This is a genomic window from Agrobacterium sp. NPDC090283 (genome assembly GCF_044769685.1).
GTDB lineage: Bacteria > Pseudomonadota > Alphaproteobacteria > Rhizobiales > Rhizobiaceae > Agrobacterium.
Map to the genome: position 1 here is coordinate 110,679 of NZ_JBIVYG010000010.1, position 57,223 is coordinate 167,901.

Here is a 57,223-nt window from a genome sequence, read left to right on the forward strand (position 1 = left end):
TTCAGCGTCGCGTAGAAATTGTCCGTCGTCGGAACGACCGAGCCGAGATATTTCTTCACCAGTTCCGGATGCTCGCGCACGGCTTCCGAAATCGACATGAAGATCACACCGGCTTTGGCCAGTTCCGCCTTGAAGGTCGTGACGACCGAGACGCTGTCGAACACGGCATCCACCGCCACCTGGCGCTTTTCAACACCGGCGAGGATTTCCTGTTCCTTCAGCGGAATGCCGAGCTTTTCATAGACCTTCAGAAGCTCTGGATCGACTTCATCGAGCGACTTTGGGCCGGGCGTGCTTTTCGGCGCCGCGTAATAATAGAGGTCGTTGAAGTCGATCTTGGGATAGCTGACGCGCGCCCAGGTCGGCTCTTCCATCGTCAGCCAGCGCTTGTAAGCCTCAAGACGCCATTCCAGCATCCATTCGGGCTCCTGCTTCTTGGCCGAGATGAAACGGATCACCTCTTCCGAAAGGCCCTTCGGGGCCTTGTCGACTTCGATATTGGTTTCGAAGCCGTATTTGTACTGGTCCACATCGATCTGGCGTACCTGATCGATCGTTTCCTGAACCGCTGCCATGTCGTTCTCCAATCTCGCCGGAGCCAAGGTCCGGAGGCTTGTCAACGTATCAAGGCGGAAAGCCGCCTTATTCATCTTCGGGCAAATCGTTCCGAGCCGTCAGCCGGGGCGGAGCTTATACCCATGTAGGTGCGGGATGGCGCTTTTCACACATCCCGGCAAGCGGAAAATTGCTATTCCGCAATTCTTTGCCGCATTTTCAAGCGGCCTGACCGGAAAGCTTGCGCCGCCCGGCAATTTTCGTGAACGCCGCAAGCGTCCTGTCTATATCCGCCTCGTCAGTCGCATGGCCAAGCGAAATCCTGAGCGCGCCGAGCTTGGGATCACGCCCCATCGCGCTCAGCACATGGCTTTCCCCCACCTTGCCGGACGAGCAGGCCGAACCGGCAGACAACGCTATACCCTCGATATCGAAGGCGATCTGTCCCGTTTCAGCCTTCATGCCCGGGAGGGTGAAAAACGTGGTATTGCCGACACGGGCGACATCCTCGCCGTGAATGATCACGTCGGGTGCAGCCGACCGCATGCCATCTTCCAGCCGCGCCCGCAAGGCGGCAAGACGCGCCGCTTCAACGTCCACATTCCGCGTCGCAATAGCAGCCGCAGCACCGAAACCGATCACGGACAGGGTGTTTTCCGTACCCGAGCGATGCCCCTTTTCCTGCCCGCCGCCATGGATCAGCGGCTTCGGCATCATCACCTCGCCGCGCGAGATGAGAGCGCCTGCACCCTTGGGGCCGCCAAGCTTGTGGGACGAGATGACGAGGAAATCGGCATCGAGAACATTGATATCGAGCGGAATGCGACCTGCCGCCTGCACGGCATCGACAACCATCAAACCACCTGCCGCATGCACCAGCCGCGCCGCTTCCGCCACTGGCTGAACTATTCCCGTCTCATTATTCACCAGCATGCAGGCAACCATCGGCAGGCCGGCGGAAGCATCATGCGACGCCAGCAGCGCCTCGAGCGCCGCAAGGTCAAGCACACCCGCTGACGTAACGGGAACTTCCGTTACGTCATCCTTGCCGAACCGGCCGCCTTCGCGGAACGCCGGATGTTCGATGGCCGAAACGTAAAGGCGGCTGACCCGCACCGGGCTGCGCCCCATTTTGAATTGGGGTGTCAGCACCAGATTGGCAGCTTCCGTCGCCCCGCTGGTGAAGGTGACATGGGCGGCCTGCGCACCGGCAAGGGCTGCAACCTCGCGGCGGGCGGCCTCGATGGCGGCGCGGGCCGCACGCCCTTCCCGATGAACCGAAGACGGGTTGCCGGCAAGATCGAGCGCGGAGACAAGACCATCACGCACGGCGGGCAAAAGCGGCGCCGTGGCGTTCCAGTCCATATATGTACGCGTTAAACCCGTCATAGCGGAAAAGCTTCGCTCAATCTTATATGCGCCAAAACGCATTTTTCTTGAAATTACAGTTGCGCTTGCCTTATGACACGACCCGAGTGCTTGAGCACACGCAAAGTTTCGAATTATTCTAAACTGCGTTCTAGAAAAGATGACACAGTTCGTCAAGTCTTCTCATCGGAAGAATGCGGTTCGGGAATGAAAAAACACGACCGGAGTACCAATGCCCGAAGTCATCTTTAACGGCCCTGCGGGTCGCCTCGAAGGCCGTTATCAACCCTCCAAGGAAAAGAGCGCGCCGATCGCGATCATTCTTCATCCGCACCCGCAGTTTGGCGGGACGATGAACAACCAGATCGTCTACCAGCTCTTCTATCTTTTCCAGAAGCGCGGCTTCACGACGCTCCGGTTCAACTTCCGTTCCATTGGCCGCAGCCAGGGCGAATTCGACCACGGCGCCGGCGAACTTTCCGATGCCGCCTCCGCGCTCGACTGGGTGCAGAGCCTGCATCCCGATTCGAAAAGCTGCTGGGTCGCCGGTTACTCCTTTGGCGCCTGGATCGGCATGCAGCTTCTGATGCGCCGTCCGGAAATTGAAGGTTTCATGTCGATTGCGCCGCAGCCCAACACCTACGACTTCTCCTTCCTCGCCCCCTGCCCGTCCTCCGGCCTCATCATCAACGGCGATGCCGACAAGGTCGCGCCTGAAAAGGACGTGAACGGCCTCGTCGAGAAGCTGAAGACCCAGAAGGGCATCCTCATCACCCACCGCACCCTTCCCGGCGCCAACCACTTCTTCAACGGCAAGGTGGATGAGCTGATGGGCGAATGCGAGGACTATCTCGACCGCCGCCTGAATGGTGAGCTTGTGCCGGAACCGGCGGCGAAGCGTATTCGGTGATTGGCGACGCAGTGTCGCGACGGGGTTTGATCTGGCCACAATGATTGACGGTGGGTGGGGCTTACCCCCCTCTGCCCTGCCGGGCATCTCCCCCTCAAGGGGGGAGATTAGCAGGAGGCTTGCTCTTCGCCTCAGCTGCAACGTTCAAGATGGCCGATAGGTCGCCACGATTCGATCTCCCCCCTTGAGGGGGAGATGCCCGGCAGGGCAGAGGGGGGTAAGCCACACCCACCGTCTTCTATTAAACCTTCACCAAAATCCCACCCGTCACCGCCTCCTTCACCCCCGTCGTCCCCGGATAGGTCAGCGGTAACCCCTGAAGCGAGCGCACCGCCAGATAGGCCCAGGCCTCCGCTTCCATCGCTCCGCCATCAAACCCCGCCTCTTCCGCCGCGATCACCCGCGCACCCGACTTTCCTGCAAGCTCGGCAAATTCCGCCACGATCACCGGATTGAGCCGCCCGCCACCGCAAACCACATAGGTTTTCGCCGCTTCCGGCAGATAACTCGCCGACTTCAGAATGGCAGCACCCGTCAGATGCGCCAAGGTCCGCGCGCCATCCGCCAGCGAGAGCTTGCCCTTTTTCGGCGGCGCGAAATCGCCGCGGTCGAGCGAACGACGGATATTGGCCGAAAAAAACGGGCTCTCCATATACCGCGCCACCAGCCAGGCCACGACGCTGCCGCCGGCCGCCGTCTTGCCGCCCTTGTCGAAGGCCTTGCCGGTATGCGCCTCGATCCACTGGTCGATCAGCATATTGCCGGGGCCGCTGTCGAAAGCGGCAAGTCGGCCAGCCTCACCGATATAGGTGAGATTGGAGATGCCGCCGATATTGACGAAAACGGCCGGCGTTTCGAACCCATCTGGCAGATTGGCGGAAAGCGCCATGTGATAAGCGGGAATGAGCGGCGCGCCCTGCCCGCCATGCACCATGTCGTTGGCCCGCATGTCGTACACCACATCGATACCGGTTTCGGAGGCCAGCAGCGCGCCGTCGCCGATCTGTACGGTCAATGCCTCATCAGGCCGGTGCAGCACGGTCTGTCCATGAAAGCCGATCACATCGATGTCACCGGGCTGAAGCCCGTGACGATGGAGAAAGGATTTCACCGCCGCCGCATGGGCAAGCGTCAGCTTGCGCTCGGCCTCCGCCAGATCGCCGGGGCGTTCACGCCTGTCGACGATGGATTTGGCCGTGACCAGCGCCTTCTGCCAGACGGCGCGCAGGCCCGGATCATAGGGAAAATAACCGCTCGGACCGTGCCGCACCACGCTTTCGCCATCCGTGCGCAACAGGGCGATATCGATGCCGTCCATCGATGTGCCGCTCATCAGCCCGATCGCCGTTTTGATCTCGCCCACCTGCCGCTCCCCTGCATTCTCGAATCATGATGACGTGAATCCAGACATTCATGGCCGAAACGGGTGCACATTTCAAAAAACAATGATAAAGCCGCGACGTTCATTGGTTCTCGATGACAGCAAAGATCAAACCAGAAAGTAAAAGGTTATGTCCAGGTTCAAGTCCGATTTCCTCCGCACGCTCGATGAGCGCGGCTTCATTCACCAGATCTCCGATGAGGCAGGTCTCGACGAACTGTTCGCCAAGGAAACCGTGACCGCCTATATCGGCTATGACCCGACGGCCTCCAGTTTGCATGTCGGCCACCTCACCCAGATCATGATGCTGCACTGGATGCAGAAGACCGGCCATCAGCCGATCTCGCTGATGGGCGGCGGCACCGGCATGGTGGGCGATCCCTCCTTCAAGGAAGAGGCCCGCAAGCTGATGACGATCGACATGATCGAGGACAACATCACCTCGCTCAAGCACGTCTTCGCCAACTACCTCGATTATGACCGCGCCAATAATCCGGCGCTGATGATCAACAATGCCGACTGGCTGCGTGGTCTAAACTACCTCGAATTCCTGCGCGATGTCGGCCGCCATTTCTCGGTCAACCGCATGCTGTCCTTCGACAGCGTGAAGACGCGGCTTGATCGCGAGCAGTCGCTATCCTTCCTCGAATTCAACTACATGATCCTGCAGGCCTACGACTTCGTGGAGCTGAACCAGCGCACCGGCTGCCGCCTGCAGATGGGCGGCTCGGACCAGTGGGGCAACATCATCAACGGCATCGACCTCGGTCACCGCATGGGGACACCGCAGCTTTACGCGCTGACCTCGCCGCTGCTGACCACCTCTTCCGGTGCGAAAATGGGCAAGTCGGCTTCCGGCGCGGTATGGTTGAACAAGGATCTGCTGCCCGTCTATGATTTCTGGCAATACTGGCGCAATACGGAAGATGCCGACGTCGTTCGCTTCGCCAAGCTCTTCACTACGCTGCCGATGGATGAGATCGCCCGTATCGCCGCCCTTGGCGGATCGGAAATCAACGAGGCGAAAAAAATCCTCGCAACGGAAGTGACGGCGATCCTGCATGGCCGCGCCGCGGCGGAAGAGGCAGCGGAAACGGCGCGCAAGACCTTCGAGGAAGGCGCGCTCGCCGAAAACCTGCCCTCCATCGAGGTTCCGGCCTCCGAACTCGAAGCCGGCCTCGGCGTTCTCTCGCTCATCGTCCGCGCCGGTCTCGCCGGCTCGAATGGCGAGGCCCGCCGCCACGTTCAGGGCGGTGCGGTGAAGATCAACGATATCGGCGTTTCGGATGAGCGCCAGACGGTTGGTGCAGGTGAAGTGACCGGCGACGGCGTCATCAAGCTATCGGTCGGCAAGAAGAAGCACGTTCTGGTTCGCCCGGCGTAAAACATCCTGTCGAGGACTGCGAAAGCGCTCCTCGATGCGCCGATAAATCCGCCACTCCCGTCATGCCGGACTAGATCCGGCATCCAGTCACGGCGCGTCTGCGCCGTGAAAGGGCTCTTTCGCGATCAAGGACTTGATCGCGCTAGACCCCGGATCAGGTCCGGGGTGACGGAGTGAGGATGCAACCTTTCTCGCCAAACATCCGCTAGAGCCAGGCTTTCTGGCGCTCCATTCACTGAAACTCGAAAATCTGCCGGAAGACGCCCGGTGCGATCAGCGACAGCGGATTGATCGTCAGCTTCGGCTGGTCCGTCTGGCCGGAGAGTTTGAAGGTAATGCCGAGCAACCCCCGGTCGCGGCCATTGCCGAGGAAGATGCCGATGAAGGGCAGTTCCCCGAACAGCCGGTTGAGGCCATAAGCGGGCATGAAGGTGCCGGTCATGTCCATGCGGCCACTCTGGTCCTTCAGCAGCCCCTGGAAGGTCGCGCCGATCTGTTCGCCGCGCACGACGCCGTTTTCCACCGCCACGGAACCATTGACGTAAACCAGCCGGGCAAAACCGCGCTGGAACTTCTCCGAGCTGACATCGATATTGCGGCGCACCGCATTGTTGAGGCTCCTGCCGTCCTCGCCCGTCGGCGTGGCGACGATGTCCTGCAGCTTGGCTTCGTTGACGACGGCAAAATTGCGCAGGTCGAGCGATCCGCTCCAGTCGCTGCCATTGGAAGTCGTCAGCGCAAGGTTGAGAAGGCCGCCGCGAATGCGGCTGTAGATATTGGCGAAACGGGCGAGCGACCCCGCATCGCTGCTGGTCAGCGTCACCGTTCCCGTCGACCCGCGATTGGTGGTCTGCGCCACCACCGCCTGGCCATTGCCGGTGACGCCACGGAAATCGATCGAGCGGACCTTGCCGTCCCGCACGCTGACATCGGAACTGACATTGGCGAGGATTTCGTCGTTGAACCCGTAGACCTTGTCGAATTGCGTCTTGATGGCAAGGGATGGCTGCGAACGCGACGTGCCATCGCCGCCGCTGGAAGAGCTGCGCAGCTTCGAGAGGAAAGGCCTGACATCTGCGGATTTTCCCGATGCATTGATGACATAGCCGTTTTTCGAAGCGGCAACCGAAACGGCGTAATTATCGGAGGGCGACAGTTGCACGCGGCTGAGATCGGCTGAAATCAGCCCGTTCTTGCTGAAGGCAATATCGCCGGCAGCGCCGAAGCCGTCGCCATCGAGCGAAAAGTCGCTGATCGTCGTGCGCCCCTCTCCCGTTTCAATGGTGAAGGTGGCACTGGCGGGAATGCCGATGCCCTTGCTCCAGCCGAGCCCGGGCAGAATGATCGACGCCTTGGTCAGATCGAGCCGGATATCCTGGCGTTTCGGGTCGGCACCGTCGATTTCAATCGCCGTGGTGCCGCCAAGGACGGTGGACAGTTCCGGGGCGAGCTTTGCGACCTGCGTTTCATTCAGGTTTGCCTTCAGCGACAATGTCGGCGCGATATCGCTGTTCTTGCGCACCGGCTCGGTCATCACGATGTCCATCGGCACGTCATCCACGCGGCCCTTGCCCTTCAGCTTGAGCTGGCGGTCGTCCAGCGTCATGAAACCGTCGAGCGCCGTCACCTTGTGGCCGGCAAAGGGCTTGGTCAGCGACAGGTTCTTGAGGTCGAGATCGGCGGTCCACACCGGCGGAGGCGGATTGTGGCTGGAAAGCAGGCCAACGGTCAGGTTGGCATGGGCTTTGACATCGCCGGTGAAATCCTCCGGCTTGAACTGCGTGTCCTTGAGCGCATTGATGGGCTTGAGCGCCGCAAGCTCGGCCACGGCATCGGCCGTACCCGACACGTTCAGTTCGAGATTGCCGAGCAGCGGCTTATCGTAAACAGCGGAAATGAGAAAACGGCTGTTCTCCAGCGCAAGCGACCGGTTCGACGGGAAATAGGATGTGCCCCGCTTGATATCGACGGCCATCTTGCCGCCCACGAGATCGAAATGGGCGTCGACATCGCGCAGCGGCGGAATGTCGCCGGTGGTATTGAGACGCGTATCGTCGATATCGAAGCGGATCTGCATTTCGCTTTCGCCGAGCACCAGCGGGCAACCGGGGCCGCACATCCGTCCCTGCGGGATGAAGATCGCGATTGAACCATTGGTGACGGTGCCGCCGTAGAGATTGGACACCACCCAGTCGCGCGGCTTATGCGCCATCCAGAACGGCCAGAGCTGCTTGACCGCGGTGGCCTCCATCTTCGGAATCTGCCCGCCGAAACTGATTTCCGGCGACCCCTGGCCAAACCGAATTTTCAGCGATCCCGCCATGTCTCCGAGCGGGCCTGTGACATAAAGCGAGGGAACGTCGAGCTGCTTCGTCGCCGCCGTAAAATGCCCGTCCGCCTTCAGGCTGAACGGAACCGGGGCCTCGCCCGAAGCTTCGGACGAAGCAACGCCATTGTCGATCCGCAGCGAAAGACCGAAACCGTCTTCCGTATCGCTGATTTCACCCGCGACCGGAATAATTGTCCGCCCCAGCTCCAACCGCGAATTCTCGATGACAAGGGTGCTTTTTGCAAAATCGTAATGCGCATTGACGGTGCCCGCCGTGAAGGTCTGGGCTTCGCCGCCGATCCGGAGCGTTCCGTTGCCCATGCCGAGGGAGACATCCAGCCGCGGCTCCTGCCCTTCCGTGGCCCGCCGCGCGACAATATTGACACCGGTCTTGACGTTCAGGCCTTCATGGAGATTGCCGTCGGGATCGTATTTTTCCAGAAACGGGCCGATATCGAAACCGTCGATGCGGGCCTCGAAGCCGTTGATCACACCGCCCGCGCCGGAGGTCTTGAGCGCCACGCTGGCAATTTCACCGTTAAACAGCGTTTCCCCGTCAAGCGAATATCCGCCCTGCTGATCCGGCGTCAGCGACAGTTCGCGCACTTCGATGGTCCGCGGCTTGCCCAACTCGCCGGGCGGCAGGTGAACCGAAACACTGGAAATATCGATTTCCTCGGTTCCGCTGCTCAGGAAAGCCTGGGCGAGCTTGTCGAGTTGCCCGAAGGCCTCCTGCAATTGCTGCGGCACGGCGTCGAGCTTGATGCTGGTGAGATCGAACCCGTTACCCCTGGGCAAAAGCGCCGTATCGAGCTCCATCCCGTCGGCCTCGAGGCTCTCCACCGAGACACGGCCGGCCAGAAGCGCAAGCGGATCGAGCGCCATGCCGATCGCCCGCGCCCGGCTCATATGCTGGCCGGATTCCTTCTCGATGATATCCACGTCCTCCGCCACCAGCGCAAGGCGCAGCCCGGTGGAAAACCTGATCGCCGAGGAGCCGATCCGCGCGCTGTAGTGCGGCCCGAGCGCCCTTTCCAGCGCCTGCTGCGCCTGGCTGGAAAGCGTCGCATCGATCGATCCCGTCTCGACGGAAAGAATGATGCCGCCGATGGAGAGGAAGGCCAGCACGAAAAGTGCTGAGAAAATCTTGATGAAGGCACGCGCCATGGAGCGTGGCGCCGGGCAATGCACGATGATGGGATCTTCGGCCTGTGCCGAAGGAAGATCATGCAGCGCAATGATATCGCGCCTGCTGAACTTGACCTTTTCACCCCTGACTTCAGCCATACGCCCGTGTTTGCCCTTGAATAGCTTCTGTTTCGCCGCAACACCGGAGCGGGATGGCGAAAAGTGTAAGCGGTTTTCGTCTGGAATCCCGCTTTAATTCTTTAATCCAGATCACGATTGAGAATGAAGGTCGAAATGATCTTAATTCTCAATCGTGATCTGGACGACGCGCGGTTTCGCTATATATCGAATGTGGCGACTTTCCCTCAACATCCCGGCGAAAGAAAGGTAGATTATGACAGACTTGACGATTGGCGGTGCCGCTCCCGATTTTACTTTGCCCCGTAACGGTGAAGGGACGGTGACATTGTCCAAACTGCAAGGCAAGGCGGTCATCCTCTATTTCTACCCGAAGGACGATACTTCCGGCTGCACCGCAGAAGCCATCGACTTCAGCGCCCTGGGCGGCGAGTTCGAGGCAGCCAATGCCGTCGTCATCGGCATTTCGCCCGACAGCGTCAAAAGCCACGACAAGTTTGCGGCAAAACATTCCCTTTCCGTCATGCTCGCGTCCGACGAGGAGAGGAAGGTTCTGGAAGCCTATGGCGTCTGGAAGGAAAAAAGCATGTATGGCAAAAAATACATGGGCGTCGAACGCACCACTTTCCTCGTGGCCCCGGATGGAAAAATCGCGGAAATCTGGAACAAGGTGAAGGTCGCGGGCCACGCACAGGCCGTTCTCGAGGCTGTGAAGAAGCTCTGAGGGACCAACCCGTCGTGACGCCCCCGTTCAAAATCATTTCGCTCCGAGGCGGCGCGACGGATGCGATCGTGAGCGCCGATCTCGACAGAAAGACCGCGCTCGCGCAGGAAACGGCGACACGCTGGTTCGAACGCCGCCTGTCGCTGCGTTCCCCGCTCGACCCGCCGCTGCCTGAGCGGCCGGGCAGGCCCGAGAGGCCGGAACTCGTTCCGCCGACCGCCGTGGAACGCCGCTCCCTTCACAGCGTCAGGGGCCGCATCGCGCTGCTGCATGCCATAGCCCATATCGAACTCAACGCCGTCGATCTCGCGCTCGATATCGTCGCCCGTTATGCCAGCGAGCCGGTGCCGCATTCCTTTTTCAATGGCTGGATGCAGGTGGCCTTCGAGGAGGCGAAACATTTCCGGCTGGTGCGGGACAGGCTCAGGAGCCTCGGCGCAGACTATGGCGATCTGCCGGCCCATGACGGGCTCTGGCAGGCCGCCCATGCCACCCGCAACGATCTCACCGCACGGCTCGCCGTCGTCCCGCTCATCCTGGAAGCGCGTGGGCTGGACGTCACCCCTTCCCTGCAGGCGAAGATGCGCGAGACCGGCGATCTCGAAAGCGCCGCCGTTCTCGACGTCATCTATAATGACGAAAAGGGCCACGTCGCCATCGGCGCGAAATGGTTCCGGTTCCTGTGCGCCCGTGAAAAGAAGGACCCGGCCGCAACCTTCAGGCAGCTGGTGCGCGCCAATTTCCGCGGCCCGCTGAAACCGCCCTTCAACGACCTTGCCAGGGCCGAAGCTGGCCTGACGCCTTCCTTTTACCGCTCGCTCACATCCGTCAGCCAATAGCCGACAACGCCGAAACGCCTCTCCGGCAAAACTTCGTTAACCTTAACGAATTATGATTTCCCTTAAGAAATCGGCCAGTCCGGAGAGAGATTGTGACTGATACGGCGGAAAACCGGGTATTCGGCAAAAAGCGTGAGCCGCACGTGCTCATTCTCGCGCGCGGCGAAAGCGTGCGGCACATGACCATCCGGCCATGGATGGCGGCGCTTGCCGGCTGCACGATCGGCCTTTTTTCGCTCGGTTATCTCGGCGCAACAGGCTATCTCATTTTGCGTGACGACCTGATCGGCGCAACCATGGCGCGCCAGACCCGCATGCAGAACGACTATGAAGACCGCATTGCAGCGCTCAGAGCCCAGGTGGACCGCGTCACCTCCCGGCAGTTGCTCGATCAGCAAATCGTTGAAAAGAAAGTGGAAAAGCTGCTGGAACAGCAGGCGGCGCTGACCTCCCGGCACGGCCGCATGAGTGAATTGCTGGAACGCGCCGAAAATTCCGGCATCGCCGCCTCCCCGGCCGCGCCCTCGTCCCTTTCGAACGCCATGGCGCCGGAAAAACGCGCCGATCTCTCCAGCGGCCTTTCGGCCATTGAAAAGCTGATGGCGCCGCGCAAGGCGCAGGCGGAAAAACCCGCCACATCGGACAGACGCGCCGCATACGTCCCCGAAGCGGGCGAAACGCCGTCCGACCGGGCCGACCGGGTGTTTTCCAAGGTGACACTGTCGCTGAAGGATATCGAACGCCAGCAGATATCGCGCATCGCCCGACTGACCAGCGACGCGGAGGACAAGGCGAATGCGATGCAGGACATCATCCGGCAGGCGGGCCTTAAAATCGAAGAGAACGGCAACGACGACATAGGCGGCCCCTATGCCGATCCCGAGCGCGGTGAAACCGATCCTTTCAACCTGTCGCTCACCAATCTCGACAATGCGCTGAACCGGCTCGACATCGTCAAGGAAACCGCGACCACCCTTCCCTTCGGCAACCCGGCTCCCGGCCGGGCGATCACCAGCCGATTCGGCAACCGGATGGACCCGTTTCTCGGCCGCCCGGCCCTGCATACCGGCATCGATTTTCGCGCCGAAACCGGTGCTGACGTCAAATCCACCGGCGCGGGCAAGGTGACCATTGCGGAAAACTCCGGCGGCTACGGCAATATGGTCGAGATCGATCACGGCCAGGGTGTCTCGACGCGATTCGGCCATCTCTCCGCCATTCTGGTGAGAGCCGGCGACAAGGTCGAAGCCGGCGATGTCATCGGCCGCGCCGGCAGCACCGGCCGCTCCACCGGTCCGCATGTGCATTACGAAGTGCGCCGCAACGACACGCCTGTTGATCCCATGCGGTTCCTGATCGCCGGAACGGAACTCAAAACCTATTTAAAATAGCAGCCCGATTTTAAGGCTTTTTTTGCGCTTTTTACGATAAATCGCTGAAATCTGCACCAAAGGCCCAGAAGCCCCGCCCGAAGCCCGCTGTTTCGCGCGCTTTTCCCGTTGTTTCCTTGACTTTCCGGCAATTTGGGCCTATCCCCGCGCCAAGTCTTTGCAAGTGCCGTTGCGGCACGCAGGTGTTCTTACCGAACCAGAACGGAAAAAGTTCTTCCTTTGACAACATTCTCTGATCTTGGCCTGAGCCAAAAAGTTCTTTCCGCTATTGCAGATGCCGGCTACACGACGCCGACACCCATTCAGGCTGGCGCCATTCCGCCGGCGCTGGAAAAGCGTGATATCTGCGGTATCGCACAGACCGGCACGGGCAAAACCGCCTCCTTCGTTCTGCCGATGCTCACCCTGCTCGAGAAGGGCCGTGCGCGCGCCAGAATGCCGCGCACCCTGATCCTCGAGCCGACCCGCGAACTTGCAGCGCAGGTGGCGGAGAATTTCGAGAAATACGGCAAGAATCACAAGCTGAACGTCGCCCTCCTCATCGGCGGCGTGTCCTTCGAAGACCAGGACCGCAAGCTTGAGCGCGGCGCCGATGTTCTCATCTGCACCCCCGGCCGTCTTCTCGACCATTGCGAGCGCGGCAAGCTTTTGATGACCGGCGTGGAAATCCTCGTCATCGACGAAGCCGACCGCATGCTGGATATGGGCTTCATTCCCGATATCGAGCGCATCGCCAAGATGATCCCCTTTACCCGCCAGACGCTGTTCTTCTCGGCCACCATGCCGCCGGAAATCCAGAAGCTGGCCGACCGCTTCCTGCAGAACCCCGTCCGTGTCGAGGTCGCCAAGCCCTCCTCCACGGCCAAGACCGTTGCCCAGCGCATCGTCGCCGCGCACGCCAAGGATTATGAGAAGCGTGCCGTACTGCGCGATCTCGTCCGCGCCGAAGAAGCCGAACTGAAGAACGCCATCATCTTCTGCAACCGCAAGAAGGATGTGGCTGATCTGTTCCGCTCGCTCGACCGTCACGGCTTCTCCGTCGGCGCGCTACATGGCGACATGGACCAGCGTTCGCGCACCACGATGCTGCAGAACTTCAAGGACGGCAATCTGAAGCTGCTCGTCGCCTCCGACGTTGCCGCACGCGGCCTTGATATTCCGGATGTCAGCCACGTCTTCAACTTCGATATTCCCATTCACTCGGAAGACTATGTCCACCGCATCGGCCGCACCGGCCGTGCCGGCCGCTCGGGCAAGGCTTTCACCATCGTCACCAGAAGCGACACCAAATATCTCGACGCGATCGAAAAGCTGATCGGCGAAAAGATCGAGTGGCTGAACGGTGATCTCTCCACCCTGCCCGCGCCCATGGAAAGCTTTGAAAGCAATTCCGGCCGCCGCGGCAAGGAACGGGGCGGCAGGGGCCGCGACCGCAACCGCCGCGACGCAGCGCCGGTCGAAAACATCAATCAGGGTGCACAATCGGCTGCGGACACTGATATCGCGGCTCATGGAGACGACAAGGTGAAAGCAGAACGCAAACCGGAAAAGACCCCGCGCAATTCCGAGCGCAACAGCCGCAACCCGCTGCACGCCAATGACGACAACCGCGACCGCCGCCGTCACTATCGCGACCACGACGATGGCCCGACACCGGTTGGTTTCGGCGACGACATTCCCGCCTTCATGCTGATCGTGGCCAACGCCAAGGCCTGACCAGCGCGATGGACAGCATGACATCGACCATCAAGCCCGGCCTCGATTTTCCGGGTGTCGGCGTGGGTCTTGTCATATTGCGCGAAGGCCGCCTGCTTTTATGCCGCCGCATGAAAGCGCCGGAAGCCGGATACTGGAGCATTCCGGGCGGCAAGGTGGATCACCTCGAGACCTGTCTCGCCGCAGCGCGGCGGGAGGCCGAAGAGGAAACCGGTCTTCAGATCGACGCCGTAGAATTTCTCTGCCACAGCGAATTCATCGATACGGAAGACCGTCACCACTGGGTTTCGCTGATCTTCGTCACCCGCGACACGCAGGGTGAACCGGTACTGACCGAACCGGATAAGCTTTCCGCCATTGGCTGGTTCGATCCGGATAAGCTTCCCGAGCCTGTTTCCGCTTTTGCAAAAGACGCCCTGGCCGCGCTCAATCAAGGCCGCGCGGAAAACTGAGCGAACCCGTCCGTGGATAAGCCATGGCGGTCGACGGGGATTTTCGGAGAGTGAAGGGATTTTGCCGGAGCTTGCCTCGCCCTCTCCGCGCTATATGTTTTCTATAAAACCAAGAATGAAAGAACGTCTTTGCGTCAGACGTTTCGAATTCAATTTTAAATTGCTTAAATTAGCACCATGTAAAAAACCGCTCCAGTTTCCCGAAGCGGTTTGTACGTAATGAAAAAAATAGAATATAGAATGTAATATCGTCTGGCAGTGCTTATAGTCGGAACACTTTCCGAGGCCTGATATGGCCAATTTCAGTCGTCCCCTGAAACAATTACATCTAAGCTAATCATTTACTTTCCGTCAAGCAAATCTTCTCGCAAATGCGAAAAAAACATGGCGGAAAAGAGGTGAGCAACGGGAAGGTTTATATATTTTCCTTATATATCAATAAATTAAATATATGGAAATAAAATGTGCATCTTTTTGTGCTGCACTTTAAAAAGCAGAAGCGTCGACCGATTTTTTCTAAACTGTGCTTATACGCACCACATGTAATAGATTTATGAAGTAACGCGTCCGACGATGGAAAGGTGAAATACTTCTCCACCCGCCCGACGCGAGAACGAGTCGCTCACCCGAAAAGACCGGCTCTCCGTAAAAACAAGAGTGCGCAATTATATTGAACGGCAGCAACTACAAGCTGCGGCGCTGGCCAGCAATCGCGAACTGGACGATTTCAGACCAAAAGCGCCGCCCCGCAGATGGCGATATGCGATTAAGATGGAGCATCGTTGATTTTTCCTTTGGAAAACCGGTTGTTGCCGATAAACATCAAGCCGGGACAACAGGATTTCGATCACGTCATGCTTTCACTTCGCCTGCTAACGATCATCGCCGGTTTTGCCTTTGCGGGCTCAGCAAGCGCAGCGTCGATTGGCATCGTTGCCCCACAGAATGGTCCTTACGAGCTTCTGGGGCAGCAGGTGCGGCAGGGTGCCAAGGCGGCGGCGGCCAAGCTAGGGCTCGATGTCGTCGAAATCCACGAGAGCTGCGAAGACGGCAGCGGTGGTGCGATCGCCGATGGCCTGGTGGCCGCCAAGGTCAGCGCCGCGATCGGTTTTTTATGCACGGAAACGCTTCAGGGCGTCCTGTCGCCATTAAAGGCGGCCGCCATTCCCGCGATCACGCTTTCCAGCCGCGCGCCTATCCTCATGGAAGACTCCCTGAAATACGGCTGGCCGCTTTTCCGCCTCGCCCCTTCCGACAGGGCCGAATCGGACAGGATCGCCGAAATCATCCTGCGCGACTGGAAGGGACATTCCATCGGGCTTGTGGACGACGGTACGATCTATAGCCGCGAGCTCGTCGACCGCATCCGCGCGTCGCTGGAGGAAAACGGCCTCAAGCCGACATTTGCCGATACGATGCGCCCCAATCAGGAACAGCAGGTGGCGCTGGTGCGCCGGCTGGCGCGAACCGGCATTTCCCACGTCTTCGTGGGTGCGGAGCGCAACGACGTCGCCATCATCGCGAGAGACGCCGCATCCGAAAACCTTGCTTTGACCATCATGGGCGGCGACGCCATGAATGCGGCGAACAACCCGGTTCCCCTCATCGCCAATGTGCTGGCCGTGACGCGCCCGGCCTATGATACCCTGCCCTCGGCCCAGGCCGCCACCGGAGAGTTGCGCGGCGCCGGCATCGAACCCGAGGGTTACGTCCTGCCGGCCTATGCGGCGACGGAACTGACTGCCGCCCTCGCGGAGGCGGTACAGGCGCAATCGAAACCCGCGCCGGAAATACTGGCTGGCGGCACCGTCTTCAAAACCGTCATCGGCGACCTCGGCTTCACACCCTCACACGACCTTTCCGACAATCCCTATCGCCTGCAGCGCTGGAACGGCCAGCGCTTCGAGCCGGTGGACAAGGCGGAAAGACAATAGGCGAAACCCGCGCCGCCGAAAATTCGGTGAAACGCGGCTGAAAACCGCGGGCAACCCTCAGGCCAGCCGTTTCAAACCCCGATACTTGATGTTAAAGGCAGCTTACGCAACGCGTCGAGAGGAGTTTGCCCATGTCCCTGCCCATCCGCATAGCCCCGTCCATTCTGGCTGCCAATTTCGCCAAGCTGGGACAGGAAGTCGCCGATGTCACGGAAGCCGGTGCAGACTGGATCCATCTCGATGTCATGGATGGCCACTTCGTCCCTAACATCTCCTTCGGGCCTGATGTCATCAAGGCGCTGCGGCCCCACAGCATGGCCTTCTTCGATTGCCACCTGATGATAGCGCCCGTCGATCCCTATCTCGAAGCCTTCGCCAAGGCCGGCTGCGACAGCATCACCGTGCATGCGGAAGCGGGACCTCACCTGCACCGCTCGCTGCAGACAATCCGCGGGCTTGGCAGGAAGGCTGGCGTGACGCTCAACCCCGCCACACCGCTTTCCGTCATCGAGAATGTGCTTGATGATGTCGATCTCGTCCTCATCATGAGCGTCAATCCCGGTTTCGGCGGACAGAAATTCATTCCCGCCATGCTCGACAAGATCCGGGCGGCAAAGGCGATGATCGGCGACCGGCCGATCGATCTGGAAGTGGATGGCGGTGTGACGGCGGAAACCGCAGGCGCAATCATTGCCGCCGGCGCCAATGCGCTGGTGGCAGGCTCGGCCGTCTTCAAGGGCGACGGCGTTGCCGACTACCGCAAGACCGTCGCACAGTTGCGCACGGCGGCGGAAGCCGGGCGGACATAACCCGCCACCGCTGAATGCGGAAGGCCGGGGGCGGCATAGCGGGCGTTGGGGCAGACGGTTGGGGGATAGTCATGGAAAGCGACAGGCGAGATTTCCGTGAGACGGCTTCGGCAGCGCTGTTCCTGGCTCTCGGCGCCCTTGTCTGGGCCCTCTGCTCCGCCGCTGCCGCCGCCATCGGCCTTTATGTCCGAAACCGGCTGGAAACCGACCATGCGGCCGATATCATCACGCTTTTCTTCTGCGGCGGCCTTTTAGGCTGGCTGCTGGCCGTCACGGCCTTGCGCTTCCTTCCCGCCTCCACTGCCCTGCCGCTGCGTTTCGCGGCGGCCTGTCTCGCCATCGCCTTTTTCACGCTGGCCGTTGCGGCAGCATTTTTCGCGTTCCAGTACCGCATCTTTTATGCGCAATGGCACGCACCGGCCTTTTCCCGCATCTGGTTTTTCCAGCAGCTCTTCACCTCGCTCGGCGCGGTCTATCAATTCACCATTCTCGGTCTAGGACTGTATTTTCCCTTTGCGGCTCTTCCGCTCCTGGCCGCCGGCGCGTTCCTCTGCTGGCGTGCGCAGCAAGCGACATAGCCATGCAGCTTGATAGATTGAGATTACCGGAACACTTTGCTAAACGGGCAGCAAAATTCCTCCACTAAGAAAGTCATTGCCATGATCCCTCGTTACTCCCGGCCGGAAATGGTCGCCATCTGGTCGCCGGAAACAAAGTTCCGCATCTGGTTCGAGATCGAGGCCCATGCCTGTGACGCGCTGGCCGAACTCGGCGTCATCCCCAAATCCGCCGCCCAGACCATCTGGGAAAAGGGTGGCAGCGCCACTTTCGACGTCGCCCGCATCGATGAGATCGAGGCCGTGACCAAGCACGACGTCATCGCCTTTCTCACCCATCTTGCGGAATTTGTCGGCCCCGACAGCCGCTTCGTGCACCAGGGCATGACCTCTTCCGACGTGCTGGACACCACGCTCAACATCCAGCTCGTCCGCGCCGCCGATCTGCTGCTCGCCGATATGGACCGCGTGCTGGCCGCGCTGAAGACCCGCGCTTTCGAACACAAGAACACGGTCCGCATCGGTCGCAGCCACGGCATCCATGCCGAGCCGACCACCATGGGCCTGACCTTTGCGCGCTTCTACGCCGAGATGCACCGCAACCGCGAACGCCTCGTTCATGCCCGCGCGGAAATCGCCACCGGCGCAATCTCCGGCGCCGTCGGCACCTTCGCCAATATCGATCCGCGCGTCGAGGAACATGTCTGCGCCAAGCTCGGCCTCATCCCCGAGCCGGTTTCCACGCAGGTCATCCCGCGTGACCGCCACGCCATGTTCTTCGCGACCCTCGGCGTCATCGCCTCGTCGATCGAAAACGTCGCCATCGAAATCCGTCACATGCAGCGCACCGAAGTTCTGGAAGCGGAAGAGTTCTTCTCTCCCGGCCAGAAGGGCTCGTCCGCCATGCCGCACAAGCGCAATCCGGTTCTGACCGAAAATCTGACCGGCCTTGCCCGTCTGGTCCGCATGTCCGTCGTTCCGGCCATGGAAAACGTTGCCCTCTGGCACGAGCGCGACATCAGCCACTCCTCCGTGGAGCGCGCCATCGGCCCCGACACGACAGTCACGCTCGATTTCGCGCTGAACCGCCTGGCCGGCGTCATCGAGAAGCTGGTGATCTACCCGGACAACATGCTGAAGAACATGAACAAGTTCCGCGGCCTCGTGCATTCGCAGCGCGTTCTCCTGGCGCTGACGCAAGCCGGCGTTTCGCGTGAAGACGCCTACCGCCTGGTACAGCGCAACGCCATGAAGGTCTGGGAACAGGGTGCTGATTTCCTGGAGGAACTGCTGGGCGACGAGGAAGTGCGCGCCGCACTTCCTGAAGAGGCGATCCGCGAGAAGTTCGATCTCGGTTACCACACCAAGCATGTCGACACGATCTTCAACCGTGTCTTCGGCAAGGCCTGAGAGAACTCCCTGAAGTTAATGCCGCCGCGGCCTTGATCGCGGCGGCATCACAACACAGATATGGGCGCATGAAAGTTTCAGAAGCAGATATCCTGATCGTCCCCGGTTACACCAATTCCGGCCCCGACCACTGGCAGAGCCGCTGGGAGCGCAAGCTTTCCACCGCCCGCCGTGTCGAGCAGGCCGAATGGTCGAAGCCGGTGAAGGAGGATTGGATCGCCCGGCTGGTGGAAGAGGTCAACGCATCCACAAAGCCCATCGTCATCGTCGCCCATTCGCTTGGCGTGCCGACCGTCATCCACGCCCTGCCGGAAATCGGCAAGAAAGTCTCCGGCGCACTTTTTGTCGCCCCACCCGATGTCGCCAATCCCGATATCCGGCCGAAGCACCTGATGACCTTCGGACCCTATCCGCGCGATCCGCTGCCGTTTCCGGCAATCACCATCGCCAGCAGGAACGATCCCTTCGGCTCCTATGAACATGCCGATGACATTGCCGCTGCCTGGGGATCGCTGCTGGTCGATGCCGGCATGTCCGGCCACATCAACGCTGAGTCCGGCCACGGCCCGTGGCCCGAAGGCGGCATGGTGTTCGCCCAGTTCCTGAGCCGGCTGAAGGCAGTCGAGCCATGACGGTGGCGGCCATGTGGGCCGCCTCCCCCTCGATCGGCCCCGCAGGCCGATTTTCAAGACGAAGCGGTTTCCCCGGCCTGTCACAAGAATTGAAGGGAAATATGCCAGCCGCATTGTAGAATGCACTCTTTTCCTTTATGGGACCGCTTCAAAGACCAAACGCAACGCCACCAGAATCGGCGTCAACCAAGAGACCTGCCATTATGAACCGTCGCCGCCGTATTTACGAAGGCAAGGCCAAGATCCTCTACGAAGGTCCGGAGCCAGGCACGCTTATCCAGTTCTTCAAGGACGATGCGACCGCCTTCAACAAGAAGAAGCACGAAGTCATCGACGGCAAGGGTGTGCTGAACAATCGCATCTGCGAATATGTCTTCACGCATCTGAACAAGATCGGCATTCCCACCCACTTCATCCGCCGCCTGAACATGCGCGAGCAGCTGATCAAGGAAGTGGAGATGATCCCGCTCGAGATCGTCGTGCGCAATGTCGCCGCCGGCTCGCTCTCCAAGCGCCTCGGCATCGAGGAAGGCGTGGTGCTGCCGCGCTCGATCATCGAGTTCTATTACAAGTCGGATGAGCTGGAAGACCCGATGGTCTCCGAAGAGCACATCACGGCTTTCGGCTGGGCCAACCCCGCCGAGCTTGACGACATCATGGCGCTCGCCATCCGCGTCAACGACTTCCTGTCCGGCCTCTTCCTCGGCGTCGGCATCCAGCTCGTCGATTTCAAGATCGAATGTGGCCGCCTGTTCGAAGGCGACATGATGCGCATCATCCTCGCCGACGAGATTTCGCCCGACAGCTGCCGTCTGTGGGACATCGAGACCCAGAAAAAGATGGACAAGGACCTGTTCCGCCGCGACATGGGCGGGCTTCTGGAAGCCTATTCCGAAGTGGCGCGCCGTCTCGGCATCATCAATGAAAACGAACCGATCCGCGGCACCGGTCCGGTACTCGTAAAGTAATATTGGCCTCGTAGGGTAAATCAGGAGAAGATCAGGTGATCAAGGCACGGGTGACTGTTACGCTGAAGAATGGCGTTCTCGATCCGCAGGGCAAGGCAATCGAAGGCGCACTCGGCAGCCTCGGTTTTGATGGCGTCGGCCACGTCCGCCAGGGCAAGGTCTTCGATCTGGAGCTGGAAGGCGCCGACAAGGCCAAGGCCGAGACCGACCTGAAGGCAATGTGCGAAAAGCTGCTGGCCAATACGGTCATCGAAAACTACGCCATCAGCATTCTTTAAGCTCCAGGAGCCGCCGCCATGAAATCCGCTGTCGTCCAACTTCCCGGCCTCAACCGCGACCGCGACATGATCGCGGCTCTGACGAAAATCTCCGGTCAGGCGCCCGTCACCATCTGGCAGACGGAAACGGATATTCCCGATGTCGACCTGATCGTCATTCCCGGCGGCTTCTCCTATGGTGACTATCTGCGTTGCGGCGCCATCGCCGCCCGCATGCCGGTCATGCGGGCCATCCGCGAAAAGGCTGAAAAGGGCGTCAAGGTTCTCGGCGTCTGCAACGGCTTCCAGATTCTGGTCGAAGCCGGCATGCTGCCGGGTGCTTTGATGCGTAACGCTTCGCTGAAATTCGTCTGCCGTGAAGTGAAGCTCGAAGTCGCCAATAACGACACCGAATTCACCCGCGCTTACGACAAGGGCCAGATTCTGCGCTGCCCCGTCGCCCATCACGACGGCAACTACTTCGTCGAAGCCGAAGAGCTGAAGGCGATGGAAGGCAATGGCCAGGTGGTGTTCCGTTATGCCGAAGGCACCAACCCCAACGGCTCGCTGAACGACATTGCCGGCGTCATCAACGCCAAGGGCAATGTCCTCGGCATGATGCCGCATCCCGAAAACCTCATCGAAGCCGCCCATGGCGGCAATGACGGCCGCGGCCTCTTTGCTTCGGCACTCGGCGTCATCGCAGCCTGATGGACCGGGCGGGCTTCAAGCCCGCCTTTTTGATGCCGGCTTCCGGCGATGTTTCGGCTTCTCTTCTGGATGACCTGATGCCCCGCATTCTTCGACACGATGCCTTCAAAGCCACCGGACTGATCCTCGCTGCCGCCGCACTTGCCGCCTGCCAGCCGAAACCGCAGCCGGCCGCGTCCGTCTCCCGCGCGGCCTTGCCGACGATGGAACGGATCGCGCTTGGCGCCAATGCCTGCTGGTTCAAATCGGGCGATGCGGCGTTCAAGGCCTATCGTCTGGCCCCGGAACTCAACTCTTTCTCCGGCCGCCCGCGCATCCTCCTCGTGCCGCGCAACAGCCCGGAATCGCGCCCCATGCTGGTGATCCAGGCTGAAGGCAATCCGGCAAAGCTCGATGCTTTCGGACCCGTGATGAGCGACGCCATCTCCGGTCGCATCGCCACCGACGTCAAGCGCTGGGCGAATGGCGGCAAGGGCTGCTGATTAACGAACATGCAAACGGGCTCGCGGCGGGGTCATGGGTTAGATCCCGGCCTTGATGATGCCCTGTCCTTCCTCATCCCTGTGCTTGTCACAGGGATTCAGCCAGCCCAAGTCCTTGGGCTGGGAAGAGTCTTTCCGCCGCGCGGACGCGCGCCGGCTGGATTCCTGTGACGAGCACAGGAATGAGGGAATACGCGGCGACGTTCCTCCAAGCGGTCCGCATAAAAAACCCGCCGACGCCGGTTGGGATTGGCGTGGCGGGCTGCCGAATGGCTTGATGGTGCCGGGGAAAGAAGGCACCGCTCTTCGACAAAAATCAAAGCGGCCGCGGCGGCCACGAGAGAAGCCGCGATTTTGCGGCCTCCGTCAGGGCCTCATCCCGCGTAACGCCGATATCCTCCAGAAGATCATCGGAAAGCTCCCGCAAAGCGAGCCGTCCGCGTCGTTTCTGCAGCCAATGGGCCATGCCCGCAATCATGCGACCAATAAGCGTGCGGGCGATCTTGGCCGGAAAGGGCGCCGGTGCGACCATGTCGCCGGCATCGCGGAACACGCGTTCCCGTTCGTAACCATCAGGATAGAGTGTATCCGCTGTCGAAAGGTATTGATCCATCTTGCGCATATTGCACCTATTGTCTCCGTGTGTTTGATGTCACTCAATGCAGACAATAAATACAATTGACTTGGGGATAGATACAATGCATAAATTGTCACCATGACAAATTGGCTTCCCGACATTACCGAGGGCGACGGCCCGATTTATCTTCGCCTTGCGGATAGTATCGAAGGCGCGATTTCCGACGGCACCCTGCAGGCCGGCTCGAAATTGCCGCCGCAGCGCAATCTCGCCTATGATCTGGGTGTGACAATCGGCACAATCAGCCGGGCCTATGCGCTCATTCACGAGCGCGGCCTCGTCAGCGGCGAAGTCGGCCGTGGCACCTATGTCAATGAGCGCAAGACCCCTGCCCCGTCATTGCCTATGGAACCGGCCGCGGCGGCCTTCGGCAGCACCCGTCACGCCGTCGACAGCAGCGCCGAGTTCCGATTGAACACGACGGCCGCACCCGATGTCGGCCAGAGCCTGCTGATCGCCAGGCACATCGAGGCCGTCACCCGGGAGCACACCTACGACATCACCAATTATGCCCGCTCTTTCCCGGATAGCTGGTGCCTGGCGGGTGCCCGCTGGCTTTCCCAGAACGGTTGGTCGCCGAAGCCGGAAAATATCGTCTCGACGCTTGGCGCCCATGCGGCGGTGATGAGCGTGATAACGGCAATGACAGCGCCGGGCGACCGTATCGTCTTCGAACCCGTCACCTATTCCCACATCAGCCGCAGCGCCGCCCTTGCCGGAAGGCGGGTGACGCTGGTGGAAGCGGATCAGGACGGCATTATCCCCGATGATTTCGAACGGGTCTGCGCCCAACAGCACCCGAAAATGATCTTCCTCATGTCAGCAGGCCAGAACCCCACCTGCGCCACCCTGCCGGAAGAGCGCCGCCGCGCGATTGCCGATATTGCCCGTCGTTATGGCGTATGGATCATCGAGGACAATCTTTATGGCGCGATGACCCGCGAAGCGATCCCGCTGATCGCCGAATTTGCGCCAGACATCACCTTCGTGGTCGGCGGCCTGTCGAAATCCGTCGCCGCCGGCGTGCGCGGCGGCTGGGTCGCCTGTCCCGCGCAATATTCATCGCGCATCCGTATTTCCCATTCGATGCTGACGGGCGGCCTGCCCTTCGTGCTGGCGGAGCTGAATGCACGCCTCGTCAACAGCGGCGACGCCCACGATATCCGCAAGGATTGCATTGCCGAACTGAATGGACGCGAGGCGATTGCGAGGCGCGCGCTGGCCGGGCTGGACTTCAATTCGCGGCCCGATATCGCCTTCCTGTGGCTGAGACTGCCCGAACCCTGGCTTTCCGGCACCTTCCGCAATGCGGCGATGAAGGAAGGCGTGCTGATCGATGACGAGGACGAGTTCAAGGCCGGACGAACGGACAAGGTTTTCCACCGCGTTCGCATCAGCTTTTCCGGGCCCTCCACCCGCGAGGAACTGACCCATGCCTTCGACGTCCTGCGTCACCTGCTCGATAACGGCTCCGCCGGTTATGAAAGCGTAGCGTGATCCGGGCTTCGGCGTTGCGGGCGGTACCCGCAACGGGTGAATAAGGGCAAAAACCGCCCATTAGCCAGCAAAGCGGCGCATTTTCCTGTCGCACCATGGAGCCTCTTGCGCTAAAGAACCGGAAACTTTCCTCGGCTCGAACCGCGTGAGACCTATGTCGATTCCAAATTCCATCAAGATCACCCCGGAACTCGTTGCATCCCACGGGCTGAAGCCCGACGAATACCAGCGTATCCTCGACCTGATCGGACGGGAGCCGAGCTTTACCGAGCTTGGCATCTTCTCGGCCATGTGGAACGAGCACTGCTCCTACAAGTCTTCGAAGAAGTGGCTGAAGACCCTGCCGACAACAGGACCGCGCGTCATTCAGGGCCCCGGTGAAAATGCCGGCGTGGTGGATATCGACGATGGCGACTGTGTCGTCTTCAAGATGGAGAGCCACAACCACCCGTCCTACATCGAGCCTTATCAGGGTGCGGCGACCGGCGTCGGCGGCATCCTGCGCGACGTCTTCACCATGGGCGCCCGCCCGATCGCCGCCATGAACGCCCTGCGTTTCGGTGCGCCCGATCATCCGAAGACCCGCCACCTCGTGGCCGGCGTCGTCGCGGGTGTCGGCGGATACGGCAATTCCTTCGGCGTGCCGACGGTTGGCGGCGAAGTGGAATTCGATCCGCGTTATAACGGCAATATCCTCGTCAACGCCTTCGCAGCCGGCCTTGCCAAGTCCAATGCGATCTTCCTCTCGGAAGCCAAGGGCGTCGGCCTGCCGGTCGTTTATCTCGGTGCAAAGACCGGCCGCGATGGCGTCGGCGGCGCGACCATGGCCTCTGCCGAATTCGACGAATCCATCGAAGAAAAGCGCCCGACCGTTCAGGTCGGCGACCCCTTCACCGAAAAGTGCCTGCTGGAAGCCTGCCTTGAGCTGATGAAGACCGGTGCGGTCATCGCCATTCAGGACATGGGCGCCGCAGGCCTCACCTGCTCGGCTGTCGAAATGGGCGCCAAGGGCGATCTCGGCATCGAGCTTGACTTGAACGCCGTACCGGTGCGCGAAGAGCGCATGACGGCTTACGAAATGATGCTGTCGGAAAGCCAGGAGCGCATGCTCATGGTTCTCGAACCCTCCAAGGAAGAAGTCGCCAAGGCGATCTTCGTCAAATGGGGTCTGGACTTCGCCATCGTCGGCAAGACCACCGACGACCTGCGCTTCCGCGTGCTGCACAATGGCGAAGAAGTCGCCAACCTGCCGATCAAGGAACTCGGCGACGAGGCCCCCGAATATGACCGCCCGTGGACGCCCGCCAAGGTGCCCGCAGCGCTTTCGGAAAATGACATCCCCGCCGCCGATATTGCCGATGCGCTGGTATCGCTCGTCGGTTCGGCCAACAACTCCTCGCGCCGCTGGGTTTACGAACAGTATGACACGCTGATCCAGGGCAATTCGCTGCAGCTTCCCGGCGGCGATGCCGGCGTGGTGCGCGTCGAAGGCCACGACAAGAAGGCGCTCGCCTTCTCCTCCGACGTGACGCCACGTTACGTTGAGGCCGACCCTTTCGAAGGCGGCAAGCAGGCGGTCGCCGAATGCTGGCGCAACATCACCGCAACCGGCGCTTTGCCGCTGGCGGCAACCGACAACCTCAATTTCGGCAATCCGGAAAAGCCTGAGATCATGAGCCAGCTCGTCCATGCCATCAAGGGCATCGGCGAAGCCTGCCGCGTGCTGGAATTCCCGATCGTTTCCGGCAACGTCTCGCTCTATAACGAGACCAATGGTCAGGCGATCCTGCCCACCCCCACCATCGGCGGCGTTGGCCTCCTGAAGGATTGGGGCCGCATGGCGCGCATCCGCTTTGCCGCCGCTGAAGAGGTGGTACTGCTGGTCGGCGCGCCTGCCGGCCTCGGCACGCATATCGCCCAGTCGGTCTATATGCGTGACATTCACGGCCGCATCGATGGCCCGGCACCGCATGTCGATCTGGCCGCCGAGAAGAAAAACGGCGATTTCGTCCGTGGGATCATCACCGACGGTCTTGCCACCGCCGTTCACGATTGCTCCTCGGGCGGTCTCGCCCTCGCCGTTGCCGAAATGGCGATTTCCTCTGGCATCGGTGCGACAATCGACGCCGTCGAAGGCCATAATGCAACCCTCACCTTCTATGGCGAAGACCAGGGCCGTTATGTCCTGACGGTCAAGAAGGGCGATCTCGACAAGGTACAGGCGGCGGCCAAGGCAGCAGGCGTTTCCTGCCCGGCCATCGGCGTTACCGGCGGTTCCACCGTAAAGCTGGGCACGGCGCGCGCCGTCGAGATTAAAGAATTGCACTTGGCCTATGAATCGTGGTTCCCTCAATTCATGGACGGCGAAACTTTGCTCGCCGCAGAATGAATTAAGGAGAAACACCATGCCCATGAAACCCGGCGACATTGAAGACATGATTAAGGCGGGAATTCCCGGGGCAAAGGTCACGATCCGCGATCTGGCCGGTGATGGCGATCATTACGCTGCGGAAGTCGTTGCGGAAGCATTCAAGGGCAAGACCCGCGTGCAGCAGCACCAGATGGTCTATGACGCGCTGAAGGGCAATATGGGCGGCGTTCTGCATGCCCTTGCCCTGCAGACCTCGGCTCCCGAATGATTGCGCCCGTGAAAGCGGTTATGGCAACACAACGTCTCTGTCCTATCTGCGGCAGAGCGTGAAAACTGCGGATAAATCAAAGGCCCGCGTGATGCTCTCACGCGGGCCTTTTCATATCGGGCAAAAGGGAAAAACGCCGCTTACAAAGCAGGCGGCGTCTGCGAATCCAGATCGGCGAAGGACGCGGCCGGCAAAGGCCCTGCCGTCAGCAGCGTAAAGTCGTAACCGGATTTGCGATCCGGCCCCAGAACATATTGCCGGTGCATGCGCAGGAAGTTGCGCTTGTTCTTCCTGTAACGATCCGGCGAGAGCGCATGCTTGAAACGGATCGGCACGATCTTCGGCTGCGGCGCATCCCTGTGACCGGTCAGGCCCACGGTATTGCACCGATAGAGATGGATCGGATCGGTCAGACACTGGATATCGAACCACGTCACCTCCGGGTGACGGGCGATCGTGCCGACACTTTGGCGAAGCCTGTCCGCGCTCGACAGGAAGGCACATTGCAGCGCCGCGCCGCCCAAGGTCGCAAAGGACAACTTCCGGCCATCCAGCGCATCCGGCTTCAGTTCCAGCACACGGCCGACAACCGCGAGCGCAAGGCTGGCGCCCATGCTGTGGGAAACCACCAGAACCTCATCCGAGGGCTGTTCCAGCGCCGTCAGAACAAGTGCTGCCCTCTCCTCGATCCAGTCGCGGGCAATCGGTTCATCCCAGCCGACCGAAAGCGCGAACCGCCAGTCCGCATAAAGATGCAGGGTGTGAAACCGCTCTGCAAACGGCAGGAAAGCCTTTGCGAAAAACAACGCGGCGGCGGGAAGGCTGATCGCGAAGAGCCAGAGCGGCAAAGCGAAAAGCCAGGGCAACAGGGCGATAGCCGCCGCAAGCGCGCCACCGACAAGCATCAGCAGGAACGGAAAGATGAAGAACAGCCCAAAACGCCAGGCATGGCGGAAATAACGCGCCGCACCGCCCTCACTGACAATGCCTGCCCCGGCCTTGAAGCCGAGCCAGATCTGCCGCCAGACCGGCTCATCCCGCAATTGCGATATCACCCCATTATGATCGTAGACAAAAATGTCGGAGCGCGTCCGCCAGCCACCCGCCGAGGCCTCCACCGTGAATGTTTCGCCCCCCGGCCTGTTCTCCAGCGGCCCCACCGCATAGCCGACATCCCATGTCTTGCCGGCCAGCGCCGCCGCCCGCTGGTAACGCAGATGATGGGCAGCCGCATCGAGCGGATCGAAACCGGGGAAATAAAGAACAAGTCGTGACTTGACGGCTGGCATGCAGGAACCTTCGGCCGGAGCATTTCCAGTAAAAGCGGAATCGCTTTTACGTCAGGACAATGCGCAAAAACAAAGAGATAGCGCGCTTTTGCGTTTCGGCGAAAAGCAAAACCGCGCTGGAGACACCCGAAAGGATCGCTTGATACAGCGGGCGATGCACGTATAGTAAAAATCGCGACGGAAATATGATTTATTTATCGGTGAGGGAAATTTGTCTGGCATCGTCGATCAAGTACTCAACGGCGTCGTCAAGGGCGCGCTGTCTGAAATCCTCACCAAGACCGGTATTCGCAAAACGCGCCGCGCGCGCCGGACGAAAAGCACCGGCTCGCTGGCCGGCGGCATCGTCGGCTCCGTTCTGGAAGCCGCGATCAATGCCGCCGTCAAACCCAAGCCGGCCAAGAAGCAGGTGAGCAAGAGACGCACCGCCGCCGCGCGCAGTCGGCAACGATATCGATGATGCACCGCCTTCGTTTGCTAGTCGCCTTTTTGCTGCTGGCGATTTCGGGGCCGCTACAAGGTGCCGCAGAGGTTGAGAGCAGCAAGGAGATCAAGATCGGCTTCGTCGTGGAGCTTGATGGTGCCGATCGGATATCTGGGAAGGCCTTCTGCAAAACCGGCGAAACCTGCCGCCTTGTGGAACAGGAAACTCCAAAACTGATCATCGATCTAAAACCGGGTCGCTTCTCTAGCGAGATCGAAATCGACTGCGAGGATGGCTGCTCGCTGAATAGCGGCGGGAAAACCATAATGTTCGAGAACAAGCAGGAACTTCATATTTACAAGGGTAGAACAGGTCCAATAGTGAAATCGGTCTTCAGACGGCGGGAGCCCATCGGGAAGATAATGCTCGACTTTTCTTATCCGGCTGGACTGACGCACTGGTAGCGACGTTTCGGCCTCCATCCAGCAATGCCACACCCGCGCATTTTTTACGCTTTCCGGGTGGAAATCGCGCCGCGACATGTTATTTAGAGGCTAACAGAAAGCAGCGGCCTTGAACCGCATGTGAAAGGAATAGGCCTATGAGCGGCATTCACGACATGATCGACAGCGAAGTGAAGAGCAACGACATCGTTCTTTTCATGAAGGGCACCCCGCAATTTCCGCAGTGCGGTTTTTCCGGCCAGGTGGTACAGATCCTCGATTATCTCGGCGTCGACTACAAGGGCATCAACGTGCTTGCCGATGCCGATATCCGCCAGGGCATCAAGGACTATTCCAACTGGCCGACCATTCCGCAGCTCTACGTCAAGGGCGAATTCGTCGGCGGCTGTGACATCGTAAGAGAGATGTTTCAGTCCGGCGAGTTGCAGAACCACTTCCAAGAACAGGGTATCAGCGTCCGCGGCGCGGCCTGATTTCGGCCGGTTCATCCGGCCCACCCTGATTGTCAGAAATTTATGCCAGGCGTTGCTTCATGCAACGCCTTTGCCGTTCTTTTTGGGGCAATCCTGTGACAGAACTTTCACAATCCACCGCTTCGCGCGCAGGCTCGATGGGGCGCACGGAATTTATTGCGCTGGCCGCCATGCTGATGGCGCTGAACGCGCTTGCCATCGACATCATGCTGCCCGGTCTTCAGGAAATCGGCGCTTCGCTCGGCGTCGTGAATGAAAACCACCGCCAATACGTGATTTCCACCTACCTTCTCGGCTTCGGCGTCGCCCAGCTTCTGTATGGGCCGATTTCGGACCGTTTCGGCCGCCGCAAGCCGATGCTCGTCGGTCTGGCCATCTACATCATCTCCGCCATTGCCGTGGTCTTCGTGCCATCCTTCTCCGGTCTGCTGCTGCTGCGCTTCATTCAGGGGATCGGTTCGGCCGCGACGCGCGTCATCACCATCTCGATCGTGCGTGATATCTATGGCGGCCGCCAGATGGCGGAAGTCATGTCGCTGATCATGATGGTCTTCATGGTCGTTCCGGTCATCGCGCCCGGCACCGGCCAGATCGTGCTCTTCTTCGGCAACTGGCATCTGATCTTCGCCTTCATGGCGGCAATAGCGGCCGTCGTGACGGCGTGGATGTATTTCCGCCTGCCGGAAACCCTGCACCCGGATGATGTGCGCCCCTTCACCGCCCGCTCGGTGCTCGGCGGTTTCAAGATCGTGCTCACCAATCGTATTGCGCTTTGTTACACGCTCTCCAGCACCTTCATCTTTGGTGCACTGTTCGGTTTCATCAATTCGGCCGAACAGGTCTATAAGGGCATTTATGGGCTCGGCGCATGGTTTGCGGCGGCCTTTGCCGGCGTCGCCCTGTTCATGGCCTTCTCGTCCTTCATCAATGCGAGGCTTGTCGGCAAGTTCGGCATGCGCAAGCTGTCGCACGGGTCGCTGCTCGGCTTCATCGCCATCACCTTCATCTGGCTGGTGGTGCAGGTGCTCGGGCCGGAACCGATGCCGTTCGCCATCTTCATCGTGTTCTTTGCGCTTGCCATGTTCCAGTTCGGCTGGATCGGCTCGAACTTCAACTCGCTCGCCATGGAACCGCTCGGCCACGTCGCCGGCACCGCCTCCTCCGTTATCGGTTTCATGGGAACCGTCGGCGGCTCGCTGATCGGCGCGGCCATCGGCCAGGCTTTCGACGGGACGGCGCTGCCCATGGTGGCCGGCTTCTTCGTGGTCTCCATCATCGGCCTGATCTTCGTGCTGATCGGCGAAAAGGGCATGTTGTTTCAGGCCCATAACAAGCCGACACGGTAACACCGGCTGAAAAAAGAAAAGGGCGCGGAATTCTGTTCCGCGCCCTTTTGTTGGATTGACGGCTGGCGTCACGCTCAGCGTCAGCCAGTTTCAGCACTCATTCCCCGCTCTTGGCGTCATCCTCGGGCTTGACCCGAGGATCCATCGCTTCGACCGCCTGTGGATCCTCGCCTCAAGGGCGAGGATGACGGAGGTGGGGTAGATGTCCACCATCAAGCCGCAACCTTGTCAGGCCACCTCACACCGTGAAAATCTTCTCCCGCAGCAATTCCCACGTCTCCTGATCCGGCGCAAGCAGCAGCCCGCCATCCACATGGCGCGGCAGATAGGGCGAACCGTCGAGACGCGCCGCATAGGCGCCCGATTCCTGCGAGATCAGCGTGCCGGCCAGATGGTCCCAGGGCATCAGCTTGTTATACATCAGGAAATGCATGTGGCCGCCACAGAACAGGCGGTATTCATGTGCAGCACAACGATAACTGGTGAACAGTCGCACATCCGCGAGGTTCATGAGGATCTTGCGGCGCGTCTCCACATCGAAGTAGCCGGTATTGGCAATACCGACCATCTGCGACAGTTCCGGCGCCGGCACCACGGACATCTGCGTCTGCGCGCCATCGGCGCTGCAAAGCCATGCGCCCGAGCCTTTTTCGGCAATCGCCCAGTCATTGCCCATCGGATCGAAGATCAGGCCGGCCACGGTCTCGCCCTTGGAGATGACGCTCATCATCACGCCGAAGAGCGGCAGGCCGGAGGCGAAGTTGTAGGTGCCGTCAATCGGATCGACCACCACGGCAAGATCGGCATCGGCAAGCTTGTCGAGCAGCGAGGCATCCGCCGCCACCGCCTCTTCACCGATGAACAGCGCATCCGGCATGATATCCTGCACACGGGCGCGGATCAGCCGCTCGGCAGCCTCGTCGGCTTCGGTCACGAGGTCGATCGCCTCGGTCTTCATCCGCACATCGCCTTCGCCCAGATTGCGGAACCGCGGCAGGATTTCCACTGCCGCCGCCTCCTGAAGCGCATTGGCAAGAGAGGCGATGTCGAGTTCGAGAGCCATGGGCGATATCCTTCTTTCTGAGCGTAATGACTATAAGGCGACGATTTCCCGTCGCAGCATCTTCCAGCTTTCCTTGTCGGGAGCGGATAGGATGCCGCCCTCCGTTTGCCCCGGCCGATAGGGCGTATTGTCGAAACGGGCCGTGTAGCCACCCGCTTCCTGATGAATGAGCACGCCGGCGAGATGATCCCACGGCATCAGCTTTTCATGGCCGATGAAATGCAGCTTGCCGGCCGAGGCGAGCCAATATTCATGTGCCGAGCAGTTGAGCGACAGCGCCATCCTGATCTTGGCCATATTGGCGGCGATCACCGGCCGGCGATCCTGATGGCTGTGGCCCCAGGAAAATATGCCGACCATGTCGGACAATGGCGCGGGATCGGCGACCTTGAGCTTCGCCTGAGAACCGTTCCTGCGGTTGAGAAACGCACCCTCGCCTTTCAGCGCAACGATGGTATCGCCCATGACAGGATCGTGGATGATGCCCGCCACCGTCTCGCCCTTGACGGTGACCGCAAGCAGCGTGCCGAAAGCGGGAAAACCGGAAGCGTAATTGAAAGTGCCGTCGATGGGATCGATCACGAAGGCAAGCGGCGCATCGGCAAGGGCTGGAATGACGGACGGGTCCGCCTCATAGGTCTCTTCGCCGACGATATGGGCCTTCGGAAATCGCTGAAGGAGAGCAGCGGTTATCGCCTTTTCCGCCAGAACATCGGCCTCGGTGACCAGATCGACAGCGGAGGTCTTTTCGGAGATCGCACCGGCGCTCAGGTTTCTGAAGCGGGGAAGAATTTCATTCGCGCCGGCCGCGGCAACGGTGGAAACGAGGAATTCGATATCTTTATCGGAAAGGCTCATGGCGCGGGGTACTTCTTCATCAGGGAGGGCTGGCCTCACTACGCTCTTCAGGTGACGCCCCGGTGACAGCAAGCGCCGAAAAATCAAAAAGCCTGGGATCAAGCAGATGCGACGGATTAACGTGGGCAAGCGCCCGCAACATCACGTCCTTGCGGCCCGGCATGCGCCGTTCGATATCGGCCAGCATCTCTTTCATGGCATTGCGCTGAAGCCCGTCCTGCGAGCCGCAGAGGTCACAGGGAATGATCGGGAATTCCATCGCCGCCGCAAATTTCGCCATATCGTCTTCGGCGCAATAGGTAAGCGGGCGCATGACCATCAGGTCGCCCTCGTCATTCAAAAGCTTCGCCGGCATGCCGGCAAGACGGCCGCCATGGAAGAAATTCATGAAGAAGGTTTCGAGAATATCCTCGCGGTGATGGCCGAGCAGCAGCGCGTCACAGCCCTCCTCCCGCGCGATGCGGTAGAGATTGCCGCGCCTGAGCCGCGAACAGAGCGAACAGTAAGTGCCGCCGGAGGGCACCTTTTCTTTCACCACCGAATAGGTGTCGCGATATTCGATGCGATGGGCAACGCCGATCTTCGCCAGATATTCCGGCAGGACGTGCTTGGGAAAATTCGGCTGGCCCTGATCGAGATTGCAGGCCACCAGCTCCACCGGCAAAAGCCCGCGCCATTTGAGATCGAGCAGCAGCGCCAGAAGACCATAGCTGTCCTTGCCGCCGGAAAGGCCGACAAGCCAGCGCTTCTGGCCGTTCAGCATGCCGAAATCTTCAAACGCCTGGCGCACATTGCGCAGCAACCGCTTGCGCAGCTTGTTGAACGAGACAGACCGCGGCGCATTGTCGAACAGCGGATGCGAGCTGCCGTTTTCCTCGGACGCGTCCTGATCCGCCCCGATCGGTGCAGCCCCGGCCTGATCTACAAAGTCATCGATCTTGGTGAGAATGTTCATCATCCGCTCGCTCCGGCACGACTGCCGTTCTTCATGCAGGGAATGCCCCCATCCACCGGCAATATCAAGCCCCGAATACCGACCAGCCGGTTTTCGTCGCCAGCATTTCCAGCGCATGTGACCCAAGCGCCGAATTACCCACCTTGTTGAGACCCGGCGACCAGACGGCAATCGACGCATTGCCCGGCGCCACCGCCATGATGCCGCCGCCGACACCGCTCTTGCCCGGCAGGCCGACATGATAGGCGAAATCGCCCGATCCGTCATAATGGCCGCAGGTCAGCATCAGCGCATTGATACGCCGCGCCCGCCTGTCCGAGACGACCGTGTGGCCGGTCAGCGGATTGCGGCCGCGATTGGCAAGGAAGAGGCCAGCACGGGATAGCTGGGCGCAGGTCATGGAAAGCGCGCACTGATGGAAATAAACGCCGAGCGTATGTTCCACGGGATGATGCAGATTGCCGAAGGAACGCATGAAATTGGCGAGCGCAAAATTGCGGAAACCCGTCGCCTGCTCGGATTTCGCCACCGTGTCGTCAATGCTGATCGTGTCATCGTCAGCGAGGTAACGCACGAAGCGCAGAAGCTCGCCAATCGCCTCACGCGGCTGGTGGCCGGACAGCACGATGTCGGTCACCACGATCGCGCCGGCATTCACGAAGGGATTGCGCGGGATGCCGTGCTCATGTTCCAGCTGGACGATGGAGTTGAAGGAAGAGCCTGAAGGTTCGCGCCCCACCCGGTTCCAAACCGTCTCACCGGCCTTGCCGAGCGCCAGCGTCAGCATGAAGACCTTGGAGATACTCTGGATCGAAAACGGCACAAGCGCATTGCCGGCCGTATAGGTGGTTCCATCGACGGTGGTGATGGCGATGCCGAACTGGTTGGGATCGACCTTGGCGAGTTCGGGAATGTAATCCGCAACCTTCCCCTCACCCAGTCTCGGCAGCATGCTGTCATAGATGGAATCGACGATCGCCTGAATATCCTGCATGCAAAGCCTTCCCCAGCAAACAAAAAAAGCCGCCCCGAGGGGCGGCTTTCTCAATACTGAAACGCGTCGATTAACGCGAGTAGAATTCGACGACCAGATGCGGTTCCATGACGACCGGGTACGGAACGTCGGAAAGCGACGGAACGCGGGCGTAGGTGGCAACCATCTTGTTGTGATCAACTTCGATGTAATCAGGAACGTCACGCTCAGCGAGCTGAACGGCTTCGAGAACCGTAACCAGCTGCTTGGACTTCTGACGAACTTCGATAACGTCGCCAGCCTTGCAACGGTAAGAACCGATGTTGACGCGAACGCCGTTAACCGTGACGTGGCCATGGTTGATGAACTGGCGCGATGCAAAAACGGTCGGAACGAACTTGGCGCGGTAGACGATGGCGTCCAGACGCGACTCGAGCAGGCCGATCAGGTTCTCAGAGGTATCGCCCTTGCGACGGTTTGCTTCGTCGAAGGTGGCGCGGAACTGCTTTTCGCGCAGTTCGCCGTAGTAGCCCTTGAGCTTCTGCTTGGCGCGCAGCTGCGTGCCGAAGTCGCTCATCTTGCCCTTGCGGCGCTGGCCGTGCTGGCCCGGGCCGTATTCGCGGCGGTTAACCGGGGACTTCGGACGACCCCAGATGTTTTCGCCCATGCGGCGGTCAATTTTGTACTTAGCCGATTCGCGCTTGCTCATCGTATTTCCTTCTCAAAAGGTTATGCCGGTCTGTTGCCAAACCGGTTTAAGGAAACACGCCCTCCTCTGAAGCCCGTTTCAGGGCCTCTGACAGGCTTCTCACATGCAAATGGAGAAACCACGGGACATGTCGGTGATATTGACCGCCGAACGTCAGCCTTTAAACTGCAAGGCAGTCAACAAAACACACCGGACATCACTGCCCGGCGTTGGGGCGGCTTCTATAGTCGTTTTACAAATTTGTCAAACAGCGCCTGCCGATTTTTTTCTTGAGCCTGCCCTTGAAAACATCGAGGGGCCACCCATTTACCCATCGTGATCAGAACTCGGGCCCCTCTGACGTGTTACCGGACAACACGTGATGTCGAGTTTCTTTAGGTTGGGGCCCACGTATATTCTTGACACACGTTCCCCATCCGCAAAGCCAACCTCGTCCGGCTAAAGGTTGACTGATGGAGTTCCTCCTCAACGATTTTCTCGGCACCCCCACATGGATGTGGGCGGTCTTCATTTCTCTCGTCCTTGGCCTCCTGGCGCTCGATCTCGGCGTGCTGCACAAGAATTCCAAGGAAATCGGCATTCGTGAAAGCCTGCTGATGTCCGGCTTTTATATCGCCATCGGTTTGGCCTTTGGCGGCTGGATCTGGTATCAGTCCGGCCAGCAGTCGGCGATGGAATATGTCACCGGCTTCGTGGTCGAAAAAAGCCTGGCGATGGACAATATCTTCATCATCGCCATGATCTTCTCTTACTTCGCCATTCCCCGTCAGTACCAGCATCGTGTGCTGCTCTGGGGTATCCTCGGCGTCATCATCCTGCGCGGCATCATGATCGCCGGCGGTGCGGCCATCGTCGAAAACTTCCACTGGGTGCTTTATCTCTTTGCGGCCTTCCTCGTCTTCACGGGCCTCAAGATGCTGTTCTCGTCCGACCATGACGAGGCCGATATCGGCAACAACCGCATCCTGAAATTCCTGCGCAGCCGCCTGCCGGTGACGGAGAAGCTGCATGGCGAGAAGTTCTTCGTCAAGGAAACGGATGCGACCACCGGCAAGCTGAAAACCTTCGTGACGCCGCTCTTCCTGGCGCTCATCATGGTTGAAATCGCCGACCTGATCTTCGCCGTCGATTCGATCCCGGCGATCTTCGCGATCACCACCGATCCGTTTATCGTCTATACCTCGAACATCTTCGCGATCCTCGGTCTGCGCGCCCTCTATTTTGCGCTCGCCGCCCTGATCCACCGCTTCGCTTATCTGAAATATGCGCTGGCTGCGGTTCTGGTCTTCGTCGGCTCGAAGATTTTCGTCGCCGATATGCTCGGCATCGCCAAGATCCCGCCCGCCGTCTCGCTGGGCGTCACGGTCGCCATCCTTGCAACCGGCATCATCGGTTCGCTGATCGCGACGAGGAAGGAAGTGAAGGCCATTGAGTAAGAATATGCAACGAGGAGGCGGAAACGCCTCCTCAGACTGCTGAATAAGCTCGACGATTCCCCTCCGTCATCCTCGGGCTTGACCCGAGGATCCCCCTTTTCAACGGCAGTGGATCCTCGGGTCAAGCCCGAGGATGACGGAGGTTAGGTTTGCACTCGGCTTGACACAGTAATCTTCACTCCGCCGCAAGCCGCGCATCGTCCTCAGCCGCATCCGCATCGCCGGGTGCGGTTTTTGCGTCTAGATCGGGAAACGCCACGATGCGCTTGCCGGAGAAATCGGCATGCACCACCACAAGCTCCTTCTCCTCGAAATAACCGAGCAGACGCCGCGCACGGCGGGCGGAATGGGTGCCATAGGCCCGGGCAATGCGGGCATCCGACGGGCAAGGCTCTTCACCCAGCGCCGCCTTGACGAGCAGCAGGAAGACCCCCTGCAGATCATCGGAAACCGACATCGACAATTCCAGCGCCTTCTGCCAGCCCTCGCTAGCGGCCATCGCCGCATCCACGCCCGAACGGGCAATCGCCACCTGACGGCGGAATTCGGGGAGTGACATGGGCGTGCCGGGAATACGGCGCATGCGGGCCCGCACCAGAAAATCCTGATAGAGCACGGCATCCGTGCGATAGGCCGATTGCGGATCGTCGAGAATTTCAACCAACACCGCACCGATCTTCTCTTCTCGCTCTTCCGGCGTCATGTCCGGCTGGCCGCTACGCGGCTGCTCGGTTGACGGCGCAACGGCGGCCGGTGTGGAACGGGAGAGCTCTGCCAGAATATCCGTGGTCGGGCGCGGCGCCGGCGGCGTCCGCCGCACGACAGCTCGCGTGAATTCTTCCGGATCCGGTGTGAAGATCAGATCTTCTACATCCTGTGGTGCATCCGGCAGCGGCATCAGCTTTGGCGACGATGAGCGCGCCGAGGTCTCCACCGCCCCGATGACGATGGGAAGCGGCCGACGCGACAATGCCGGGCCAAGCGCCACGAAATTACCGCGCTGCAGATCGCGAAACATTTCCGCCTGCCGCCTGTCCATGCCAAGCAGGTCAGCCGCGCGCGCCATGTCGATATCGAGGAAGGTCCGGCCCATCAGGAAGTTTGAGGCTTCCGCTGCCACGTTCTTGGCGAGCTTCGCCAGACGCTGCGTGGCGATGACGCCGGCAAGACCGCGCTTACGGCCGCGGCACATCAGATTGGTCATGGCGCCGAGCGACGCCTTGCGGGCGTCCTCCGTCACTTCACCGGCAACGGAGGGCGCAAACATCTGCGCCTCATCCACCACGACAAGCACCGGATACCAGAATTCACGATCGGCATCGAACAGGCCATTGAGAAAGGCGGCCGCGGCCCGCATCTGCTGTTCGACATCAAGGCCTTCCAGCGTCAGCACGCAGGAAACGCGGTGCTGGCGAATGCGGTTGGCAATGCCGGCAAGCTCGGCTTCCGTGCGCTCGCCGTCCACCACCACATGGCCGAACCTGTCGGAAAGCGTGACGAAATCACCCTCGGGATCGATGATGACCTGCTGTACCCATGGCGCCGATTGCTCGAGCAGCCGGCGCAGCAGATGCGACTTTCCGGAACCGGAATTGCCCTGCACCAGCAGGCGCGTCGCAAGCAATTCCTCGATATCGAGCTTGGCCTGCTGCCCGCCCGATAGGGTTCCCATGTCGATACCGACCTGCAATGTTCCATTCCCTGTGCTGCATCTCATCCGGCCGATTCCCTAAAGGACTGCCGAACATGCTCTTTACCAAAAAATCGGCGATTGCGTCTGCCCCGTGCCGATAATGCACAGGCAATTCGGTCTCAGCCCTGTGCCGACCTCAACCGGAAGCGCGAAATGCCGATGCGCCGGCCGAAGACGTTGAGCGCCAGCCCGAGAATGACCAGCGCCGCACCGATAATCTCGAAGACGGTGATATGTTCGGCAAAAGCCAGATAGGCGCTGATGAAGCCGACAACAGGCACCAGCAGCGAAAACGGCGCCACCGTCCCGGCGGGATAACGCAGGAGCAGATAACTCCAGATGCCCGCGCCGACAATGGTCGCGCCATAGGCCATGTAGATCACCACGAAAGCCATGGTGAGCGTCGCATTGGTCACCCCTTCGGCAATCGCTTCCGGCCCTTCCACCGCAAGCGAAAGCAGGATCAACGGCAGAACCGGCACAAGGCTGGTCCAGGCGACGAAGGAGACCGCGTTTACCTGGCCGATGCGGCGGTTGACGATGTTGCCGCAGGCCCAGGCAATCGCCGAGCCGACCCCCATCAGGAGCGGTAGCAGCGCTGCCACCGTCATGCGCTCCACGCCGATGACCGCCAGCCCGCCAAAAGCAATGATTGCGCCGAAGATCTGTGAAGGCAACGGCCGTTCCCCGAGAAATACCACGGCAAGCGCCAGCGTGAAGAAGGCCTGCGACTGCATGACCAGCGAAGCAAGCCCGGCAGGCAGGCCAAGCTTGATGGCCGGGTAAAGCAGGCCGAACTGCACGAAGCCCATCGCCATGCCGTACACGATCATGTGCCGCCACGGCACATTGGGTTTCGGCAGGAAGAAGACGAGAGGCACGGCTGCAAAAAGATAACGCACCCCCGTCAGAAACAGGGGTGGCATATCTGTGACGCCGATCTTGATGGCGACGAAGTTGAAGCCCCACAAAAACACGGTGATCAGGGCGAGAAAAATATGCGGCAATGCCATTTTGTTATGTCCGAATTTCAGGCGATCGACACCACGGGTAATCGAGGGGGCACTATGCCGAAACCGCCCTCTTCCAGCCGAAGGCGACGAGACCGGCGCCGATCAGGAGGCCGCCACCCGTGCGATTGACGATGCGCTGAACCTTCGGTTTGCGGATCGTATTGCGGGCGGCACTTGCCAGAAGTCCATAAAGGGCCGCATTCACGGTGGCAAGCACAAGGAATGTCACCTCGAAAATCAGCACCTGCGGCCAGAAGGGCAATGTCGGCACCAGAAACTGCGGCAGGAAGGCCAAGAAGAACACGATGCTCTTGGGGTTCAGCGCCGTGACGATATAGGCATGCAGGAAGATTTTGAGCGGCCGTTCACGGCCCGTCACGCCCGCGCCTTGCGCCGCTTCGCCAACCGGCGAACGCCAGAGCTTGATGCCGAGATAAATAAGATAGGCGGCGCCAATCCATTTCAGGCCGGTGAAAAGTGCAGCCGATGTGGCCAGCAGGGCGCCGAGCCCCAGCATGGAGGCGGTCATGGCGGTAAGATCCCCGAGCGCCACTCCCGTCACCGTCGCCGTGCTTGCCTTGCGGCCGTGGCCCAGCGCATAAGAAATCACCAGCAGGATCGTCGGTCCCGGAATGGCGAGCATGATGGCAGATGCGGCCACGAAGGCCAGCCAGTTTTCCAGCGGCATGATTGTGTCTCCCTTATCCGATTTGCCGAGCAAGCCACCAAAACCAGGAGGTATCAAGCCAAATCTTCGAAGATTAGGCCACCCGGTCATCCAGTGGCCGAACCGGCGGCTGCTCGCGTTTCATCGCCTGCGCAAGATCGTAGTTCGACTGCATGGCAAGCCACGCCCGCGCCGTGCTGACCCCTGCCCGCTCCAGCCGCAAGGCAAGGTCGGGACTGATTCCTGCATGCCCGTTAAGCACCCGCGAAAGCGCGACCCGGGACATGCCAAGCCTTTCAGCCGCTTCGGTTACAGAAAGCTGAAGTGCGGCAATGACTTCCTCCCGCAACAATTCGCCGGGATGGACAGGAAATTTCATCATTGGACCAATTCCCTTCAGTGGTAATCCTGATAGTCGACCAGTTCGACATCGCTATCCAGAAATCGAAATGTCACGCGCCAGTTTCCATTCACCCATATGGACCAGTGGCCTCTCATGCCACCCTTGAGCGGGTGAAGTTTGAAACCGGGAAGATTAAGGTCGGGAGCGCCTGCCGCGACTTCAAGCAAGGTGAGTATTCGGCCCAGCTTGGCGGCATGGGCCGGCTGAATACCCTTCGTCGTCCCTGAACGATAAAAAGCTTCGAGCCCTTTGTGACGGAAACTGACGATCATACAGGAACCGTATCCTGTATCGTATCACTATACAAGGCGTGAGGGCAGAAGCATGGCGGCCTCCTCGACATTTCTTTGTCGAAGAGACCACCATCATCAAAACCGCGGCGCCCACGGCGGCGCCGGCAGGTCACGGCGCCGCTTCACCCGCGACGGCTCGAGACCGATATCCACCAGCAGGCGCTCCGGCAGATCGGCAGGATCGGTCGGTGGCGCGCGCGGCACCAATGCGGCCAAAAGAACCGCCCTCAGGGTTTTCCAGATGCCGAATGTGACGAACAGACGGTCCACCGCATCCGGCAGCGTATATGCTACCAATGGTTGATCATTTTGCATGGGAAATCCATCCCGGCGCGGCAAGGCAGCCAGGTCCTTTATCGATGGAAAACGACATGCCGAAACGACGGGCGCAGCACTCATGCCACGCGAACGCGCAAGTCACATGTCGGACGAAGTGAAAATGCCAAACGGCAGGGAAATCAGGCCATAAGCCTTATCGGAGGGAGATGCCTCGCACCCCATAACCGCCGAAAATCATGCCGGGAAGGCCAGACATGCCGTTAAGGCGCATATTCATGTCATTAGTCATTCCACGCCTCCATTTAGTGCGGTTACAGACAAGACGCATCTTACACAGGAAAACCGACGCGACAAGAGGTCGCAATCTCGAATTGCAAAAGACGCGCAAAGGCGATGTAAAAATACAACAGGCACTCAGGCGGCGGAAACGCTGAGACCAAAACCCTGCATCAGCCGCCGGGTGGCGAAATCCGGCTTGCCCGACGTGAAGACGGCGAAATCGAAACCATCGGGATGTTCCGCATCCTGCGGCAGCGGCACCAGATGGCGGGCACGCCGGGCAATCGCCTCGGCGGGGTCGAGCCAATCCACCGGCCATGGCGCCAGCCTGCGGAACAGATTGGCCATGAAGGGATAATGCGTGCAGGCGAGAACGACGATATCCGTGCGTTTTCCTTCGCTCTCGATGAAGCAGGGTTCGATTTCGGCAAGCACCGCCTCATCCGGAACCAGCTCGCCCCTGATCCAGCTTTCCGCCATGCGCGCCAGATTTTCCGATCCGACGAGACGGACATGGCATTGCGTGGCGAAAGACTGGATGAGATCGCGCGTATAGGCGCGCTTGACGGTGCCTGGCGTCGCCAGCACGGAAACGAGGCCCGATCGGGTGCGCTCCGCCGCCGGCTTGATGGCGGGCACGGTGCCGACAAAGGTCATCTGCGGAAAGCGGGCTCGAAGATCCGCGCCGGCGAGCGTGAAGGCGGTGTTGCAGGCGATGATGCATACTTCCGGGCTGTAATCGTCCAGCAGCTTGTCGAAGAGCGAGAGAATGCGCGCCTTCAGCGCTTCCTCCTCCCAGCCGCCATAGGGGAAACCGGCATCGTCGGCCACATAGATGAAACCGCGCTCGGGCATCAGCACGCGCGCCTCGCGCAGCACGGTGAGCCCGCCAATGCCGGAATCGAACACCAGCACCGGTTTCAGCACATCGGCCGCCGCCTCACTCGTCTTCAGCATTCTCCCCTGCTCCCTCGGCCGATGGCCCCGCTGCCCTGCCCGCCTGCTTCGGCCACTGCCGGGGAAAGCGATCGAGCGAATTGATCACGCCACGGAAAACGCTGATTTCCTGCTCGGAAAAACCACGTCTCGACAGCACGGCGCGCAGATTGTCGACCATTTTCGGCTTTTTTTCAGCAGGATGAAAATAACCGCGCGCATCCAGCGCTTCTTCAATATGTTCGAACAGGCCGAAAACCTGTTCCTTGGTGGAAGGCCGCTGCTCGACGGACTGGAAAAGCGTCTCCCCCAGATCGTCCATGCCTGATTTCATCCATTCATAGGACATCAAAAGCACGGCCTGGGCGATGTTGAGCGAGGCAAAGGCGGGATTGACCGGGAAGGTCACGATCTCGTCGGCCAGCGCCACTTCTTCATTGGTCAGCCCCCAGCGCTCGCGTCCGAACAGGATGCCGGTTCTTTCGCCCGCTTTGAACTTGGCGCGCAGCGTCTCGGCGGCGGTGACGGGCGCCCGCACCGGCTTGAAACCGTAACGCTCGCGCGCGGTCGTCGCATAAACGAAGTTCAGATCCTTGATCGCCTCTTCCAGTGTCTCGAACACCTTCGTGGCGTCGATGACGTGATCGGCCTTGGAGGCGGCAGCCCGCGCCTTTTCGCTCGGCCAGCCATCGCGCGGGTTGACGAGGCGCAATTCGGCAAGACCGAAATTGGCCATGGCCCGCGCCACCATGCCGATATTTTCGCCGAGCTGCGGTTCGACCAGAATGATCGCCGGGCCTTCCGCCAGAAGTTCAAGCTCGCTGTTTGTGCCTGCCATCGTTGTTTGTCCGTTTTTTAAAGCGCGGCATCGATTTTTGAACCGAAGCCCTTAAAGCGCGCCTCACTGGCACAGATCAGCGCGAAAATCAAAGCCGGAGCGGGCGAATGCGGCCCCTTGAGACGGATGCCAACTCCAGACTCTTGCTCCGTGTCATCCTCGGGCTTGACCCGAGGATCCACAACCCGTTGAAATCAATGGATCCTCGGGTCAAGCCCGAGGATGACACGGAGTGTGGCGAAAGCCTTGCCGGCACTCTCGTCTCACCAAAACCCTGCTTTCACTCGCCCTTGATGATCGTCGCCATCTCTTCGCGCAACGAATCCCTGCCCTCATCGCCAACGCGATGAATATCGCTGATGACAGGCCGGCCGGCCTCTTCCACGACGTCGAAATGCACTTCGTCGACGGTCGCCTTCATCTCCGCCTCGTCCATGCAGGCCCAGAGCTTGAATTTCGCCGTCACGTCAGTCACGCCGTCCTTCGCAGCACCTGGCGTCACCGAAACATCGGCCAGCGGGCAGCCATCCTGAGAGTTCGTCACCACATCGTAACCGAAGGGATCACCCTTCTCGCCGCTTTCCGCCTCGTAAGCCGGCTTCTTGGATGCTTCGCGATATTGCGCGACGAAATCCTTGCTGAACAGGCTGGTCAGCATGTCCTCATCGAAAATATACTTCCAGTTCTCGGCATCGCCAGACCAGTTCTTGACGGTGATATCCATCACCTTCTGGACGGGATCGGCGGGGCCGGCCGCAAGGGCGCTGTGGGAAAAGAGGACGGCGGCAGTCAGAAGCAGAATATTCCGCATGATGTGATCCCGGGATAGGCCCGACAAGGGGCGAAGCGATTCGCCTGACTGTATTCCGGCATTGTGGTTTGGCAATGCGCAAAGCGTTATTGCGCTGCGCCAAAAAAGCGCCCCCCATGGCTTTGCCTCAGGCGCGCGCGATGCTATAGCCGCACCGGATATTTTTCCGGATACCGGCGTCATCAGGCGCCACAGCTTCGAAGGTGAGGAATTCATGGCAAAGATCAAGGTAGCCAATCCGGTCGTCGATCTCGACGGCGACGAAATGACCCGTATCATCTGGCAGCTCATCAAGGACAAGCTGATCCTGCCTTACCTCGATCTCGACATCGAATATTACGACCTCTCGGTTGAAAACCGCGACGCCACCAACGACCAGGTGACCGTCGATGCGGCCCACGCCATCAAGAAGCACGGCGTCGGTATCAAGTGCGCGACCATCACCCCCGATGAAGCCCGCGTCGAGGAATTCGGCCTGAAGCAGATGTGGAAGAGCCCGAACGGCACGATCCGCAACATTCTGGGCGGCGTCATCTTCCGCGAGCCGATCATCTGCAAGAACGTTCCGCGCCTCGTTCCCGGCTGGACGAAGCCGATCGTCGTCGGCCGCCACGCTTTCGGCGACCAGTACAAGGCGACCGACTTCAAGTTCCCCGGCAAGGGCAAGCTGACCATCAAGTTCGTCGGTGAAGACGGCCAGGTCATCGAAAAGGACGTCTTCGACGCCCCGAGCGCCGGCGTGGCGCTTGCCATGTACAACCTCGACGAATCCATCCGCGAATTCGCCCGCGCCTCCATGAATTATGGCCTGATGCGCAAGTGGCCGGTTTACCTCTCCACGAAGAACACCATCCTCAAGGCCTATGACGGCCGCTTCAAGGATATCTTCGAAGAAGTCTACCAGACCGAATTCAAAAAGCAGTTCGACGAAGCCGGCATCACCTATGAGCACCGCCTGATCGACGACATGGTCGCCTCCGCGCTGAAGTGGTCCGGCGGCTACATCTGGGCCTGCAAGAACTACGATGGCGACGTGCAGTCCGACACGGTTGCTCAAGGCTTCGGCTCGCTCGGCCTGATGACTTCCGTTCTCCTGTCTCCCGATGGCCGCACGGTCGAAGCCGAAGCCGCGCACGGCACGGTGACGCGCCACTACCGCCAGCACCAGAAGGGTCAGGAAACCTCGACCAACTCGATCGCCTCGATCTTCGCCTGGACCCGTGGCCTCGCCCACCGCGCCAAGCTGGACGACAATGCCGAACTCGCAAAGTTCGCGGCAACGCTCGAAACCGTCTGCGTCGACACCGTCGAAAGCGGCTACATGACCAAGGACCTCGCGCTCCTCATCGGACCGGACCAGCCCTGGCTCTCCACCACCGCCTTCCTCGACAAGATCGACGAAAACCTCAAGAAGGCAATGGCGGCTTAAGCCGGCCTTCTCAGCGACTTCAAAACCCGGCCTCAGCGCCGGGTTTTTCATTGACGCCATATAGACGAAATATGAGTTCCGCGGCGCGGGTCGAGCGTGCCCGCATTTCCTCTTCCGTTGGAAGGCCAATCGCCCCCGTCGCACGCCTGATCTGCAAATCCCCTGCCAGAAGCGACAGCCAGATTTCCGCAGGCTCTTCCGCTGTCGCCATACCCATGACGCCCCGTTTCGCCAGCGCCTGAAAATACGTCGCAAGCTTCGGCATGACGTGCTCACGACCCTTTTGCGCCAGAAGCGTGCCGAGTGCGGCATCAACGCCGGCTTCCGCCGCAGCGACCCGGTTGAGCAGTACCGCCCGCTCCCCCAGCAGCATCGACAATAGTTCAGCCCCGAAACGGGAAAGCTCCTTCACGCCGTCGGCCGCTTCCGCCGAGGGCAATACCAGCCTTGCGGCATTTTCTTCGACCATCGCTTCGTAAAGCCCGGCCTTGCCGCCGAACCAGCCATAGAGCGTTTCCTTGGATGACCTGCTCACCTTCGCCAGCGCCTGCATGGAAAAGGCCGCATACCCATCCCGGGCAAGCATGGCGAAGGCATGTTCGACAATCTCCCGCCGACGCAATTCCCTGCTTTCGTTTCGCATCCACATTTCCTTGACAATAACCGTACATGTGCGTACGGATGTGCCGTACACATATGTACGGTTATTTGATGGAGATTTTCATGTCCAGCTCATTTCTGCACGAGATTAGAACAAGACATTTTCCTGCGCTGGCCGCGGTAAGAAAACCGGCAATCTCGACCTTGCGCATCGCCGCACCCTTGAGCCTCGGTATCATGGCCGGGTTCTTTTTTGCCTTCAGCAATCCCGTGATGATGGCTTTCCCGCAGCTTGATGCGGAAGTTTTTATTGCAGCGTTCAACAGCATAAATTTCAGTGTCCGAAATGGCATATTTTATGCCGCCTTCTTCTCCCCGCTGGCGATCCTTTTCGCCGCCGCACTAGTCGACAGGCACAACCGCCTGATATGGCTGTTGGCCTTGGTCATCTACGCTGTTGTCGTGATCCAGACGCGAATGGTCAATGTTCCCATCAACGAGTTCTTCAAAACCGTTTCAACCGAAATACCGCCGGACTGGCAGAAATTACGCGATCGCTGGGCGCTTTCCAATCTTATCCGCACCCTGCTGACCACTTTTGCCTTTTTCCTCGCACTGCTGGCCGCGACGCGGCAGGCGGGAAAGAGGACGGACGGCTAGACCGCGGCAAGGGCTGCCTCAGGGCTGCGATATCAGACGATAACGATAGCCGGCTAGATTCATGCGCCATCATGGGACAGAACCCGGCCGCAACGCCGGGTTTTCTTTTTTGTTCACAGTATCTTGATTAGCCGTTGTACTAGGCGCAGACTTCGATTCCGTGTGCCACGGCCAGTACAACAATAAGACAAAGCTTAAACAGCATCTACTTGCACATAACTTGCCCGGCACAGTCAAACGTTTATCGGAGCATCGGCGCAATCTTTAGGGAACACGCGAATGATGCTGCGAACTGTTAAAAAAGCGAAGCACGAGTGCGAAATCCCTACCGGCTTTCCATGATGCTTCGCCGATTTTGCTTGGGGAGGCAAAAGCATGAGTGAATTGATCTTCTACACCAACCCCATGTCGCGCGGGCGCATCGCGCGATGGATGCTTGAGGAAGTGGGCGTTCCATACCGAACGGAAATACTGGGCTTCGAGACCTCGATGAAATCGCCCGCCTACCGGCTGATAAACCCGATGGCGAAGGTGCCCGCTATCAAACATGGCGATACCATCGTCACCGAGGCCGCCGCGATCTGTGCCTATCTCGCCGATGCCTTTCCCGGCGCGAACCTTGCGCCCACACCCAAGGCACGCGGGCTCTATTACCGCTGGATGTTCTTTGCCGCGGGTCCGCTGGAAATGGCGGCGAGCATGAAGGCCATGGGTTTCGAAGTGCCCAAGGAGAAGTTGCGCATGGCCGGCTGCGGCAGCTATGCGGATGTGATGAACACGCTTGAACGGGCCGTCAGCGAAAACCGCTTCATCGCCGGCGATCTCTTCACGGCGGCGGATGTCTATGTCGGCGCCCATGTCGGCTGGGGCCTGCATTTTGGCACCATCGAAAAACGCCCGGCCTTTCTCGACTACATGGCGCATCTCACCGACCGCCCGGCCTACAAGCGGGCCGCCCAGCTCGATGAAGAAGCGGCGAAGGACTTGCAGGTGGCGGCAAGCTGACCGGCCTGCAGGATCCTTTCCTCATGCCAGCGGCAGGTAAATATCCGTCAGCAGTTCGGTAGGCGGTGTGTCCCTGGGACTATTCAGATACTCCTCGAACATAGCACCATCACCGATCTGTCGTCCGGAGGCGGGAAGCCATTCAGCGTAAAGCCATCGGTAAGCCCGGTGCATATCCGCATAGGGACCTTTGTGGCGCAGCACGGCATATTCGCCGCCTGCGATGGGTTGCCGCTGCAACGGCTCGCCCTCCATCGGCATCACAACACCAGTGACGCAGGCGATGGAGCGAAGGTTGTCGGCAGGCACGATATCGGGATCGTCGAAATAAACCCCGATCATGCGCATGTCCGGCCCGGCCAGTCCACGCGCATGCAGCGTCCCGAACAGGGTTTCGAACGCCTTGCTGATCAGCATGTAGGAGCCGCGATGCGGAACCCCGGTCAAGGTCATGGGAGAAACGGTTTTCACAGCAATATCGAACATATCGGTCGCCTTTTCCAAAGGAACTGCGTTGAACAGACTGTGGCTTCCCTCTTTCCGGTAACGCGCCGGCGGCATTCCGTAGGCCGTTTTGAAAATGCGGTTGAAGGACTGGAGGTTCGGGTAGCCCGATCGTTTTGCAATGTCGCCGATGGCAAGATCGCCGCGGACGATCTCGCCCGCCGCGCGGTGCAACCGCAGCCTCTTGACGGTCATCGCCGCCGTTTCGCCATGGATTGCCCGATAAATCCTGTGCCAGTGATAGCTTGACATGCAGGCGATTTCCGCCAGCCGGCCCATATCCAGTTCTTCGTCAAGATGGTCATGAATATAGGCTGAAACCCGCCTCAGACGCGTTTCATAGATTGCCCAAGCCGTGTCACCGTTCATATCGAGCCTCTTTGCAAATCCGATGGCCAATAGAACCATAACCCGATTTGACAAATCCTGCTCAGTTGGGTGCCCGGCAAACGAGGCCGGCAACCGACCGTCCTCACCCCATTGGTGAAAACGGAAGCGGTTGGCCCGGAAAACCGGACCAACCCTGTGGTTTTGGGGGATTAGGCGGCCAGCGCCGCCGCCACCGCTTCGATCGCGTCCTGCGCCTTTGCACCATCGGGGCCGCCGGCCTGCGCCATGTCAGGGCGACCACCGCCACCCTTGCCGCCAAGAGCTGCGGACGCGGTGCGGACGATATCGACAGCGCTGAAACGGGCGGTCAGATCTTCGGTCACGGCAGCGACAGCACTTGCCTTGCCGTCTTCGGAAACCGCGATCAGCAGCACGACGCCGGAACCGAGATTGGCCTTGGCCTCATCGGCAAGACCCTTGAGATCCTTCGCATCGATGCCGGACATGGATTTCGCCAGGAAATTGACACCCGCAACCTGCTTGACGTCGCTTGCGCCGGCATCCGCCGAACCGCCGCCCATGGCAAGCTTCCGGCGCGCATCCGCAAGTTCGCGCTCCAGCTTCTTGCGCTCGTCGAGCAGCCCTTCGACACGCGACAGCACATCGCCCGGCTGAACCTTCAGCGACGAAGCGAGTGCCTTCACCCGCTCATCCTGTTCGGAGAGATAGGCAAGCGCGCCCTGCCCCGTTACGGCTTCAAGGCGGCGCACGCCCGCACCAACGGCGCTTTCGCCGAGAATGCGGATGAGCCCGATCTGGCCGGTGGCCGCCACATGCGTGCCGCCGCAAAGCTCGACGGAATAAGGACGGTTGGCTTTTGCGCCATGCAGGCCGGTGCCCATGGAGACGACACGAACTTCGTCGCCGTATTTTTCACCGAACAGCGCCATCGCGCCCTCGGCAATGGCATCGTCGACGCTCATCAGACGGGTCACGACCGGCGAGTTCTGCAGCACGATTTCGTTCGCCATTTCTTCGACGACCTTCAGCTCCTCGGCCGACATCGGCTTCGGATGCGAAACGTCGAAGCGCAGGCGCTCGGGCGCAACCAGCGAACCCTTCTGGGCGACGTGCGTGCCGAGCACTTCGCGCAGCGCCTCATGCAGAAGATGGGTGGCGGAGTGGTTCGCACGCAGGCGCGAGCGGCGGTCATGATCGACCGTCAGCTGAACGGCATCGCCAACCTTGAGACCACCCTTAGAGACCGTGCCCAAATGCACGAACAGGCCTTCACCCCTCTTCTGGGTATCGGAAACGGCAAAGGCGCCATTGTCGCCGGAGATCACGCCGGTATCGCCCATCTGGCCACCGGACTCGCCGTAGAACGGCGTCTGGTTGACGACGACCTGCACGGTCTCGCCATCGGCAGCGCTCTCGACGGCCTTGCCGTCCTTGACGATCGCCTGGATGACGCCCTCGGCGGTTTCGGTGTCGTAACCGAGGAACTCGGTCGCGCCGAGTTTTTCCTTGAGCTCGAACCAGATCGTCTCGGTCGCCTTGTCGCCGGAGCCGGCCCAATGCGAGCGGGCTTCGGCCTTCTGGCGCTCCATCGCATCGGTGAAGCCGGAAATATCGACGCCGATTTCGCGGGCACGCAGCGCATCCTGCGTCAGGTCGAGCGGGAAGCCATAGGTGTCGTAAAGCTTGAAGGCGGTTTCGCCATCCAGCATGTCACCCTTGTGCAGCGTCGAGGTGGCATCGGACAACAGCGACAGGCCACGCTCCAGCGTCTTGCGGAAACGGGTTTCCTCAAGCTTCAGCGTCTCGGAAATCAGCGCCTCGGCGCGGACCAGTTCCGGATAGGCGCGGCCCATCTGCTGCACCAGTGCCGGCAGCAGCTTGTAGATCAGCGGCTCGCGCGCGCCGAGAAGCTCGGCATGGCGCATGGCGCGACGCATGATGCGGCGCAGAACGTAACCACGGCCTTCATTCGATGGCAGGACGCCATCGGCGATCAGGAAGGCGGACGAGCGCAGATGGTCGGCAATGACCCGGTGGCTGGCGCGCTTTTCGCCTTCGGCCGGAACGCCGGTTGCTTCGACGGAAGCCGCAATCAGCGCGCGGAACAGGTCCGTATCGTAATTGTCATGTTTGCCCTGCAGCAGCGCGGAAATGCGCTCCAGACCCATGCCGGTATCGATCGACGGACGCGGCAGGTCGATGCGCTCTTCCTTCGTCAACTGCTCATATTGCATGAAGACGAGGTTCCAGATTTCGATGAAACGATCGCCATCCTCTTCCGGCGAACCGGGCGGTCCACCCCAGATGTGATCGCCATGATCGTAGAATATCTCCGAACAGGGACCGCAGGGACCGGTATCGCCCATCGCCCAGAAATTGTCGCTGGTCGGAATGCGGATGATGCGGTCGTCGGAGAAACCGGCGATCTTCTTCCAGAGGTTAAAGGCCTCGTCGTCGGTGTGATAGACCGTGACCAGCAGACGGTTGCGGTCGATGCCGAATTCCCGGGTGATCAGGTTCCAGGCATGGGTGATCGCCTCTTCCTTGAAATAATCGCCGAAGGAGAAATTCCCGAGCATTTCGAAGAAGGTGTGGTGACGGGCGGTATAACCGACATTGTCGAGGTCGTTATGCTTGCCGCCGGCGCGCACGCATTTCTGCGCCGAAGCGGCCGTGGAATAAGGGCGGCTTTCAAGACCGGTGAAGACGTTCTTGAACTGCACCATGCCGGCATTGGTGAACATCAGTGTCGGATCGTTGCGCGGCACCAGCGGGCTGGAGGGCACGATCTCGTGTCCGTTCTTCTTGAAGTAGTCGAGAAAGGTCGACCGAATTTCATTCACACCGCTCATGCCCACACACCGCTCACAGCTGGAGTCCATCACCGCCACCCCCGAAGGATGGCTATATTGCAAAATCACTGGCTTTTATCGTCCGCACCCGGCCCTGTCCAGCCATGGAGGCGAAGCAAGACATATAGGCAAGGAAAAAGGGCCGCGCGAAGAAAAATCGCACGACCCTTTTGATCCATATCGGCTCGGCAAAGTCTCCGGGCGGCGATGCCCGGACCTTCGCAGACGGCATCAGCCCTCGTCGCTGCCGTCGTCGCCTTCGCCGGCGTCCGGGCCGCCATTCTGCAGGAAGCGGTCGGCAATCAGACCGGCATTCTGGCGCAGCGCCAGTTCGATCTCGTTGGCCGTATCCGGATTGTCGCGCAGGAAGGTCTTGGCGTTTTCACGCCCCTGCCCCAGACGCTGGCTGTTATAGGAGAACCAGGCACCGGATTTCTCGACGATACCGGCCTTCACGCCGAGATCGACCAGCTCACCGGTCTTGGAAACGCCTTCGCCATACATGATGTCGAATTCCACCTGCTTGAAGGGCGGCGCCATCTTGTTCTTGACGACCTTGACGCGCGTCTGGTTGCCGACAACCTCTTCGCGCTCCTTGACGGCGCCGATACGGCGGATGTCGAGGCGCACGGAGGCGTAGAACTTCAGCGCGTTACCGCCCGTCGTCGTTTCCGGCGAACCGAACATGACGCCGATCTTCATGCGGATCTGGTTGATGAAAATCACCATGCACTTCGACTTGGAGATCGAGGCGGTCAGCTTGCGCAGCGCCTGGCTCATCAGACGGGCCTGAAGACCCGGCAGGCTGTCGCCCATTTCGCCTTCGATTTCCGCCCGCGGCGTCAGTGCCGCAACGGAGTCGACCACGAGCACGTCCACCGCGCCGGAACGCACCAGCGTATCGGTGATCTCAAGCGCCTGCTCGCCCGTATCCGGCTGCGAGATCAGAAGGCCCTGCAGATCCACACCGAGCTTGCGGGCATAGACCGGATCGAGCGCATGTTCGGCGTCGACGAAGGCGCAGATGCCGCCCTTCTTCTGGGCTTCCGCAATCGTCTGCAGCGCCAGCGTCGTTTTACCGGAGCTTTCCGGACCGTAAATCTCAATGATACGCCCCTTCGGCAGACCGCCGATGCCCAGCGCGATATCCAGGCTGAGCGAACCCGTCGAAACGGTTTCCACTTCAACCACATTTTCATTGGAACCGAGCTTCATGATCGATCCCTTGCCGAACGACCGTTCGATCTGGGAGAGCGCCGCTTCCAGTGCCTTGCTTTTATCCACCGATTTATCCTCTACGAGACGCAAAGAATTTTGTGCCATCCGAACCACCTTTAGGTTATTGAAGCCGCACAGGCAATGAAGCAGTATGGAAACGGTATGTACTCTATTTGTTCTCATTTCGCAAGGCTGGGCCAGCATATTGAAAACAAATAGCGATAAGTCGTTTGTTCTGCTTTCGTTTTTCCGTGCCGGGCCTATAGCCGCAAACCGGATGCGAGGTCAGGAAGACATCAGTTTAGGCCGAATCGCCCGGTCTTTCCATCCGCCAGAGAGGGAAATACAAGCGTGAAGAAAATACTCGTTCTGGGCGGTGCGCATATCGACAGGCGCGGCATGATCGAGACCGAGACGGCGCCCGGCGCGAGCAACCCCGGCTCCTGGATGGAAGAGGCAGGCGGCGGCGGTTTCAACGCCGCGCGCAATCTCTCCCGCCTCGGTTTTCAGGTCCGCATCATCGCCCCGCGCGGCGGCGACGTGACCGGTGAGGCGGTTGCGGAGGCAGCACGGCAGGCGGGCGTTGAAGATACGCCGTTCACCTTCCTCGACCGCCGCACGCCAAGCTACACCGCCATTCTGGAGCGCGACGGCAATCTCGTCATCGCGCTGGCCGATATGGACCTCTACAAGCTCTTCACGCCGCGCCGCCTGAAGGTGCGGGCGGTGCGCGAGGCGATCACGGCGAGCGATATCCTGCTCTGCGACGCCAATCTGCCCGATGATACGCTGACGGCGCTCGGCCTCGTCGCCCGCGCCTGCGAAAAGCCGCTCGCGGCCATCGCCATTTCGCCCGCCAAAGCGGTGAGGCTGAAAGCGGCGCTCGGCGATATCGACATCCTCTTCATGAACGAGGCGGAAGCTCGAGCGCTGACCGGCGAGACGGCGGTCAATGTGCGCGACTGGCCCGACATCCTGCGCAAGGCCGGGCTTTCCGGCGGCGTCGTCACCCGCGGCGCAAGCGAAGTCCTGGCCTTCAACGGAACGGAAAAAGCAATCCTCCATCCGCCCCTCATCCGCGAGGTGAAGGATGTGACGGGGGCGGGCGACGCCATGGCATCGGGTTATCTCGCCGCCATCGCCGAGGGAAAGACGATTGCGGAAGCGTTGAGGCAGGGCGCGGCCGCGGCCGCCATCACCGTGCAGTCCCCCTTCGCCACCTCCCAGGACCTATCAAAAGACAGTGTCGACGCCATGTTGGGGCTTGTTCCCCAGGCGGAAATGCTGGCATGAACCCGCTTTTAAAAACTGGAACAGATGAAATGACCCGCCCCATCTCCCCGCTCCTGCCCATCGTCTATTCTGAGGAAGTCGCCGCCGCCAAGCAGCGCGGTGCGCCGATCGTCGCACTTGAATCGACCATCATCACCCACGGCATGCCCTATCCCGGCAATATCGAAATGGCGGAAAGCGTCGAACAGATCATCCGCGATCAGGGCGCGGTTCCGGCCACCATCGCGGTCATTCACGGCACCCTGCATATCGGCCTTGAGAAAGACCAGCTCGAGGCGCTGGCCCAGACCACCGACGCCATGAAGGTCTCGCGCGCCGATATCGCCTTCGCGATCGCCGAGCGCCGCACGGGGGCCACCACGGTGGCCGCCACCATGATCGCCGCCGCCCGCGCCGGCATCCGCGTTTTCGCCACCGGCGGCATCGGCGGCGTGCACAAGGGCGCGGAAGAGACCTTCGACATCTCCGCCGATCTGACCGAACTGGCCAAGACCGGCGTCATCGTCGTCTGCGCCGGCGCCAAGGCGATCCTCGATATTCCGAAGACGCTCGAGGTTCTCGAAACCAACGGCGTGCCGGTCGTCACCTTCGGCTCGGAAGAATTCCCGGCCTTCTGGTCGCGCTCCTCCGGCCTGCCGAGCCCGCTTTCGCTGAACAGCCCGGCGGCCATCGCCAATTTCCAGGCAACCCGCGAACAGCTCGGCATCGATGGCGGCATGCTGGTGGCCAATCCCGTGCCGGAAGAGGACGAAATTCCGCGCGAGGAGATGGAAATCTACATCAACCGCGCCATCTCCCACGCCGAGCGCGACGAAATCACCGGCAAAGAGGTCACCCCCTATCTGCTCGGCGACATTTTCCGCCTGACGGATGGCCGCAGTCTGGAAACCAATATTGCGCTGGTGCGCAACAATGCGCAGCTTGCGGCGGAAATCGCCGTGGCATTGAGCTGAGACAGCCGCCCATCCTTAATCATCCTCGGGCTTGACCCGAGGATCCACACTCCGGTGCAAATAAATGGATCCTCGGGTCAAGCCCGAGGATGACGTCGCATTGCTGGAAAGACTTGTCGCCAACAATAAAAGGCCCGGAGAGCTTGCGCTTCCGGGCCTTTGTTTTTCCTGTCGAAGCCTATCAGTTCTGGGCGACCGGCTTCACCAGCGGCGTCACGCGACGGATGGTGACACGGCGGTTCTGCTGTTCCGGGCCGAGCGTCTGGACCTTCAGGTAACGCTCGCCATAGCCTTGAGTCGCGAGGTTTTCCGGCGGGATGCCGTAAACGTCGGTCAGCACATTGGCGACGGAAGCGGCGCGCTCGTCGGAAAGAACGAGGTTGCTTTCATCCGAACCGACGGCATCGGTATGACCCTCGATCAGGAAGGTTTCCCCCGGGTTTTTGGTGAGCGCCTTGTTGATCGCATCCGCCACCTTGCGTAGCGAACGGGCCTGCGTCATCGGGATTTCGGCGCTGCCGGTGGCGAAGGTGATGGTATCGAGGTCGATACGGCGCACCTTGTCGCGGATACGGGCCGAGTAACGCACTTCGTCCAGCGAATAGACACGCTCCACCGGCTCCACCGGCGGCTGCTCCAGGAAGCGGTAATAATCGCGGTCCGGATCGCTCGAAGTGTCGATGATGTAGTCCGTCACGGGAATGCGCAGACGCATCGGCGGCAGGTCGAGGCCCGGATCGCGATAGACGTAATCGCGGTCAGGATCTTCCATCAGCTCCGGCGCATAGAACAGCACATATTCGCGGCCGCGATCGTCGATGCGCGAGCGCTGGATCACGTCGCCATAACGGTTGCGGATGGTCACCACCTGCGTGCCGTCACGGCGCTCCACGGTTTCGCGGACACGGCCGCCGGGCAGACGCTCGTAATAGGGCTCGCCGCCATCGCGGATGAAGCGCTGATTGTCGTCGCCGCGTACCACGACGCGGTCGCCGAACTGCAGGATGATCGGCGCATCGCGGTCACGATCACGCGGACGGCCTTCACGCGGCTGCCACTCGCGCACGCCTTCCGGCCGCTCATATTGCGGACGACGGTCGACACGCTCGCCCTGCTGGGAGGTGATGGCCTCCATCTTGACGGGCGGCGGCGGGGCCTTGCCTTCGGCGGCACCGGCGCGTTGCGCTTCGGCGTCGGAGGTCGGAACCTTCACGTCACCGGCCTGCTCGCGTTCACGACGGCGCTCCTCGCGGGTCTGGCGGTTGCCGGAACGTTCCACTTCCTTGTCGCTGTCGAGAACGGCGGCGCCCTTGTCGACCGGCAGAATGACGGTATCGGCGGTCTTGGACGGGTCCTTGGCGATCGCCTTGGCCTTGTCCAGTTCCTCCTTGCTCATCGGCGGTGCTTCCGTCTGGGGAACGGCGACCTGATTGGGAACGGGCTCGCCGGCCGGCGCCTGTCCGGTCGTCGTACCGCTCGGCGGCGGCGTCGGCGCACCTGGCAGCGGAGCCGCGGGCTCGGTTCTACCCTGACCCTCTACCGGCGGCTGTTCCGAAGGCTGGCGGCCCGGTGCAGGGTTGGGCTGGGCTTCAGGTGCCGGCGGACGCGCGGGCGTTGGCGCTTCGGTCGGAACCGGTGCTTCCTTCGCGGCGGGCTCGGGGGCGGCCGGTTTTTTCTCCGGAACGGCTTTTTCGGCCGGCTCGGCTTTCTGTTCCGGGGCCTTTTCCTCTACCTGTGGCTTCTTGCCGGGTGCCGGTTCGCGGGGCTTGGCCGGCTCACCGGCGTTTTCAGGCCGTGCTGCGGGCTCCTGTTCGGCGGCAGGTTCCTTGGCGCGCTCCTTGCGCGGACGCTGCTCGCCCTCACCTGCGGGCTGTTCCGCCCGTTCCGGCTTGCGCGGACGTTCCTTCGGCTGTTCTTCGGCAGGTGCGGCTTCGGGCGCGGCCTCCCGCTGGCGTGCCGGGCGCTGTTCGCCCTCGCCCTGCGGCTCCTGAGCGCGTTCGGGTTTGCGGGGACGCTCCTGCGGCTGCTCGGCCGGCGCGGGCTCCGGGCGGGCCTCGCGCTGCTGCGGTTCGGGCTGCGGCGGCGCCTCGCGCTGGGGTTCCCGTTGCGGCTCAGGGCGCGGTTCGGCGGGCGCGGCTTCGCGCTTGGGCTCCGGTTCAGGCGCACGCTCCTGTCTCTTCGGCTCGGCCTGCGGCTGCGCCTCTTCGGCCTGCTTGCGCCGCTTGCGCAGTTCCTCTTCCGGGTTCGGTTCTTCCGGCTGCGCCTGCGCCAGTGTAACCTGACCGGTCGCAGCATCGCCGGGAAGCGC

54 protein-coding genes (2 of these 54 only partly in view) are annotated in these 57,223 nt (G+C 60.5%); 29 read left to right on the plus strand and 25 right to left on the minus strand.

Annotated elements, in window-relative coordinates; genetic code table 11:
- On the minus strand, positions 1-575 hold the 5' end (the start) of the coding sequence (gene sufB, locus ACIQUH_RS16090; protein WP_046798251.1) for a Fe-S cluster assembly protein SufB. Its footprint begins 895 nt before the window's first position; 575 of the gene's 1,470 nt are visible here — the first part of the coding sequence; its start codon is at positions 573-575; the stop codon falls past the left edge of the window.
- A gap of 199 nt (positions 576-774) precedes the next feature.
- Entirely contained in the window at positions 775-1,944 is a 1,170-nt protein-coding gene (locus ACIQUH_RS16095) for a cysteine desulfurase family protein (RefSeq protein ID WP_400816796.1), read from the minus strand.
- Positions 1,945-2,155: 211 nt separating this feature from the next.
- Between ACIQUH_RS16095 and ACIQUH_RS16100 the strand changes: the two genes are divergently transcribed.
- Positions 2,156-2,833 (plus strand): alpha/beta hydrolase, encoded by a 678-nt coding sequence (locus ACIQUH_RS16100; protein WP_003495402.1) that lies wholly within the window; start codon positions 2,156-2,158, stop codon positions 2,831-2,833.
- A gap of 241 nt (positions 2,834-3,074) precedes the next feature.
- Here the strand turns inward: ACIQUH_RS16100 and ACIQUH_RS16105 are convergent, their stop codons facing one another.
- Positions 3,075-4,196, minus strand: coding sequence for an anhydro-N-acetylmuramic acid kinase (locus ACIQUH_RS16105; protein ID WP_400816799.1), 1,122 nt, complete (start codon positions 4,194-4,196; stop codon positions 3,075-3,077).
- A gap of 148 nt (positions 4,197-4,344) precedes the next feature.
- Here ACIQUH_RS16105 and tyrS point away from each other — a divergent pair, with 148 nt between their 5' ends.
- Positions 4,345-5,598, plus strand: coding sequence for a tyrosine--tRNA ligase (tyrS, locus tag ACIQUH_RS16110; RefSeq protein WP_400816801.1), 1,254 nt, complete (start codon positions 4,345-4,347; stop codon positions 5,596-5,598).
- Between the two features lie 232 nt (positions 5,599-5,830).
- On the opposite strand, the gene ACIQUH_RS16115 is transcribed toward tyrS, so the two are convergent.
- Positions 5,831-9,214, minus strand: a complete 3,384-nt coding sequence (locus tag ACIQUH_RS16115; RefSeq protein WP_400816803.1) for a DUF3971 domain-containing protein — start codon at positions 9,212-9,214, stop codon at positions 5,831-5,833.
- Between the two features lie 235 nt (positions 9,215-9,449).
- Between ACIQUH_RS16115 and bcp the strand changes: the two genes are divergently transcribed.
- From bcp to ACIQUH_RS16185, 14 genes are all read left to right on the plus strand, one after another.
- Complete coding sequence (gene bcp / locus ACIQUH_RS16120; protein ID WP_400816805.1) at positions 9,450-9,917, plus strand: thioredoxin-dependent thiol peroxidase; 468 nt, start codon at positions 9,450-9,452, stop codon at positions 9,915-9,917.
- A 14-nt stretch (positions 9,918-9,931) separates the two neighbouring features.
- Complete coding sequence (locus ACIQUH_RS16125; protein ID WP_400816807.1) at positions 9,932-10,756, plus strand: ferritin-like domain-containing protein; 825 nt, start codon at positions 9,932-9,934, stop codon at positions 10,754-10,756.
- Between the two features lie 92 nt (positions 10,757-10,848).
- Positions 10,849-12,147: a M23 family metallopeptidase gene (locus tag ACIQUH_RS16130; RefSeq protein WP_400816809.1), complete on the plus strand. Its 1,299-nt coding sequence runs from the start codon at positions 10,849-10,851 to the stop codon at positions 12,145-12,147.
- 219 nt (positions 12,148-12,366) lie between these two features.
- Positions 12,367-13,863, plus strand: a complete 1,497-nt coding sequence (locus tag ACIQUH_RS16135) for a DEAD/DEAH box helicase (protein ID WP_400816811.1) — start codon at positions 12,367-12,369, stop codon at positions 13,861-13,863.
- Positions 13,864-13,871: 8 nt separating this feature from the next.
- Positions 13,872-14,315 carry an NUDIX domain-containing protein gene (locus ACIQUH_RS16140; protein WP_400816813.1) on the plus strand — a complete coding sequence of 148 codons (444 nt, stop codon included), beginning with the start codon at positions 13,872-13,874 and terminating at the stop codon, positions 14,313-14,315.
- A gap of 854 nt (positions 14,316-15,169) precedes the next feature.
- Positions 15,170-16,249, plus strand: coding sequence for an ABC transporter substrate-binding protein (locus tag ACIQUH_RS16145; protein ID WP_400816951.1), 1,080 nt, complete (start codon positions 15,170-15,172; stop codon positions 16,247-16,249).
- Positions 16,250-16,380: 131 nt separating this feature from the next.
- Positions 16,381-17,058 (plus strand): ribulose-phosphate 3-epimerase, encoded by a 678-nt coding sequence (rpe, locus tag ACIQUH_RS16150; protein ID WP_400816815.1) that lies wholly within the window; start codon positions 16,381-16,383, stop codon positions 17,056-17,058.
- 71 nt (positions 17,059-17,129) lie between these two features.
- The gene (locus tag ACIQUH_RS16155) at positions 17,130-17,636 is read left to right on the plus strand and encodes a hypothetical protein (RefSeq protein ID WP_400816817.1); all 507 of its coding nucleotides are present in this window, start codon (positions 17,130-17,132) and stop codon (positions 17,634-17,636) included.
- Between the two features lie 81 nt (positions 17,637-17,717).
- A complete protein-coding gene (purB, locus tag ACIQUH_RS16160) occupies positions 17,718-19,025 on the plus strand; it encodes an adenylosuccinate lyase (RefSeq protein WP_400816819.1) in 1,308 nt (435 codons plus the stop codon).
- A 68-nt stretch (positions 19,026-19,093) separates the two neighbouring features.
- Positions 19,094-19,657 carry an alpha/beta hydrolase gene (locus tag ACIQUH_RS16165; RefSeq protein ID WP_400816821.1) on the plus strand — a complete coding sequence of 188 codons (564 nt, stop codon included), beginning with the start codon at positions 19,094-19,096 and terminating at the stop codon, positions 19,655-19,657.
- Positions 19,658-19,860: 203 nt separating this feature from the next.
- Positions 19,861-20,625, plus strand: a complete 765-nt coding sequence (gene purC / locus ACIQUH_RS16170) for a phosphoribosylaminoimidazolesuccinocarboxamide synthase (protein ID WP_003495374.1) — start codon at positions 19,861-19,863, stop codon at positions 20,623-20,625.
- A 35-nt stretch (positions 20,626-20,660) separates the two neighbouring features.
- Complete coding sequence (gene purS / locus ACIQUH_RS16175; RefSeq protein ID WP_006314096.1) at positions 20,661-20,903, plus strand: phosphoribosylformylglycinamidine synthase subunit PurS; 243 nt, start codon at positions 20,661-20,663, stop codon at positions 20,901-20,903.
- Between the two features lie 18 nt (positions 20,904-20,921).
- The gene (gene purQ, locus ACIQUH_RS16180; RefSeq protein ID WP_400816824.1) at positions 20,922-21,593 is read left to right on the plus strand and encodes a phosphoribosylformylglycinamidine synthase subunit PurQ; all 672 of its coding nucleotides are present in this window, start codon (positions 20,922-20,924) and stop codon (positions 21,591-21,593) included.
- Positions 21,594-21,670: 77 nt separating this feature from the next.
- The gene (locus tag ACIQUH_RS16185) at positions 21,671-22,075 is read left to right on the plus strand and encodes a hypothetical protein (protein WP_400816826.1); all 405 of its coding nucleotides are present in this window, start codon (positions 21,671-21,673) and stop codon (positions 22,073-22,075) included.
- Between the two features lie 316 nt (positions 22,076-22,391).
- On the opposite strand, the gene ACIQUH_RS16190 is transcribed toward ACIQUH_RS16185, so the two are convergent.
- Positions 22,392-22,697 carry a DUF1127 domain-containing protein gene (locus ACIQUH_RS16190; RefSeq protein WP_400816828.1) on the minus strand — a complete coding sequence of 102 codons (306 nt, stop codon included), beginning with the start codon at positions 22,695-22,697 and terminating at the stop codon, positions 22,392-22,394.
- A 93-nt stretch (positions 22,698-22,790) separates the two neighbouring features.
- Between ACIQUH_RS16190 and ACIQUH_RS16195 the strand changes: the two genes are divergently transcribed.
- From ACIQUH_RS16195 to ACIQUH_RS16205, 3 genes are all read left to right on the plus strand, one after another.
- Positions 22,791-24,209 (plus strand): PLP-dependent aminotransferase family protein, encoded by a 1,419-nt coding sequence (locus tag ACIQUH_RS16195; RefSeq protein ID WP_400816830.1) that lies wholly within the window; start codon positions 22,791-22,793, stop codon positions 24,207-24,209.
- A gap of 154 nt (positions 24,210-24,363) precedes the next feature.
- Positions 24,364-26,598 (plus strand): phosphoribosylformylglycinamidine synthase subunit PurL, encoded by a 2,235-nt coding sequence (purL, locus tag ACIQUH_RS16200; RefSeq protein WP_400816832.1) that lies wholly within the window; start codon positions 24,364-24,366, stop codon positions 26,596-26,598.
- Positions 26,599-26,614: 16 nt separating this feature from the next.
- Complete coding sequence (locus ACIQUH_RS16205; protein WP_003507909.1) at positions 26,615-26,848, plus strand: BolA/IbaG family iron-sulfur metabolism protein; 234 nt, start codon at positions 26,615-26,617, stop codon at positions 26,846-26,848.
- A gap of 140 nt (positions 26,849-26,988) precedes the next feature.
- Here the strand turns inward: ACIQUH_RS16205 and ACIQUH_RS16210 are convergent, their stop codons facing one another.
- Positions 26,989-28,137 (minus strand): hypothetical protein, encoded by a 1,149-nt coding sequence (locus ACIQUH_RS16210; RefSeq protein ID WP_400816835.1) that lies wholly within the window; start codon positions 28,135-28,137, stop codon positions 26,989-26,991.
- 211 nt (positions 28,138-28,348) lie between these two features.
- On the opposite strand from ACIQUH_RS16210, the gene ACIQUH_RS16215 reads away from it, so the two are divergent.
- From ACIQUH_RS16215 to ACIQUH_RS16230, 4 genes are all read left to right on the plus strand, one after another.
- Positions 28,349-28,597 (plus strand): hypothetical protein, encoded by a 249-nt coding sequence (locus ACIQUH_RS16215; RefSeq protein WP_003520431.1) that lies wholly within the window; start codon positions 28,349-28,351, stop codon positions 28,595-28,597.
- On the plus strand, positions 28,594-29,025 hold the full coding sequence (locus tag ACIQUH_RS16220; RefSeq protein ID WP_400816837.1) for a hypothetical protein: 432 nt from the start codon (positions 28,594-28,596) through the stop codon (positions 29,023-29,025). The genes ACIQUH_RS16215 and ACIQUH_RS16220 overlap by 4 nt, the downstream gene beginning before the upstream one ends.
- A gap of 137 nt (positions 29,026-29,162) precedes the next feature.
- Positions 29,163-29,498, plus strand: coding sequence for a Grx4 family monothiol glutaredoxin (grxD, locus tag ACIQUH_RS16225; RefSeq protein WP_003520429.1), 336 nt, complete (start codon positions 29,163-29,165; stop codon positions 29,496-29,498).
- A gap of 137 nt (positions 29,499-29,635) precedes the next feature.
- A complete protein-coding gene (locus ACIQUH_RS16230; protein ID WP_400816953.1) occupies positions 29,636-30,844 on the plus strand; it encodes a multidrug effflux MFS transporter in 1,209 nt (402 codons plus the stop codon).
- A gap of 238 nt (positions 30,845-31,082) precedes the next feature.
- Here the strand turns inward: ACIQUH_RS16230 and ACIQUH_RS16235 are convergent, their stop codons facing one another.
- The 5 genes from ACIQUH_RS16235 to rpsD all read right to left on the minus strand — a co-directional run bounded on the left by ACIQUH_RS16235 (position 31,083) and on the right by rpsD (position 35,402).
- Entirely contained in the window at positions 31,083-31,907 is an 825-nt protein-coding gene (locus ACIQUH_RS16235; protein WP_400816840.1) for an inositol monophosphatase family protein, read from the minus strand.
- Between the two features lie 30 nt (positions 31,908-31,937).
- Positions 31,938-32,765: an inositol monophosphatase family protein gene (locus ACIQUH_RS16240; RefSeq protein ID WP_400816842.1), complete on the minus strand. Its 828-nt coding sequence runs from the start codon at positions 32,763-32,765 to the stop codon at positions 31,938-31,940.
- A 19-nt stretch (positions 32,766-32,784) separates the two neighbouring features.
- Positions 32,785-33,720, minus strand: coding sequence for a tRNA 2-thiocytidine(32) synthetase TtcA (gene ttcA, locus ACIQUH_RS16245; RefSeq protein WP_400816955.1), 936 nt, complete (start codon positions 33,718-33,720; stop codon positions 32,785-32,787).
- 64 nt (positions 33,721-33,784) lie between these two features.
- On the minus strand, positions 33,785-34,714 hold the full coding sequence (locus ACIQUH_RS16250) for a glutaminase (protein WP_400816844.1): 930 nt from the start codon (positions 34,712-34,714) through the stop codon (positions 33,785-33,787).
- 70 nt (positions 34,715-34,784) lie between these two features.
- Positions 34,785-35,402: a 30S ribosomal protein S4 gene (gene rpsD, locus ACIQUH_RS16255; RefSeq protein WP_046798221.1), complete on the minus strand. Its 618-nt coding sequence runs from the start codon at positions 35,400-35,402 to the stop codon at positions 34,785-34,787.
- A 452-nt stretch (positions 35,403-35,854) separates the two neighbouring features.
- On the opposite strand from rpsD, the gene ACIQUH_RS16260 reads away from it, so the two are divergent.
- Positions 35,855-36,838 (plus strand): TerC family protein, encoded by a 984-nt coding sequence (locus tag ACIQUH_RS16260; protein WP_400816847.1) that lies wholly within the window; start codon positions 35,855-35,857, stop codon positions 36,836-36,838.
- 175 nt (positions 36,839-37,013) lie between these two features.
- Here ACIQUH_RS16260 and ACIQUH_RS16265 read toward each other — a convergent pair whose 3' ends face one another.
- From ACIQUH_RS16265 to ACIQUH_RS16305, 9 genes are all read right to left on the minus strand, one after another.
- A complete protein-coding gene (locus tag ACIQUH_RS16265; RefSeq protein ID WP_400816849.1) occupies positions 37,014-38,555 on the minus strand; it encodes a helicase HerA domain-containing protein in 1,542 nt (513 codons plus the stop codon).
- A 95-nt stretch (positions 38,556-38,650) separates the two neighbouring features.
- Positions 38,651-39,544: an EamA family transporter gene (locus tag ACIQUH_RS16270; protein ID WP_400816851.1), complete on the minus strand. Its 894-nt coding sequence runs from the start codon at positions 39,542-39,544 to the stop codon at positions 38,651-38,653.
- 52 nt (positions 39,545-39,596) lie between these two features.
- Positions 39,597-40,232 (minus strand): LysE family translocator, encoded by a 636-nt coding sequence (locus ACIQUH_RS16275; RefSeq protein ID WP_400816853.1) that lies wholly within the window; start codon positions 40,230-40,232, stop codon positions 39,597-39,599.
- Between the two features lie 73 nt (positions 40,233-40,305).
- Positions 40,306-40,593 carry a HigA family addiction module antitoxin gene (locus ACIQUH_RS16280; protein WP_400816855.1) on the minus strand — a complete coding sequence of 96 codons (288 nt, stop codon included), beginning with the start codon at positions 40,591-40,593 and terminating at the stop codon, positions 40,306-40,308.
- A gap of 14 nt (positions 40,594-40,607) precedes the next feature.
- The gene (locus ACIQUH_RS16285; protein WP_400816857.1) at positions 40,608-40,886 is read right to left on the minus strand and encodes a type II toxin-antitoxin system RelE/ParE family toxin; all 279 of its coding nucleotides are present in this window, start codon (positions 40,884-40,886) and stop codon (positions 40,608-40,610) included.
- 96 nt (positions 40,887-40,982) lie between these two features.
- Positions 40,983-41,222 (minus strand): hypothetical protein, encoded by a 240-nt coding sequence (locus ACIQUH_RS16290; RefSeq protein WP_400816859.1) that lies wholly within the window; start codon positions 41,220-41,222, stop codon positions 40,983-40,985.
- 378 nt (positions 41,223-41,600) lie between these two features.
- The gene (murI, locus tag ACIQUH_RS16295) at positions 41,601-42,422 is read right to left on the minus strand and encodes a glutamate racemase (RefSeq protein ID WP_400816861.1); all 822 of its coding nucleotides are present in this window, start codon (positions 42,420-42,422) and stop codon (positions 41,601-41,603) included.
- Complete coding sequence (locus ACIQUH_RS16300) at positions 42,406-43,239, minus strand: RNA methyltransferase (protein WP_400816863.1); 834 nt, start codon at positions 43,237-43,239, stop codon at positions 42,406-42,408. The genes murI and ACIQUH_RS16300 overlap by 17 nt, the downstream gene beginning before the upstream one ends.
- Positions 43,240-43,519: 280 nt before the next feature.
- On the minus strand, positions 43,520-44,050 hold the full coding sequence (locus tag ACIQUH_RS16305; protein WP_400816865.1) for a hypothetical protein: 531 nt from the start codon (positions 44,048-44,050) through the stop codon (positions 43,520-43,522).
- A gap of 214 nt (positions 44,051-44,264) precedes the next feature.
- Here ACIQUH_RS16305 and ACIQUH_RS16310 point away from each other — a divergent pair, with 214 nt between their 5' ends.
- The gene (locus ACIQUH_RS16310; RefSeq protein WP_400816867.1) at positions 44,265-45,479 is read left to right on the plus strand and encodes an NADP-dependent isocitrate dehydrogenase; all 1,215 of its coding nucleotides are present in this window, start codon (positions 44,265-44,267) and stop codon (positions 45,477-45,479) included.
- 19 nt (positions 45,480-45,498) lie between these two features.
- Here ACIQUH_RS16310 and ACIQUH_RS16315 read toward each other — a convergent pair whose 3' ends face one another.
- Positions 45,499-46,122, minus strand: coding sequence for a TetR/AcrR family transcriptional regulator (locus tag ACIQUH_RS16315; RefSeq protein WP_400816869.1), 624 nt, complete (start codon positions 46,120-46,122; stop codon positions 45,499-45,501).
- Between the two features lie 80 nt (positions 46,123-46,202).
- On the opposite strand from ACIQUH_RS16315, the gene ACIQUH_RS16320 reads away from it, so the two are divergent.
- Both ACIQUH_RS16320 and ACIQUH_RS16325 read left to right on the plus strand, forming a co-directional pair.
- Positions 46,203-46,739, plus strand: coding sequence for an anthrone oxygenase family protein (locus ACIQUH_RS16320; protein WP_400816871.1), 537 nt, complete (start codon positions 46,203-46,205; stop codon positions 46,737-46,739).
- A gap of 375 nt (positions 46,740-47,114) precedes the next feature.
- Entirely contained in the window at positions 47,115-47,744 is a 630-nt protein-coding gene (locus ACIQUH_RS16325) for a glutathione S-transferase family protein (RefSeq protein ID WP_400816873.1), read from the plus strand.
- A 21-nt stretch (positions 47,745-47,765) separates the two neighbouring features.
- Here the strand turns inward: ACIQUH_RS16325 and ACIQUH_RS16330 are convergent, their stop codons facing one another.
- The 3 genes from ACIQUH_RS16330 to recA all read right to left on the minus strand — a co-directional run bounded on the left by ACIQUH_RS16330 (position 47,766) and on the right by recA (position 52,774).
- A complete protein-coding gene (locus ACIQUH_RS16330) occupies positions 47,766-48,617 on the minus strand; it encodes a GyrI-like domain-containing protein (protein ID WP_400816957.1) in 852 nt (283 codons plus the stop codon).
- A gap of 170 nt (positions 48,618-48,787) precedes the next feature.
- A complete protein-coding gene (gene alaS / locus ACIQUH_RS16335; RefSeq protein ID WP_400816875.1) occupies positions 48,788-51,451 on the minus strand; it encodes an alanine--tRNA ligase in 2,664 nt (887 codons plus the stop codon).
- Between the two features lie 231 nt (positions 51,452-51,682).
- Positions 51,683-52,774, minus strand: a complete 1,092-nt coding sequence (gene recA / locus ACIQUH_RS16340) for a recombinase RecA (RefSeq protein ID WP_269340932.1) — start codon at positions 52,772-52,774, stop codon at positions 51,683-51,685.
- 246 nt (positions 52,775-53,020) lie between these two features.
- On the opposite strand from recA, the gene ACIQUH_RS16345 reads away from it, so the two are divergent.
- Both ACIQUH_RS16345 and ACIQUH_RS16350 read left to right on the plus strand, forming a co-directional pair.
- Positions 53,021-53,962, plus strand: a complete 942-nt coding sequence (locus ACIQUH_RS16345) for a carbohydrate kinase family protein (RefSeq protein WP_400816878.1) — start codon at positions 53,021-53,023, stop codon at positions 53,960-53,962.
- Positions 53,963-53,991: 29 nt separating this feature from the next.
- Positions 53,992-54,915 (plus strand): pseudouridine-5'-phosphate glycosidase, encoded by a 924-nt coding sequence (locus ACIQUH_RS16350; RefSeq protein WP_400816880.1) that lies wholly within the window; start codon positions 53,992-53,994, stop codon positions 54,913-54,915.
- 181 nt (positions 54,916-55,096) lie between these two features.
- Here the strand turns inward: ACIQUH_RS16350 and ACIQUH_RS16355 are convergent, their stop codons facing one another.
- Positions 55,097-57,223, minus strand: partial view of an OmpA family protein gene (locus tag ACIQUH_RS16355; RefSeq protein WP_400816882.1) — the 3' portion only. 123 nt of this gene lie beyond the right edge of the window; the window shows 2,127 of its 2,250 coding nt (coding positions 124-2,250); its start codon lies off the right edge, out of view; its stop codon occupies positions 55,097-55,099.

Bases quoted from the DNA above. Each gene is read 5' to 3' on its own strand.
- purB (WP_400816819.1), top strand. From the start codon at position 17,718: ATGATCCCTCGTTACTCCCGGCCGGAAATGGTCGCCATCTGGTCGCCG.
- ACIQUH_RS16325 (WP_400816873.1), top strand. From the start codon at position 47,115: ATGAGTGAATTGATCTTCTACACCAACCCCATGTCGCGCGGGCGCATC.
- bcp (WP_400816805.1), top strand. From the start codon at position 9,450: ATGACAGACTTGACGATTGGCGGTGCCGCTCCCGATTTTACTTTGCCC.
- ACIQUH_RS16330 (WP_400816957.1), bottom strand. From the start codon at position 48,617: ATGAACGGTGACACGGCTTGGGCAATCTATGAAACGCGTCTGAGGCGG.
- rpsD (WP_046798221.1), bottom strand. From the start codon at position 35,402: ATGAGCAAGCGCGAATCGGCTAAGTACAAAATTGACCGCCGCATGGGC.
- rpe (WP_400816815.1), top strand. From the start codon at position 16,381: ATGTCCCTGCCCATCCGCATAGCCCCGTCCATTCTGGCTGCCAATTTC.
- ACIQUH_RS16230 (WP_400816953.1), top strand. From the start codon at position 29,636: ATGGGGCGCACGGAATTTATTGCGCTGGCCGCCATGCTGATGGCGCTG.
- ACIQUH_RS16190 (WP_400816828.1), bottom strand. From the start codon at position 22,697: ATGCGCAAGATGGATCAATACCTTTCGACAGCGGATACACTCTATCCT.
- ACIQUH_RS16310 (WP_400816867.1), top strand. From the start codon at position 44,265: ATGGCAAAGATCAAGGTAGCCAATCCGGTCGTCGATCTCGACGGCGAC.
- ACIQUH_RS16300 (WP_400816863.1), bottom strand. From the start codon at position 43,239: ATGGCAGGCACAAACAGCGAGCTTGAACTTCTGGCGGAAGGCCCGGCG.
- ACIQUH_RS16195 (WP_400816830.1), top strand. From the start codon at position 22,791: ATGACAAATTGGCTTCCCGACATTACCGAGGGCGACGGCCCGATTTAT.
- tyrS (WP_400816801.1), top strand. From the start codon at position 4,345: ATGTCCAGGTTCAAGTCCGATTTCCTCCGCACGCTCGATGAGCGCGGC.
- purL (WP_400816832.1), top strand. From the start codon at position 24,364: ATGTCGATTCCAAATTCCATCAAGATCACCCCGGAACTCGTTGCATCC.
- ACIQUH_RS16265 (WP_400816849.1), bottom strand. From the start codon at position 38,555: ATGAGATGCAGCACAGGGAATGGAACATTGCAGGTCGGTATCGACATG.
- ACIQUH_RS16250 (WP_400816844.1), bottom strand. From the start codon at position 34,714: ATGCAGGATATTCAGGCGATCGTCGATTCCATCTATGACAGCATGCTG.
- ACIQUH_RS16235 (WP_400816840.1), bottom strand. From the start codon at position 31,907: ATGGCTCTCGAACTCGACATCGCCTCTCTTGCCAATGCGCTTCAGGAG.
- ACIQUH_RS16350 (WP_400816880.1), top strand. From the start codon at position 53,992: ATGACCCGCCCCATCTCCCCGCTCCTGCCCATCGTCTATTCTGAGGAA.
- ttcA (WP_400816955.1), bottom strand. From the start codon at position 33,720: ATGAACATTCTCACCAAGATCGATGACTTTGTAGATCAGGCCGGGGCT.
- ACIQUH_RS16220 (WP_400816837.1), top strand. From the start codon at position 28,594: ATGATGCACCGCCTTCGTTTGCTAGTCGCCTTTTTGCTGCTGGCGATT.
- ACIQUH_RS16185 (WP_400816826.1), top strand. From the start codon at position 21,671: ATGCCCCGCATTCTTCGACACGATGCCTTCAAAGCCACCGGACTGATC.
- ACIQUH_RS16115 (WP_400816803.1), bottom strand. From the start codon at position 9,214: ATGGCTGAAGTCAGGGGTGAAAAGGTCAAGTTCAGCAGGCGCGATATC.
- ACIQUH_RS16210 (WP_400816835.1), bottom strand. From the start codon at position 28,137: ATGCCAGCCGTCAAGTCACGACTTGTTCTTTATTTCCCCGGTTTCGAT.
- ACIQUH_RS16320 (WP_400816871.1), top strand. From the start codon at position 46,203: ATGTCCAGCTCATTTCTGCACGAGATTAGAACAAGACATTTTCCTGCG.
- ACIQUH_RS16270 (WP_400816851.1), bottom strand. From the start codon at position 39,544: ATGGCATTGCCGCATATTTTTCTCGCCCTGATCACCGTGTTTTTGTGG.
- ACIQUH_RS16275 (WP_400816853.1), bottom strand. From the start codon at position 40,232: ATGCCGCTGGAAAACTGGCTGGCCTTCGTGGCCGCATCTGCCATCATG.
- ACIQUH_RS16095 (WP_400816796.1), bottom strand. From the start codon at position 1,944: ATGACGGGTTTAACGCGTACATATATGGACTGGAACGCCACGGCGCCG.
- purQ (WP_400816824.1), top strand. From the start codon at position 20,922: ATGAAATCCGCTGTCGTCCAACTTCCCGGCCTCAACCGCGACCGCGAC.
- ACIQUH_RS16145 (WP_400816951.1), top strand. From the start codon at position 15,170: ATGCTTTCACTTCGCCTGCTAACGATCATCGCCGGTTTTGCCTTTGCG.
- alaS (WP_400816875.1), bottom strand. From the start codon at position 51,451: ATGAGCGGTGTGAATGAAATTCGGTCGACCTTTCTCGACTACTTCAAG.
- ACIQUH_RS16240 (WP_400816842.1), bottom strand. From the start codon at position 32,765: ATGAGCCTTTCCGATAAAGATATCGAATTCCTCGTTTCCACCGTTGCC.
- ACIQUH_RS16140 (WP_400816813.1), top strand. From the start codon at position 13,872: ATGGACAGCATGACATCGACCATCAAGCCCGGCCTCGATTTTCCGGGT.
- recA (WP_269340932.1), bottom strand. From the start codon at position 52,774: ATGGCACAAAATTCTTTGCGTCTCGTAGAGGATAAATCGGTGGATAAA.
- ACIQUH_RS16290 (WP_400816859.1), bottom strand. From the start codon at position 41,222: ATGCAAAATGATCAACCATTGGTAGCATATACGCTGCCGGATGCGGTG.
- ACIQUH_RS16280 (WP_400816855.1), bottom strand. From the start codon at position 40,593: ATGATGAAATTTCCTGTCCATCCCGGCGAATTGTTGCGGGAGGAAGTC.
- murI (WP_400816861.1), bottom strand. From the start codon at position 42,422: ATGCTGAAGACGAGTGAGGCGGCGGCCGATGTGCTGAAACCGGTGCTG.
- ACIQUH_RS16285 (WP_400816857.1), bottom strand. From the start codon at position 40,886: ATGATCGTCAGTTTCCGTCACAAAGGGCTCGAAGCTTTTTATCGTTCA.
- ACIQUH_RS16165 (WP_400816821.1), top strand. From the start codon at position 19,094: ATGAAAGTTTCAGAAGCAGATATCCTGATCGTCCCCGGTTACACCAAT.
- ACIQUH_RS16260 (WP_400816847.1), top strand. From the start codon at position 35,855: ATGGAGTTCCTCCTCAACGATTTTCTCGGCACCCCCACATGGATGTGG.
- ACIQUH_RS16100 (WP_003495402.1), top strand. From the start codon at position 2,156: ATGCCCGAAGTCATCTTTAACGGCCCTGCGGGTCGCCTCGAAGGCCGT.
- ACIQUH_RS16205 (WP_003507909.1), top strand. From the start codon at position 26,615: ATGCCCATGAAACCCGGCGACATTGAAGACATGATTAAGGCGGGAATT.
- purC (WP_003495374.1), top strand. From the start codon at position 19,861: ATGAACCGTCGCCGCCGTATTTACGAAGGCAAGGCCAAGATCCTCTAC.
- ACIQUH_RS16155 (WP_400816817.1), top strand. From the start codon at position 17,130: ATGGAAAGCGACAGGCGAGATTTCCGTGAGACGGCTTCGGCAGCGCTG.
- grxD (WP_003520429.1), top strand. From the start codon at position 29,163: ATGAGCGGCATTCACGACATGATCGACAGCGAAGTGAAGAGCAACGAC.
- ACIQUH_RS16305 (WP_400816865.1), bottom strand. From the start codon at position 44,050: ATGCGGAATATTCTGCTTCTGACTGCCGCCGTCCTCTTTTCCCACAGC.
- ACIQUH_RS16315 (WP_400816869.1), bottom strand. From the start codon at position 46,122: ATGCGAAACGAAAGCAGGGAATTGCGTCGGCGGGAGATTGTCGAACAT.